We start from the raw sequence: 57,287 nt of genomic DNA on the forward strand, positions 1-57,287 counted from the left end.
GCGTCCTCGGCTTCGACCTCAAAAGCCACAAGCTTGCGGGCTGTTCCTTCAGCCCGCTCGGCCTCGGCGACAGCGCGCCCGATGAAATCGACGTTCTTGGAGAACGAGATGAAGCGGTCCAGCCCGGTTTCAGCGGCTGTGTAGTCGGGTGAGAACTCGCGCATCCACGAGCCGAAGAACTTGTCGAGCCGCAGGCTCATCATCGCGCGCATGCCGAAGGGGGTGATGCCGTGCGGTTGCCCGGCCTGCCACAGCGTCCACCACAGCTGGCGTTGCGCCATCGGATCGCAGTAGATCTCGAACCCCAGATCGCCGGTATAGCTGACCCGCTGCACGATGCAGTCGGTCATGCCGACGACCATCCGGCGCACGTCCATGAAGCGCATGTCACTGAAATCGGCGCGGGTGCAAGCGGCCAGAACCTCGCGGGCTTTGGGGCCGGCGATCTGGAACCCGTTGCGTTTGTCGCTGATATTCTCAACGGTTACGCCGTCTTGTTGATGCTGCAGGAACCAGCGCATGTGGACGTTCTGTGCGCCGTAGGAGGCGGTGAGCTGGAACTCCTCCTCGCCCAGGCAGGACACGGTGAAATCCCCGATCAGCTTGCCCTTGGGCGACAGCATGGGCGTCAGCGACAGGCGGCCCGGAGCGGGGATGCGCCCGGCCATGATCCGGTCCAGCCAGTCGCGGGCGCGCGGACCGGTGGCAAGGTATTTGCCGAAATTGTGCACCTCGTTGATGCCGACGCCCTCGCGCACGGCGCGCACCTCGCGGCCCGTTGCGGCGAAGGCGTCCGAGCGGCGGAAGGACGGGGTTTCATAGGTCGGCTCGCCCCCTTGCGCGAAATAGTTGGCGACCTCGAGCCCGTATTGCTGGCCCCAGACCGCGCCCAGATCGCTGAAGATGTCATACATCGGCGTGGTGCGGTTGGGCCGCGCGGCGGGCAGTTCCTCGTTGGGGTAGGCGACCGAGAAACGCTTCTGATAATTCTCGATCACCTTGGGGCGGGTATAGCCGGGGGTGATCCAATCGCCGAACCGGGCCACGTCCATGGCAAAGACGTCGCGCTCGGGCTCGCCCTCGATCATCCATTGCGCCAGCGTCAGACCGACGCCGCCGCCCTGGCTGAACCCGGCCATCACGCCGCAGGCCGACCAGTAGTTGCGCACGCCCGGCACCGGCCCGACCAGCGGGTTGCCGTCGGGCGCAAAGGTGAAAGGGCCGTGGATCACTGATTTCACACCGGCCTCGGCCAGAACCGGGAAGCGACGATAGGCGAATTCGATACTGTCGGTGATCTTGTCGAAATCGTCGGGCAGCAGCTCGTGCCCGAACTCCCACGGCGTGCCGTCCACGGCCCAGGGTTTGCAGGGTTGTTCGTAGAAGCCGATGCAGAGACCGCGGCCTTCCTGCCTCAGATAACTTTCGCCGGCCGGGTCCATGACGTGCGGATGCTCGCTGCCCGCGTCGATGATCGCCTCGATTTCGGGGATGGTGTCGGTGACGAGGTATTGGTGCTCCATCGGGTGCAGCGGGAAGTAGATGCCCGCCATCGCGCCCACCTCGCGCGCCCAGAGGCCGCCAGCGTTGACGATATGCTCGGCGTGGATGGTGCCCTTGTCCGTCACAACGTCCCACGTGCCGTCGGGGCGCTGGTTGGTTTCACGCACCATGCAGTGGGTCTCGATCGTGGCGCCGCCCATCCGCGCGGCCTTGGCATAGGCGTGGGTCGTGCCCGAAGGGTCGAGGTGCCCGTCCAGCGGATCATACAGCGCGCCAATGATGCCGTCGGTGTTGGTGATGGGGGCGATCTTCTTGATCTCGTCGGGGCCGACGATTTCGGTTTCCAGCCCCATGAAGCGATGCTTGGCGCGCTCGGCCAGCAGCATGTCGAACCGGTCCTGATTGTCGGCCAGCGTGATGCCGCCCACATGGTGCAGCCCGCAGGACATGCCGGTGATCTCTTCCAGTTCCTTGTACAGCCGGATGGTATAGCCCTGAAGCGCGGCCATGTTGGTGTCGCCGTTCAGCGTGTGGAACCCGCCCGCCGCGTGCCACGTCGATCCGCTGGTCAGTTCCGACCGTTCCAGCAGCATCACATCCGACCAGCCCAGCTTGGTCAGGTGATACAGCACCGAACACCCGACAACTCCACCGCCGATCACGGCAACCTGACACGTGGTTTTCATCCGCACCTCCTTGCGTCTGGCCCGAAGGTGCAGGGGAGCGGCGCTGGTATCTGTCACGAAAACGACCGAGTTTGTCGTTTCCGCCAGCCGTCCGTCAGAGCGGCCGCACCTTCAACCAGGTGATCCGGTTGCCCTCGCGTTCGACGACCTCGAACCGGAATCCGTGGAACGAGAACACCTGACCAACGGTCGGAATCATCTGCGCTTCGTGGATGACCAGCCCGGCAATGGTGTTGGCCTCGTCATCGGGCAGGGACCAGTCCATCGCACGATTCAGGTCGCGGATCGTCATCGAGCCTTCGACCAGATACTGTCCGTCTTCGGTTCGCGTAACCGTCACATCTTCGTCCACGTCGAATTCGTCGGCAATCTCGCCGACGATTTCTTCGAGGATGTCCTCGAGCGTGATCAACCCGCGCAGCGATCCGTATTCATCTACCACCAGCGCAAAATGGCTGTGCATGCGCAGGAATTCCCGCATCTGATCGTCCAGCGTGGTGGTCTCCGGTACGAAATAGGGGTCATTTGCCACCTTGAGGATGTCAAATGACTTCAGTCTTTCCGCCCCGCCATCGCTACCGCCTGCCTTTGCGTACATGGCACGGAACAGATCCTTGGCGTGCACGACGCCCACGATGTTTTCGGGCTGGCCACGGAACACCGGCAGGCGCGTGTGACGGCTTTCCAGGCATTGTTTCAGGATCGATTCAGGGTCTGCGTCCGCGTCGATCATCTCGATATTCGAGCGGTGCAGCATGATTTCCTCTACCGTGCGGTCGCCGAGGTCAAGCGCGCCCAGGATGCGGTCGCGGTCCTCTTTTTCGACGACCCCCTCGGAATGGCCCAGTTGCAGAGCACCGGCGATCTCCTCGCGTACGGCAAGGATGTTGCTGTCGGGGTCGATCTGAACCCCGAACAGGCGGAGGACCCCGCGCACCAGCAGGCGTACCGCGGCCACCACCGGCGAAAACACAGTAACGACAACACCGATCACCGGGGCGACTGCTGCTGCGGCCTTTTCGGCATTGGTAATCGCGTAGGTTTTGGGCAGCACCTCAGCAAAGACCAGAACAAGCAGGGTCATGACCAAGGTGGCCAGTGCCACGCCGCTTTCTCCGAACAGTCGGGTGAACAACGCCGTGGCCAGCGAGGCTGCAAGGATGTTGACGAGGTTGTTCCCCAGCAGGACCGAGCCGATCAGACGTTCGTTGTCATCAGTGATCTCCAGCGCCTTTTGCGCGCCGCGCGATCCTTTGTCGGCTTGCGCCCGCAGTTTACCCCGCGAAGACGCCGTCAGCGCTGTTTCAGACCCCGAGAAGAAGCCGGAGAGTACCAGCAGAAGCAGAATTGAGGCCGTAGTCAGCCAGAAGGCGCCATCGAGAAGAGAAGGGTCAGAGTCCATCGGTCCGTTTCAGGTATTGTTGATGCAATGGTTATGGGGGCGCAGATGCGCGCGATCAAGGGTTTGGCCCTAGTCTCGACCGTCATCCTTGGCAAGCGGGTGATGCTGCAACACCAGCTCCGACAGGCGCTCGTCCAGGACATGCGTATAGATTTCGGTCGTCGCGACGTCGGCGTGACCAAGCAGGGTCTGGATCGAACGCAAATCGGCCCCATTGGCCAAAAGATGCGTCGCAAAGGCATGGCGCAGCGTGTGTGGCGTGACTTTGTCGGGAGAAACACCGCCTTGCACGGCCAGTTCCTTTATCAGTGCAAAGAACCGGTGACGGGTCAGGTGCCCTGATTTTCCGCGCGAAGGAAACAGGAACCGGGACCGCTGGCCTCCGTTGGCGACTGCTGCATCTTCGGCTTCGTCCCGGATCGTCAGCCATGCCGCCAAAGCATCGCGCGCAGGTGGTGACAAGGGCACCATGCGCTCTTTTCCGCCCTTGCCGAGAACCAGCAGCATGCGTGGGTCGCCGCGGGCGGATGATACCGGCAGGGAAACAAGCTCGGTCACACGCATCCCGGTCGCATACAGAATTTCCATCAGGCACGTGTTGCGCAGCTTGTCTGCCGTACTGCGCCCTGTTTGCCTGGCGGCCTCAAGCAGGCGGTCGACTTCTGCCACGTCCAGCGTCTTGGGCAGTCTTTTCTGGCGTCCCGGGCCTTTGATCTGGATGGCCGGATTGGTCGAGCGCCAGCCCTCCTCAAACGCGAAACGGTACAATTGCTTGATGGCAGAGAGGCGGCGGGCGCGGGTTGCGCGCGAAAGGCCTTGTGCGTCACAGTCAATCAGATAGGCCTCGATCATATCTTGGTCGGCGGCTTCGAACCCGGCATGTCGCCGGTCGAGCCAAGCGCCAAAGTCCTTCAAGTCTCGCCCATAGGCCAGCAAAGTATTGGTTGCCGCCCCAAGTTCTGCGGCCTGCGCCTCGAGAAACGCGGAAATCCACAAGTCTTGTGTCGCCGGAGCGGACACAGTCAGGCCCCCTTCAGAACAAGTAACTGCAAGGCGGCGCGGCGCGCCGTGTCTTCCAGGCCGACATGTCGGAACACCGCGATGGCCGCAGTCAAGTCAACCAGATTGCCGCGCGCGCCATGCGCGAACATCTGCATGGCCTCAAGAATTGCCTCACCCAGACGGTTTGCTTCCAACATCGCGCGGATATCGGACGGGATCGGCGCCGACCATGCAAACCCTTCGGCGATGGCGTCAGCCATCGGTGAGGGCGAGTTCGAACGCTCGGGTTGGCCCGATGCCAAAGCAGCCAGAAAGGCATTGGCCTCGGGTCCGTCGGGGACAGATCGTGCGGCATCCTCGTACAACTCGGACAACAGCAGGATGCGCCAGCGCAGATTCTCGGTGGTCGGGTCGGACAGCTTGATCGGCATCAGGCGCTCGGCGAACAGTTCGGCAAAGGGCACTTCGAGCCCGACCGAACCCATTTCTGCCCAGACTTTCGGCAGGGTCTTGGATATTGCCTCGGGGCTTCCGGTCTCCAGCGCCGTTTCGAAACGCTGAACCGCCGAGACGCGATCCCAGACCGCGCCCGAAGCCGCAGGCGCGCGCTCGGTATAAAGGCCCAGCAGATGGTTCGGCGTAAGCGCGCCGATGCGGGTCAGACGCTCGGCCGCTTCGATCTGGGCCTTCCAACCGGCAACATCGCGCAGGTCGGCATTGGCAAAGGCTCGCGGCAACGAGGCGGTCGGAAGTCGCTCGCCGATCGCTTCGAACAGGCGAAACGTCAGCGGATCGGGGTCTTCGGGCTGCGGCAGATAGGCGGCGCCTTCGAACATCTCTGGGCTTAGGAAGCGATCAAGCAGATCGAGTTGCGCGGGCGGCAGTAATTCGAGCGCATGCGCCGCTTCGAGTGTCAGTGCGGCCGAAGCCCAGTCACCTCTGCGGGCCTTGCAGAAGACCTGCGCGGAATAATCCCGCGACAAATGCGGTTGCGCGATCAGCGCAGTGCAACTGCGATCTTCGTCGCCGGTCAGTAGAGTTGCGTCAAACCAACGTTTGAACCGCTCAGGCGTATCGGTGGGGCCGGCAAGCTGCACCAAGGATTGCGTCGGATCGGCGGCACCCAGCTGCATCAGGCGATCCAGCCGCGCCAGAAGGAGCTCGTCTGGCTCATTGGAATTCGCCGGTGCGCGGGCCTCGGTCAGCAAAAGTGTGAACAACAGCCGCTGCATGGCAGGGTTCGATTTGACCGGCACGCGCGCGATAAGTTCGGCCAGCCGGGCCGGATCGCTGGGCAGCCACAGATCAACCGGCAGCCCGGTCGCGGACCCATCCACCAATCCCAACGGCGGCGAAAGGGCCTCGAGCGGAGACACCTGGATGTCGGGCTGCAGGCCGGTATCGGTAACCGGCGGCTCAAGCAATACGGTCCCCGGCAACAGGTCAGGGGCCGTCTCCAGCCAGTCGATCGCGGATAGCGGCTGTTCGGTTTGTGCGGCGGCTTGGCCGGTCAGTGCAAGCGCCAGCACGACGGCCCTAGTTGACATCCAGAATTACCGGTTCGCTGATTTCGCTTTGCGGGGCCGAGAAGTCGGCACCGAAGAACGGGCCAAGATACGCATAGGCCACCAAGCCGATGAAAAGCAGGCAAATTAGGTACAACAGGAATTTGATCAGACGGCCCATGGCTCAACGCTGCCTCAATTTTCGATTTTGGCCAAGTTATAACTGGCATTTTTCCCAAGATCACGTCATTCACAGGGAAATGAGCGAAATTAAGCATAACGTGGCGCCGGCCGGACAACGGCAGGTCTTTGACCTGCACAAAACGGTGGTTTTGGTCGGCATGATGGGCGCTGGCAAGACGGCCGTGGGGCGCGCTCTGGCCGCGCGCCTTGGTGTTCCATTCCTCGACAGTGACAGCGAGATCGAATCGGCTGCCAACATGACCATCCCCGAGATCTTTGAACGGGACGGCGAGCCGTTCTTTCGCACCAAAGAAAGCCAGGTCATCGGCCGTCTGCTGGACGAGAAAAAGGGTATCCTGTCGACCGGCGGTGGCGCTTTTCTGAGCGAAGAAAACCGGACGATGATTTCGGACCGTGGGGTTTCCGTATGGCTGTGCGCCGATCTGGAAGTGTTGTGGAACCGGGTGCGCCACAAAGACACGCGACCCTTGCTGCGCACATCTGATCCGTATGCAACGCTGCGTGACCTGTACGAGGCCCGCGTGCCGTTGTACGCACAGGCTGATCTGGTGGTGAATTCGGACGGCGACACCGCCATCGAGGATATGGTTGACCGGGTTCTGGAAAAGCTGATGACGCGCCCGGATGTATTGGAAGTCAAATAGATGCATCAGACAGTTAACGTTGATCTGGCCGAGCGGTCCTATGACGTGGAAATCGGGCCGGACCTGTTGGCTCAGGCCGGTGCGCGGATCAAACCCATGCTGCACCGTCCGCGTGTAGCGGTTCTGACCGATGAAACCGTGGCCGGTTTGCATTTGGATGCTTTGCGCAGCGGTTTGGCGTCGGCCGGGGTGGAAATGACCGCATTGGCTCTGCCCGCAGGTGAGGCGACCAAAAGCTGGCCGCATTTCGAGCGCGCCGTCGAATGGCTGCTGGCCGAAAAGATCGAACGGCGCGATATCGTCGTAGCCTTCGGCGGTGGAGTAATCGGAGATCTGGGGGGCTTTGCCGCCGCAGTGCTGCGTCGCGGTGTGCGCTTTGTGCAGATCCCAACCTCGCTTCTGGCGCAGGTCGACAGTTCCGTGGGAGGCAAAACCGGTATCAATGCTCCGCAAGGCAAAAACCTGATCGGTGCGTTTCATCAACCGTCGTTGGTTCTGGCTGATACCTCAGTGCTTGGCACCCTGACGGCGCGTGATTTTCTGGCCGGATATGGTGAAGTCGTAAAATATGGCCTTCTGGGGGATGCCAATTTCTTCGAATGGTTGGAGCGCAACGGCCCCGCGCTGTCGGCCGGGGACATGGCGACCCGGGTTCAGGCGGTCACCCGTTCGGTTCAGATGAAGGCCGACATCGTGGCCCGCGACGAGACTGAACAAGGCGACCGGGCGCTGTTGAACCTCGGGCATACGTTCTGCCACGCGCTTGAGGCGGCGACGGGCTATTCCGACCGGCTGCTGCATGGCGAGGGTGTTGCCATTGGCTGTGCCCTGGCGTTCGAGCTGTCGGCCCGCATGGGGCTGTGTTCCCAGGAAGACCCGAGCCGCGTCCGCGCTCACCTGAAGGCGATGGGCATGAAGACCGATCTGTCTGATATTCCGGGTGATCTGCCGAGCGCCGAAGATCTGGTCGACCTTATGGCTCAGGACAAGAAGGTCGTTGACGGCCAGCTGCGTTTCATCCTGGCGCGTGGGATCGGGCAGGCCTTCGTCACGTCGGACGTGCCACGCGATGCAGTTCTGTCCGTTCTGCAGGATGCATTGGCAACGTGCTGATAAGCGGAGTCAGCGGCCCCGTATCACCATCAATTCGCCAATGTTTTCGCGGGTGATGTATCCGACCATCTGACCGGTCTTGGTGCAGACCGCCACGGCCGGTGCGCCACCATGGAGACCATCCAGAACGGCTTCGAGCCCACTGGTCAGGGCCACCCGGGGGATTTGCTCTTCCATGACCGAGGTCGCGGGTTCCGACCGGGGGTGATCGCCGGCTAGCGCGGCAAACAGCCGATTGCGGGTCACAAAGCCCAACAGCTGCCCGTCTGCGCCCAAAACCGGGAACTCGTGCTGAGTTGTCTGGATCACGGCCTGGGCCGCCGTTGCCAACGTGTCTTGGGGGGTCAGCGCGTGGAATTCGGTAATCATCGCGTCGCGAGCCAGCACGCGGCGCGCCACCGAGCGCATTGCTACATCCTGACTTTCTGCATTTGCCGCGATGAAGACGAAAACCGCGATCAGAACCAGGATCGGGTTACCGGTGCTGAGCCCCAGAAACCCGAACCCGACGGCCACGGCCTGGCCAGCAAAGGCGGCGGCCCGTGTGGCCCTGACCCTGTCCATCTTCAGGCAGAGCAGGGCGCGGAACACGCGGCCGCCGTCCATTGGAAACGCGGGGATCAGGTTGAACACCGCGAGGAACAGATTGACGTAGGCCAGCCGGCTCAGCAGGTCGACGCGGGTCGAGTCGATTTGCGCCAGCGTTTCAACCTGCATTCCCGCACCCAGAAGGACAAGTATGCCCCAGATGACGACGTTGACCGCTGGACCAGCCAATGCGACGGCAACTTCTTGCATCGGCTTTTCCGGCATCCTCTCGAGGCGGGCCAAGCCGCCGATGGGCAGCAGAGTGATGTCAGGTGTGCGAATGCCATACCTGCGGGCCATCAGCGCATGACCGAACTCATGGGCAACCACGCAGGCAAACAACGCCAGAACAAAAACGATGTTGTCGATGGCTGCTGGCCACCCACCATCAGAGTAGGCGGCAAAGCCGACCCAGGCCAGCAGCAGGAAGAAGGTGACATGGACCCTCAGTTCCGATCCGAGCAATCGGCCGACGGCGAAGGACCATGTCATGACGTGCCTCGCTGGAGATTAGAACGGGATTTCGTCGTCGTCGATGCCGCCTGATGCCGGTGCCGGTGCGCTGGACTGTGCGGCGTAGGGCTCGGAGTATCCGCCGCTGTCCTGGCCTCCTCCGTAACCGCTGCTTTGGCCGCCACCGTATCCGCCGCCCTCATTGCGACTGTCCAACAGGGTCAGTTCACCGCGGTAAGGGCGCAGAACGACTTCGGTGGAATAGCGATCCTGTCCGGACTGATCCTGCCACTTGCGCGTTTCCAGTTGGCCCTCGATGTAGACCTTTGACCCTTTGCGCAAATACTGCTCGGCGATGCGGACGAGCGGTTCGGAAAAAATAGCGACTGTGTGCCACTCGGTCCGTTCGCGGCGTTCACCGGTATTGCGGTCTTTCCAGTTCTCCGAGGTCGCGATCCGTAGGTTGCAGACCTTGCCACCGTTCTGAAACGACCGCACTTCGGGATCGCGCCCGAGATTGCCGACCAGAATGACTTTGTTGACTGAACCTGCCATGGATTTCCCCGTTTTTTGACTAGCTTGATGGCGCCCGAATCTGACGCTGAGTTCACCTGAAACCCTATACGTCCTGCGCCCGGGTTGGAACACGGTTGATGCCCGGAATGCCACCCGGAAAATCAGTGTTTCCTTAACCAAGCTTTCATTTCTGCCTGAAATACCTATAATCCGAATGATTGCTGAACGAGCGGGATTGCTTGAATGCGTTGTCTGTTAAGTGGTTTTTCAATTGCATGCCTCGTTCTGGCGTCGACGCCGCTGAGCGCAGATGTGCTGTCGACCAAGAATCGCAAAGATATCTTTTTGAAGCAGGCCAAGATATTGGACACGCGGGCCGCCAGCCAGTATCGCGACTCTGAACGGCTGAAACCGAAGACGCCGGACGGCAGTTTCAAAAAGCGCTATTCCGGCAAGTACCGTGGTGAATACCTTGCCATGGCGCGCCAGGCAGCGCGCAAGCACAACGTCCCGGAAGAACTGTTCCTGCGTCTGGTTCAACAGGAAAGCGGTTGGAACCCTCACGCCAAGTCGCACAAGGGCGCTTTGGGCCTCGCGCAGCTGATGCCCCAAACCGCCAGGCTGCTGAACGTGAACCCGCATGACCCGAAGCAAAACCTTGAAGGCGGTGCGCGGTATCTTTCGTGGCAATACCACAAATTCAAGTCCTGGCGCCTCGCGCTGGCAGCTTACAACGCCGGCCCGCAAGCGGTGGAAAAGCATGGGGGCGTGCCGCCCTATGCCGAGACGCAGAATTACGTCAAAGTCATCTGGGGCGGCTGATACAATAGCTGCTCAAAAAACCGGCCCAAGGCCGGTTTTTCTTTGGGCGATCACTCAGCCGCTATTTTGATAACCGGTTCCATCTTCGCCAGTGTTTCGGTGGACAGATGACACTTGACCTGGTGTCCGTCAGCCAGCGTCTGGACCGGCGGAACCTCTTTTTCGCACAATCCGCCCGCAACCTCGGACTTCCACCGGCACCGGGTTTGGAACGGACATCCGGGCGGCGGGTTCATCGCCGAAGGAATGTCGCCCTCAAGGACGATGTGTTTCTTTTCGACCGAGGTATCGGCGATGGGAACCGCGCTCAGCAGCGCCTCGGTATAGGGGTGATAGGGCGGCGAGAAGACTTGATCGGTCGTGCCCAGTTCGACCACGTGGCCCAGATACATCACCATGACGCGGTCGCTGAGGTAGCGCACGATCGACAGGTCGTGGCTGATGAACAGCAGTGTCGTCTTGTGTTCGCGCTGGATCTCCATCAACAGATCGGTCACAGCTGCCTGCACCGACACATCCAATGCCGAGACCGGCTCGTCCGCGACGACGATCCGGGCGTCCCCGGCAAAGGCACGGGCTATCCCGACGCGCTGTTTCTGGCCGCCTGACAGTTGGCGCGGCATACGGTCGGCAAACGCGCGCGGAAGCTTCACCAAGTCCAGCAACTCGAGCATCCGTTGCTTGCGTTCGGCTTCCGAGTTTCCGACGCCGAAGATTTCCAGCGCGCGGATGATCTGACGTCCGACCGTCATCGACGGGTTCAGCGTATCGAACGGATTTTGAAAGACCATCTGAACTTCGCCGACGGTCTTGGCATCCCGTTCTTCGATCGGCAAATGCTCGATATTGCGGTTGTCCAGCAGTATCTGCCCGTCGGTCGCCGTCTCCAATCCCATGAGGACCTTGGCAAACGTGGATTTGCCGCAGCCGGACTCGCCAACGATCGCCAGCGTTTCCGATTCATGTGCGTCGAAGCTGAGGGTTTCGTTGGCCTTGACCACTTTCTTTTCGCCCCCACCGAACAGAGCGTTTGCGGCCACCTCGTAGTATTTCTTGAGGTTGTCCATTTTCAGAACGGTCTTGCCGATCGGCGCTTTTTCTTTTTGCTCTGCAACCGTGATGGGCGCGTTCCAGTCGATTTCCTGGAACTTCAAGCAGCGCGTATGGTGGCGGTCATTGCCGGGGACCGGGAACATCTGAATGTCCTGCGCGTCACAGCGCCCTTCCTCGAAATAGTCACAACGCGGGCCGAAATTGCAGCCGGGTGGGCGTTCGTGCGGCAACGGGAAGTTGCCGGGGATAGCAACCAGCGGGCGCGAATTCTTGTCCGCGCCGGGCAGGGGGATCGAGCGGAACAGCGCTTGGGTATAGGGGTGCTGCATCTCGTCAAAGACATCGTGGATCGAGCCACGTTCGACCGCCTCGCCGGAATACATCACGCACAAGCGGTCACAGGTCTCTAGAACCAGGCCCAGATTGTGCGAAATGAACAGCATCGATGTGCCGTATTTCTTGCCCAGATCCTTGACCAGTTCCACCACTGCGGCTTCGACCGTCACGTCCAGCGCGGTTGTCGGTTCGTCCAGGATCAGAAGCGACGGCTTGGACATCAGGGCCATCGCGATCACGATGCGCTGCTGCTGGCCACCGGACAGCTGATGCGGAAAGCTGTTCAGCATCCGCTCGGGGTCCGGCAGGCGCACATCCGTCACCACTTCCAGAGCGCGGGCATAGGCCTCTTCTTTGCTGACCCCTTCATGGATCATCGGCACTTCCATCAGCTGTTTGCCGATCTTCATCGCCGGGTTCAAAGAAGCCATCGGCTCTTGATAGATCATCGCGATCTCATTGCCGCGAATGTCCCGAAGTTCTTCCTTGCTCATTTCGCTAAGGTCACGGCCCTTGAATTTGATCGAGCCGCCAACGATCCGACCATTCTTGCCAAGGTCCTGCATGACACCCAGGGCGACCGTCGACTTGCCGCAGCCGGATTCACCGACCAACCCGACAGCCTCGCCGGGCTGCACACTGACCGAAAAATCCATAACGGCCGGTATTTCCCGCAAGCGGGTAAAGAACGAAATCGAGAGCTTGTCGATTTCGAGGATCGGCCCGTTATAATCCGCCAGTTTGTTCATCTTGCTTGCTCCTCGCCAGCACTCGGGGGATCCCCTTCATCTGGCTAAAAATATCCTGGTGGGGGCCGGGGGCAGTCCCCCGGCCGCTTTCACATCAGTCCTTCAGGCTTTCTTCTCGCAGGCCATCCGCCAGCAGGTTCAATCCCAGAACCAGTGACAACAGCGCCAGTGCCGGCGGCAGTGCAGGGTGCAGGTAGATCGACAGCAGCTTGCGTCCTTCGTTGATCGTGGACCCCCAATCCGGGCTTTCCGGCGGCAGGCCCAGTCCAAAGAACCCCAAGGTCCCCAAGAGGATGGTCGTGTAGCCGATGCGCAGGCAGAAATCGACGATCAGCGGCCCGCGGGCGTTGGGCAGGATTTCCCAAAGCATGATGTACCAGGGGCCTTCGCCGCGCGTCTGCGCCGCGGCCACGTAATCGCGTGTCTTGATGTCCATGGCCAAGCCGCGCACGATGCGGAACACTGTGGGCGAGTTGACGAAGACAACCGAAACGAACACGACCAGGATGCCGCCCGGAATGTCGAACAGATCCAGATAGGTCGGCAGACCCCAGATGCTGTAGTCGTCCGTGCGGATGACGTATCCCCCGGTCGAGATCAGCGACAGGTACAGCCAGATCGCGATACCCAAGACGCCGATCAGCAGCGGCGTACGGAATTTCGGCCGGGTGTAGTAGCGCGAATTCAGAAGGACACCGATGAAGAGAATCGGGAACACGAACAGGACTGCGGCCATATAGTTCGGCACGCCGGTCGCGACGATTTCCGGTGTGACCAGCAGGTAGAACAGCAGGATGACCGGGAACGCCAGGATCAGATTGGCGAGGAACGACAGAAACGTGTCCAGCCGCCCGCCATAATACCCGGCGGGCAAGCCCAGCGTGATCCCGACCATGAAGGCAAACATCGTGGCCAGCGGAGCAATCTGTACGACGATCCACGCCCCCTTGACCATGCGGCTGAATACGTCCCGGGCAAGGTTGTCGCCGCCCAGCAGGTACCAGGCGAACTCACCGTCCTCGGCATTGGGCAGGGGGGTGCCGGGCACCTTGTTCTTCATGCCGGAAACCTGGACCAACGGATCATGTGTCACGATCAGGTCCAAAGCCCCGAAGATGCCGGTGAAAACCCAGAACATGACCAGTCCAAAACCGATCATGCCGATCGGGCTGTCGAAAAGCTTGCCGTACAGGCCAAGGCGCCGTTTGAAGGCAACCGACATCGCGAAAAGAATGATCAGCGACAGCCAGACCGGCAGAAATTGCTGCGAGATCGCGCCGATAATCCCGGCCCCAGTGCCCAGGAATATTCCCAGCAGCAGGTAGGCGACCACCGTCGCGATGCTGGCCAGGAAAGAATACCACAGCGCGGATTGCGTCAGGTTCCTGAGGCCGCCGCCCGAACTGACGGTGCCATCCGCATTCACGCTGACTTGCGTCTCGGGCAGCAGAATGCTTGCCAGGATCCAGACAACGACGGATACGACCAGCGCAGCCAGGGCGATCATCATGATCGGGTTCAGAAAGGCGATAGAGCCAGTCCAGCTCAGAGGTTCCATGGTCTATCCTCCCTTATGAAATGCGGATGCGCGGGTTGAGGTAGACATAGCCGATATCCGAGATCAGCTGCGTCACGAGCACCACGAAGACCGACACGACCGAGATCGCCAGCAGAAGCTGGATGTCGTTGTTCCCCGCGGCCTGCACCAGCGCCCAGCCAAAACCTTTGTAGTTGAACAGGGTCTCGACGATCACGACGCCGTTCAGCAACCAAGGGAACTGCAGCATGATGACCGTGAAGGGCGCGATCAGCGCGTTGCGCAGGGCGTGCTTCAGAACGATATTCCCGAAGGACACACCTTTCAGGCGCGCGGTCCGAATGTATTGCGCGGTCATCACCTCGGTCATCGAGGCTCGGGTCATCCGCGCAATGTAGCCCATGCCGTAAAGGGCAATTGTCAGGACCGGCAGGAAGAAATTCTCGAAAGTCGGGTTTTCCATGGCCTGTGTGGCCGTGCCCTTGAACCATTTCAGACCCACGGTGGAAGAGGTGAAGATGGCGATGAAGATCACGCCCGACACGTATTCCGGCGTGGCCGTCGTGATGATCGAAAACGTGGACAGGGACCGGTCCAACGCAGATCCCTCGCGCATGCCGGCCAGCACACCAACCAATAGGGCGGTCGGGATCATCAGCACCAGCACCCAGAACATCAGGTAGCCGGTGTTGCCCAGCCGCTTGCTGACGATCGTTCCGACCTCGTCCTTGAAGACGGTGGAATAGCCCCAGTCGCCCTGAAGAATGCCGCAATAGCGCGGTGTCGTTTCCGGAGTAGAGCCGGGACGAGTGCAACTTCCCACGAACTGACCATCCGGTAGCGTGTTGGTGAAACCGGGCACCACCCCCAGCCATTGGCCGTATTTGACCAGCGTGGGCTGCATGTATCCGCGGTTCTCAAGCCAGGTGACGACCTGTTCATCGGACATACGCTGGTTGCCCTGCGTCTTGGCCAGTTTTTCCAGGTTTGGATAGAGGTTGGTCAGGAAGAAGACCACGAAGGTCAGGCAGAGTGCCGTCAACAGCATCACGCCCAATCGTCGAAGGATGAAGAGTCCCATGTTGGCCCCTGTTGTTCGGGTTCTCCGCAGATCAGTGGACCATTTTCTGGCCTCGGACGTCCGACCCCGCGTCGGTGTGTCTGCGGCTGGAAAGGGGCGCCCGCATTCGGGCGCCCCTTGAAAGGTTCAGGTCGGGATCAGGCCGCCCAACCCCATTTGTAGTGATGGTGTTCGAACGACACATGCATGTCGGTTCCGACCAGACCGTCCTTCATGTGACGGTACAGCGACCGCCAATAGGGCTGGATGGTTACGCCTTCTTCCTGGATCATTGCTTCGCCCTTGGCCACGATTTCGCGGCGCTTGTCGGCATCGGCAATGGCCAGAGCTTCGGTCAGCAGGGCGTCAAACTCGGCATTGGACCAGCCGAACTCGTTCCAAGCCTCGCCGGTGCGGTATGCCAGTGCCCAGATCTGAACGCCCAGCGGACGGTGGTTCCAGTTGGTCGAGCTGTAGGGGTATTTCGCCCAGTCGTTCCAGAACGTGTTGCCCGGCAGAACCGTCCGCTTGACCTTGATGCCCGCGTCGCGCAGCTGGGCTGCCACGGCATCGGTGGTGTTGCGGCGCCAGTCGTCGTCGATCGAGATCAGCTCGTGTTCGAAATCGGCCATACCGGCCTCTTCCATCAGCTTGCGCGCGCCTTCCGGGTCAACTTTCTGCGGCGGCAGTTCGTAGTAATCCGGGTGGATCGGGCCGACGTGGTGGTTTTCTGCAGGCGAGCCGCGACCTCCGTAGCCAAGCTCGAGGCAGACCGAGTTGTCCACGGCCATCTGCAGCGCCTGACGCACGCGTTTGTCGGCATAGACCTTCTTGCCGTCCACTTCCGCAAGCTGGTTCGGGCGGACCACGATGGTGTTCATCGTGACAACCTCGGACTTCACGTAGCCCAGGCTGTCCATCACGTCGATGAATTCACCAACCGATTCATACAGCATGTCGACTTCGTCCGATTCCAGAGCCGCCAGCCATGCCGACGGATCGGTGCCGTAGTCGATGTACTCAATGCGATCCAGGGCCGGACGACCGAATACGGCTTCGCCCCACCAAGTGTGGTTTTCGTTGCGAACAAGCGCGGCTTTCACACCCACTTCCAGCTCTTCGATCAGGTAGGGGCCGGTGCCCACGTTGTTTGTCAGGTCCGTTTCGCTGAACGAGCTGTGGATGATCGCGGCCGGATAGTCTGCCATGCCCGGGATCAACGAGATGTCCGAGTTCGGCAGGTTCAGCTTGACGGTGTGCGAGTCCACAACCTCGATCGCGCCTTCGATTGCCTGGCCGGTATCTGCGTCGACCAGCGTGGCAAAACGGCCCGCCATCGAGTTCGTTTCCGAGCTCTTGTCGCACCAGCGCGCGATGTTGCGTGCCACGTCTTCGGCGGTGAAATCGTCACCGTTGTTCCACTTGACGCCCTGACGGACCTTCAGCGTGTAGACGGTCGCATCGTCGTTGACTTCCCAGCCCTCCAGCAGCATGCCGCGGAATGTGCCGTCCGAGTTGTACTCGACCAGGTATTCCAGCGTGCCTCGGGTGACGTTGGCGATCTGCGACCAGTCATAGGTGCGCGGATCCTTCAGCGCGCGAACTTCCTGCTGAACGCGCAGGGTGCCACCTTCTTTCTTGGCGTCTTCGCCCGCCGCCTTGGCGGGTGCGGTCAGGCCGACCATGCCGTAGGCGGCCGCGGCAGTGACACCAAGGCTGGTCGTGCGCGTCAGAAACTCGCGGCGGCTCAGCTTGCCGTCCCGATATTCCTGGGCGTGCATTTCGGCAGCCCAGTGCATCGGTGCTCCGGTCAATGTCTTGGTTTTCATGGATGTCTCCCTGTGAGATTATTATGGGTATTTGTTGGTCCCCGTCGAAGCCAGACAGCGCCGAGCAAGGTCATTTTGGATGTAGTTTTTTGAATTCTGTGCATCCCCATGGGTTCATTCGGCACCAGATTCCAATTTAGGTCAATGTTCGAAATCGTCATCAAGTGCACAAAAACGACATTTGCAGAGAAACCTGAGCCGTGGTCGCCCGGGCTGCTATCGGCAAGTCTAATTCTGGAACTTGTGATTCCCTTTTCCGAAGGGTTTCGGCCGAAAACCCCTTATGTGACTGAAAATAAAAGACTTCGGACGAAGTCCTGGCGCGATATCAGTGATTCACTCAGCCTTGGCTCGGATCGACGTTATGCCATTGCTTCATCCGGGCACGGCACCACGTGCGCTGGCGTTTGGCGTATTGGCGTGTCGCAATCGTTGCTCTTTCGCGGGCATCGGCCAAGGTCATCCGCCCCTCGATGTGGGCCATCAACTCAGGTACTCCGATGGCCTTGCACGAGGGCAGGTTCGGGTCGTACCTGTCGCGCATCGCCGCAACTTCGTCCAGGGCACCCGCCTGCAACATCTGGTCAAAGCGCGAATTGATGCGCGTGATCAGCCAGTCTCGCTCGGGAGTCACGACGATCGGAAACGCTTGATCCAGTGGCAGCAGCGGTGGCGGCGTGTCGTCCTGCCAATCCGCCAGGGTCCGGCCCGTGGCTTGCTCGACCTCCCAGGCCCGTTGCACACGGGCGCGGTTGCGCGTGTCGATCCGGTCCCGTGTCCTTGGATCAATCCCGGCCAGAAGCTCGGGCAGGGGAATTGCGTCCGCAGTCTTGCGCAACTCGGGCGGCGTTGCCGGGATGTCTGCCATACCTTCCGTCAGCGTCGAAAAGTAGAGACCCGTTCCGCCCACGATGATCGGACGCGGCGGCCCTGACAAAAAAGTCCGCACCTCGCGCAGCCAGTGGCCGGCCGAATAGTCTTGATCAAAAGCGACATGGCCATAGAGAGCGTGTGGAGCCCGAGCTTCTTCGTCGATCGAGGGTCGGGCGGAAATGATGCGCCAGCAGTCATAAACCTGGCTGGCATCCGCATTGACGATGATCCCGCCCACGTGTTCGGCAATCTCCAGCGCAAGGGCTGATTTGCCCGATGCGGTCGGCCCCATGATGAGGACCGGCAGATCGTCGGGAATGGGCGGCAGACTGTTCAGCAAATTGCGCGCTGTGTTTTCAGCCATGAGTGTTTGCCCTGTTCCTTGACCATCCGCATTGAACCCGCGGTGGTTTTGCTTCATTTTGCGCCGGAAAACAAACCCGTGCCAGCCCGGAGCGCAAGATGAGCCTTTCTTCCACCAACACAACCGCCGAAACCCCAAAGACAACGTACAAACGCGTCATGTTGAAAATCTCGGGCGAGGCGCTGATGGGGGATCAGGGATTCGGGCTGCATCCGCCGACTGTCCAGCGCATCGCGCAGGAGGTGAAGTCGGTGCATGATCTCGGGGTCGAGATCTGCATGGTCATCGGCGGAGGGAATATCTTTCGCGGCCTGTCCGGTTCGGCCCAAGGGATGGAACGGACCACGGCCGACTACATGGGCATGTTGGCGACCGTGATGAACGCGCTGGCCATGCAATCCGCGCTTGAGGGCCTGGGTGTCTTCACCCGGGTGATCTCGGCCATCCGCATGGACGAGGTGTGCGAGCCCTATATTCGCCGCCGCGCTGTGCGCCACTTGGAAAAGAAACGGGTGTGCATCTTTGCGGCTGGAACCGGCAACCCGTACTTCACCACAGATACCGCAGCGACGTTGCGTGCCAACGAAATGACCTGCGAGGCCATCTTCATGGGCAAGAACGGGGTCGACGGCGTCTACGACAAGGACCCCAAGGCACATTCGGACGCTGTCCGCTATGACTCGGTGACCTATGACGACGTTCTCGCCAAGCGTTTGAAGGTCATGGATGCTTCGGCTATCGCTCTGGCGCGCGACAACAATCTGCCGCTGATCGTATTCGGACTGGACGAGCCCGGCGGGTTCCGCGGAATCCTGGCAGGCGAGGGAACCTATACCAAGGTTCAAGGCTAGCCAAAGACCCGACCCAACAGCCCACACTAGTTTGCCTGGCGCCCGACTCGGTTCGGACGTTCGGTAACCCAACGCCGTCCGGTCTGCTGAAAATGCTCGGTGTGACCGGTATGCGTGTCGCTTTTGCCCGCCGGAAAGTCTCTGGCGTCAGACCGAAAAAGCGATCTTTCCCCGATCAAAAGCGCATTAAAATGAGAGGAGAGAGAATGTCCGACAATTCAGATGCCGACTACGAGGTCGGCCAGGACAATATCCAGATCATGGGGCTGGATATTCATAATCCGGTTTTTGCCGTGTCTGGCCTGACCATCATCGCCTTCGTCTTCTTTTCGTTGGTTTTCCGCGAGCAGGCTGCCGATTTCTTCGGCTGGTTGCGCCCCGCGCTGACCAACCAGTTCGACTGGGTTTTCATGCTTTCGGCCAACATCTTCGTTGTGTTTTCGTTGCTATTGATCGTGACGCCGCTGGGCAAGATCAGGTTGGGCGGCGACGATGCGAAACCGGACTACAGCTATGCGGGTTGGTTCTCGATGCTGTTCGCCGCTGGCATGGGGATCGGGCTTGTTTTCTGGGGCGTGGCCGAGCCGATCTCGCACTATGGCGCATCACTTGGCGGTGTCGCCGTGGGAGAGGACGGCCTGCGCACCGACTGGGCTCCGTTGGGCGCCGGGCTGGAGGATCCCGACGCATCGCGGAAGCTGGCGATGGCAGCCACGATCTTTCATTGGGGCATGCACCCTTGGGCGATCTATGCGGTCGTTGCACTGGCGTTGGCATTCTTCAGCTTCAATCGCGGGCTGCCCCTGACGATGCGTTCGGTCTTTTACCCGCTGTTCGGCGAGGCCACTTGGGGCCCGCTGGGGCATGTCATCGATGTGCTTGCGGTCTTTGCGACCATCTTCGGCCTGGCAACCTCGCTCGGCCTGGGGGCGACACAGGCGCTGGCCGGTTTGAACTATCTGTTTGATGTCCCGGTGACAGACGGGATGAAAGTGCTGCTGATCGGCTTGATCACGGTCTTCGCCCTGATTTCGGTGATCGCCGGACTGGACAAGGGGGTCAAACGCCTGTCCGAGGCCAACATGGTGCTGGCGGCGCTGCTTTTGTTGCTGGTCCTGATCGTGGGGCCGACCATGGCGATCCTGACCGGGTTCTTCGACAGCATGATCGAATATGTCGTCGCGCTGCCGGGCCTGTCCAATTGGATCGGTCGCGAAGACACGAACTTCATGCAGGGCTGGACCACCTTCTACTGGGCTTGGTGGATCTCCTGGTCACCGTTCGTCGGCATGTTCATCGCACGAATCTCGCGCGGGCGCACGATCCGCGAGTTCGTGACGTGTGTCATCCTGATCCCGACGCTGGTCGGCGCCCTTTGGATGAGCGTTTTCGGCGGAGCTGCTCTGGATCAGGTCATGTCCGGCAATGGGCAGGCTCTGTCCGATGCGGCGCTGGAACTGAAGATGTTCAAGATGTTCGAGGCTTTCCCGATGGCTGGACTGCTGTCGTTCGTCGGTATCGTTCTGGTGGTTGTGTTCTTCGTCACAAGCTCGGATTCGGGTTCGCTGGTGATCGACACCATCACGGCAGGCGGCAAGACCGATGCTCCGACGGCTCAGCGCGTATTTTGGTGCGTGCTGGAAGGGGCCATCGCGGTCGTACTGCTACTGGGCGGTGGGCTCGGCGCATTGCAGGCCGCGGCCATTGCCACCGGCTTTCCCTTTGCGATCGTGCTGGTCTTGATGTGCGTGTCCATCTTCATCGGTCTGGTGAACGAACGCCGACGCAACTGAGCGTACCGCCACTGACAGTGGGCCCCGGTTACATCACCGGGGCCTTTCATTTATTTCGGACTGCCTTCGAAGAAGCCGACCGAATTGCCATCGGGATCGACCGCATAGAAGAACCGACCGGCCGGGATTTGGATCGGATCCGAGACAACCTGACCTCCGGCAACCTTGACCCTGGCCATGATCTCTTCAGCCGTGCCCTTTGCGGCCAGATGAAGGGTCGGGCCGGTACCATCTTTTGCTGGCTTTCCCGGATACAGATGCAAGGCAACGCCCGTTGCCGGGTCAGCGGGGCGGAACATGGCCATGGGGTTCGGGCCGGATGTGTCGACCGCAAGTTCTGCCCCTGTGGCGTGGGCATAGAATTCTACCGCCTTGTCCAAGTCGGAAACAGGCAGTTCGCCCCACACCAGAAAATCCTTTGGAAGATAACTCATCTGAAACCTCTCTTGTCTTGAGTGCCGTGAGTTTGGCATGTGCTGATGACAGAAGCTGGCATCAGACGCCCGGCTTGACCGCGCGGGGTTGGCCGGGCTAACTGACGGCGTTTGGTCCCGTCATCCTCGTGCGGGCGGCCGAACTGCCGCGGCGATACCCGTGGCTGGCTGGAAGACCTGCCATGTATCGGAGTTGTCCGGTGTCATGCGCGGGCGGAACTTCGGAACATTGGGCATGACAACAGAAGGATTGTGCGATGGGCACTCTGGATATTGACTTCGTTCGGGCGCAGTTTCCGGCTTTTTCCGAACCCAGCCTGAAAGGGCAGGCATTTTTTGAGAACGCGGGCGGCTCCTATACCTGCAAACCCGTTCTGGATCGGCTGACCCGCTTCTATACCCAGCGCAAGGTACAGCCATATGCGCCCTACGAGGCCAGCCGTCTGGCGGGCGAAGAGATGGATGAGGCACGTGTCCGGATGGCGGCTCTGCTGGGCGTGGACACCGACGAACTCAGCTTTGGCCCTTCGACCACGCAGAACACCTACGTACTGGCGCAGGCCTTTCGGCAGTGGATGAAACCGGGTGAAGCGATCGTGGTAACCAACCAGGACCATGAAGCCAACTCGGGGCCCTGGCGGCGCCTTGCCGAGGACGGCATCGAGGTTCGCGAATGGGAAATCGACCCGGAAACCGGTTCGTTGAATCCGTCCGATCTGGAAAATCTGCTGGACGACAAGGTGCGGCTGGTTTGCTTTCCCCACTGTTCCAACGTGATCGCCGAGATCAACCCGGTCACCGAAATCACGGCGATCGCGCATGCGGCCGGGGCATTTGTCTGCGTGGATGGTGTGTCCTACGCACCGCACGGCTTCCCGAACGTGGGGGACCTTGGGCCGGATATCTACCTGTTCTCGTCCTACAAGACCTACGGACCGCATCAGGGCTGCATGGTGATCCGGCGCACGCTGGGCGAGCTGCTGCCCAATCAGGGGCATTTCTTCAACGGAGACGTGCTGTACAAGCGGTTCACACCGGCCGGCCCGGACCACGCTCAGATTGCCGCCAGCGCCGGCATGGCCGACTATGTCGAACAACTCTGCGACCACCACGGCGGCCCATCTTCGGGGGCTTCTGCGCGTGGTGCTTTTGTCCACGACCTGATGCGTGCGCACGAAGTTGAGCTTCTGCAGCCGGTTCTGGACGCGCTCAAGGATCGCAATGCGGTGCGCCTGATCGGCCCATCCGATGCCGAACGCCGGGCTCCGACCGTGGCCTTGGCCGTCAACCGCAACGCCGAAAGCGTGGCGGCTGATCTGTCCAAACACGGTATCATGGCCGGCGGTGGCGATTTTTATGCGGTTCGCCCGCTGACCGCCATGGGTGTCGATCTGGAGCAAGGTGTTCTACGGGTAAGTTTCACCCACTACACCTCGCGAAACGAGATCGACCAATTGCTCGAAGCATTTGACCGGGTTTTGTGATCCGGTAACAGTTCCGCCCCGTAGACATATGAAAACGGGGCGGAAATGGACAAAGAGCAGTCACCAATCATTTTGTGGTTCCGGCGTGATCTGCGCCTGACTGACCATCCGGCTTTGGCTGCGGCCGCGCAGACAGGCCGACCAGTGATTCCTGTTTTTCAGCGAGATCAGCTGGTCGATGACTTGGGCGCGGCTCCGAAATGGCGGCTGGGCCTCGGCCTTTCCGCATTGTCAAACAGCCTCGAGCGCAAGGGCAGCAAGCTGATCCTGCGAAGCGGCCCGGCGCTGGCCGCGCTTGAAGACCTGATACGGGAAACGGGGGCAACTGATGTTTATTGGTCGCGGGCCTATGATCCCGAATCCATCGGGCGTGACACTCAGATAAAGGCTGCTTTGTCCGCGCAGGACGTATCCGCCAAGTCTTTTGCCGGGCATCTTTTGTTCGAGCCATGGACGGTCGCCACAAAGGCGGGTCAGCCCTTTCGTGTTTTTACGCCCATGTGGCGGGCTGTGCGAGGGAGAGAGGTCGACGCTCCCAAGCCTGCACCGTCGCGGATCGCGGCACCCCGATCATGGCCGCAGTCGGACGTGCTTGAGGCCTGGAACCTTGGCGCGGATATGCGTCGTGGCACGGTGGTCGTTCGGGCTCATGTCGAACCGGGCGAGGCCGCCGCATTTGCGCAGCTGGACGAATTCACCGAACGGCTCGACGCGTATCCAGCAAAACGCGACGATCTGGGCGATGACGGCACATCGGGACTGTCCGAGTACCTTTCGTTGGGCGAGATCAGCCCGGCAACCATCTGGCACCGGGTCCAGAGCGCAGGGTTTTCCGGTTCATCCGGGGCCGAGGGCTTCTTGCGCCAACTTGTCTGGCGCGAGTTCGCATATCACCTGATGTACCACACGCCGCATCTACTGAGCGCGAATTGGAAGCCGGAATGGGATGCGTTTCCGTGGAACACCGACACGGACACCCCCGAAGTTCGAGCCTGGACAATGGCGCGAACGGGGATACCGGTGATAGATGCGGGCCTGCGGCAGATGTATGTCACTGGCCGGATGCACAACCGCGTCCGAATGATCGTCGCCAGCTACCTGACCAAGCACCTGATGACGCACTGGAAGATCGGCATGGATTGGTTTGCGGACTGTCTGGTCGATTGGGATCCGGCAGCGAATGCCATGGGGTGGCAGTGGGTTGCCGGGTCGGGGCCGGATGCCTCGCCGTTCTTTCGTATCTTCAACCCGCAGACCCAAGCCGAGAAGTTTGACCCCACGGGCGCCTATGTCCGCCGGTGGCTGGCCGAAGGACAAAAGAACCCACCCGAGACGGCGCTTGCCTATTTCGATGCGGTGCCGGTGTCATGGGGACTGTCTCCGACGGATGCCTATCCTGATCCGGTCGTTGATCTGAAGGTTGGGCGACAGCGGGCGCTTGCCGCCTACGAAGGCCGAAAACACCAGTAAGGAATTGAAAACTTGCCAGAAACGGAATCCCGTCCTAGCCTGCTCCGACCACCGCACAGGGGAGAGCGGATGATCCTGACGACGACAGAGGGGCAGAAAAGCCTGCCCAGATATTTTTCGCAGGTCTTCAAGATGCTGCAGCGAATGGAGTCCGGACGGCTGGACATCGCGCTGCCGGACGGGCGCATTTTTCGCAACGAAGGCGCCAAGCCCGGACCTGTCGCCCGCGTTGATATTCACGACCCGGATGTATTCGCGCGGCTGATCCGTGAAGGCGAGCTCGGATTTTCCGACGCCTACCTTGAAGGTGGGTGGACCACACCTGACCTGCGCGCCTTCATGGATCTTGTCCATCTGGGCACCGAGACGGTGTATGATGATTTCACTGGCAAGTTTTTGGTTCAGGCCTATGAGCGCCTGCGGTTCTGGCTGCACCGGAACAACCGAAAGCAGGCCAAAAAGAACATTTCGTACCACTACGATCTGGGCAATGATTTCTACAGCCTGTGGCTGGACGAGACGATGACCTACTCCAGCGCGCTGTTCGAAACCGGTCAGGAAAGTCTGGAAAAGGCTCAGACGGCCAAATATGCCAGCCTGGTCGACGAGATGGGAGCAAAGCCGGGTGACCACATCCTTGAAATTGGCTGCGGTTGGGGTGGCTTTGCCGAATACGCCGCCAAGGAAAGAGACCTGAGGGTCACAGGCCTGACCATCAGTCAGGAGCAGTTGAAGTATGCGACGCAACGTATAGAAAAAGCTGGGCTTTCCGATAAGGTAACCTTCAAGCTGCAGGACTATCGCGACGAGCGTGGGCAGTATGACGGCATTGCGTCGATCGAGATGTTCGAGGCCGTTGGGCAAAAGTACTGGCCGGTCTATTTTCGAACGGTCCGCGACCGGTTGAAGCCCGGCGCACGGGCCACGCTTCAGATCATCACAGTGGCCGACCGCCGCTGGGACGTCTACAAGAACGGTGTTGACTTTATTCAGAAATACATTTTTCCGGGCGGCATGTTGCCAGCCCCGACGGTGCTGAGGCAGGAAATCCAGCAGGCCGGTCTGGATGTGGTCAAGTCGAAGGAGTTCGGCCCTAGCTATGACCTGACCTTGCGGCGCTGGTACGACACGTTCAACGACAAATGGGACCAGGTTGCTGCGATGGGCTTTGATGAGCGTTTCCGCCGCATGTGGAATTATTATTTGACTGCCTGCGGCGCAGCCTTTGACACGGGCAATTGCGATGTGACACAGATCACCGTAGCAAAACCCAACTAACACACGGAAATATCGGAATGCCGACAGCCTCACGTCTTGTTGCCGCGCTCAGTCTCATGGTGGTGGCTTTCCTTGTGTCCGGCATGATCATCGACAACGGCGAAGAGGGAAAGGACTACGGCTACTTTACCTATGTGAACCTCGTCCTTGGTTTTTTGTGTGGTTGGGTCATCATGGGCAAACGGGCCGGGCGCGGCTGGACTGCAGCCGTCAACAACGGCCTGACCGGAGTGGTTTCTCTGGTGTTTTGGGGCCTGTTCGTTCAGGGCACGTACGAGATGTTCCGGCTTGCGATGCGTCACCGCTATGACGGTCCATTCGAGGCGTTGCTGGCCATTTTCCAGATCGGTGTGGATTTCGGCAAGCAACTGATCTCGCCCGAGATCATCGCGACCTTGGCGATTGGTGCTCTGCTGTCCGGCCTGTTTACCGAAGGCGCCTCGCGGCGCTGGAACTGACGCCCTAGTCACGAGCCTACGATGACCAATCTGTTTTTCTACGGCACATTGCGGTATTTGCCGCTGCTTGAACTTGTTTTGGGTCGCTCGGGTCAGGATCTTGCGGCCGAGCCGGCGATGCTGCCGGACCATGCGGTTCACGCGGTGCAGGACCAAGCCTTTCCGATGATCCTTGAGGCGCCCGGCGCAGCGGCACGGGGTATCTTGGTGCAGAACCTAACTGCACAAGACATCAAACGGTTGGCCTTCTACGAAGGTGGGTTCGACTATGACCTGCACGTCAAAGAGGTCGTCCTTGAAGGCGGATCGACCGTTTCCGCCCAAGTCTTCTTTCCCGCCCCCGGGTTATGGACGCCGGCCGATCCCTGGTCGTTGAAAAAGTGGGTGTCCGAGTGGGGTGCGATGACCCTTTTGGCTGCGGATGAGGTCATGGGATATTTTGGCAAGGTCGATGCCTCTCGGATCGCGCGCAGTTTTTCCGCCATTCGTACCCGGGCGTGGGCCAAGCTTGCGGCGCAGCAACGGAGAACCGGGGATGGTCGCAGTGTCCGCGATGATGTGATCGTGCACCGCCACACGCGCGCATACATCGATTATTTCGGGATGGAAGAAATCGAACTGCAGCACCGCCGATACGATGGGTCGATGGGGCCGGTTCTCAATAGGAATGGCTTGATGCAGGGTGCTGCGGTCGTGGTGCTGCCGTATGATCCCCTGCGAGATACGGTCCTTCTGGTTGAGCAGTTCCGAACCCCGGTATTCTTGAGCGATGACCCCGAGCCTTGGATGTGGGAACCGGTCGCCGGCATGATCGACCCCGGAGAAACCCCTGAACAGGCGGCCCACCGGGAAGCCATGGAGGAGGCGCAGGTGTCGTTCTCGCGGCTCGAATATGCAGGTGGCGCCTATTCTTCGAGCGGATCTTCCACCGAATACATCCACCTCTATGTTGGGATTGGAGACCTCACCGCCTCGATCAACAATGGTGGCTTGGCGACCGAGGGAGAGGACATTCGCAGCAGGATTCTGCCATATGCCGAATTCATGGATATGGTTGACCGGCATGTCTTCAAGGACCTTCCTCTATTGTCCCTGGCGCATTGGTTGGCACGCAACCGCGATCGGTTGCGGGGATGACTATCCCGCCTTGTGGTCGGCGCAGGGCACCTGTACATCTGCGAAAACGCCAATTTACAAGAGGGTGCCATGCGCATTGCACGAGACCTTGCTGACGCCGTAGGAAAAACTCCGTTGATCCGGCTGCGCCGTGTCAGCGAAGAAACCGGGTGCGAAATCCTTGGGAAGGCCGAGTTCATGAACCCCGGTCAGTCGGTCAAGGATCGCGCGGCGCTGTTCATCATTCGCGACGCCATTGCGCGCGGCGATCTCAAGCCCGGCGGGACGATTGTCGAGGGGACGGCGGGCAACACGGGCATCGGTCTGGCGCTGGTCGGCGCGTCGATGGGGTTCAAAACCGTGATCGTCATCCCGGAAACCCAATCCGAAGAGAAAAAGGACATGCTGCGCCTCGCCGGGGCTCAACTGGTTCAGGTTCCCGCTGCACCTTACCGGAATCCCAACAATTTTGTGCATTACTCTCGGCGACTGGCCGAGCAGTTGGCCAAGACCGAACCCAATGGTGCGATTTGGGCAAACCAGTTCGACAACGTCGCGAACCGTCAGGCGCATGTCGAGACCACTGGGCCGGAAATCTGGGAGCAGACTGACGGCAAGGTCGATGGATTCATCTGCGCGGTCGGATCCGGCGGAACGCTGGCCGGTGTGGCCGAGGCTTTGCAGCCCAAGGGCGTCAAGATCGGTATCGCCGATCCGATGGGTGCCGGTCTCTATTCCTATTACACGACGGGTGAAATCGCGATGGAGGGTGGCTCGATCGCCGAAGGGATCGGCCAGGTCCGCATCACCAAAAACCTTGAAGGGTTCAAGCCCGACCACGCCTACCAGATTACGGACAACGAAGCGTTGCCCTATATCTTCGATCTTCTGCGCGAAGAGGGGTTGGTCATGGGTGGATCCACCGCAATCAACATTGCCGGCGCCGTGAGGCTGGCCAAGGAAATGGGTCCGGGTCACACCATCGTCACCGTGTTGTGCGACTATGGCACGCGCTACCAGTCGAAACTGTTCAACCCCGACTTCCTGCGTGAAAAAGAATTGCCGGTTCCAGAGTGGATGACCGAGGCCCCGCGCAGCATTCCGGGTGTTTTTGAGGACGTATGATGCTGCGGCAGTTTCTCGTTTTACTGGCATTTGCGTTTGTGGTCGCATTTGGCGTCTCAGGCGGAGCCTCGGCGCAGCTGACCGACCGCCAGAGCGAGTACTACCAGGGATGGCTCAGCACCGCCGAGCGTGCCGAGAAGGTGATCGAAGCCAATCGGGCATCGAATGCCTCGATGGAGAAATTGCGCACTGAAATAAGTGGTTATCGGGACGACTTCAATCGCGCCCGAAGTGCGAACACGGATCGCATTCAAACACTGGAAAGCCAGCTCAAGGCATTGGGGCCCAAACCCGATGACGGATCTTCGGAACCCGAAGACATCGCCAGCTTGCGAGAGAACCTCGAGCAGCAACTCAACAGTCTGAAGGTGCCGCGGATCATCTCGGAAGAGGCCTACAGCCGTGCCAACGGCCTGATCAGCGAAATTGACAAGATCATCCGTGAACGGCAGCGGAAAGAGTTTCTTGAGCGCGGGCCATCGCCGCTCAACCCGGCGCATTGGGCGCCTGCCTGGGTGGACGTAACCGAAGCTGGCCGTGCATTGATGAACGAGACGAAGGCCAACATGCGTTCGGCCGTTGTCCGTGAAAAGCTGAAAGAGAGCGGACTTGCCATCGGTATTCTGCTCGCGGTGGCCGCGATCCTGCTGCTGTTCGGGCGATCATGGTCGGAGAAAGCTGGGGATTATCTGCGGCGGTTCGGAGGCTCCGGGCGTGGCGTATGGACATTCGTCGTGTCGCTGTTCCGGATCATCCTGCCATGGTTCGGGGTTGCCATCATCGTTCAGGCGGTGGTCATGACCGGAGTCCCGGGGTTGCGCGGCACATTGCTGATCCAGGAAATCCCGTATTGGGCCGCGATCATCCTGTTTTACGACTGGATCGGCCGTCAGGTCTATTTGATGGGCGAAGAACGGGGTTTCAAAGTCCTGTCGGCAAATACGATCAAGGAATTGCGGGTTTATCTGGACCTGCTCGCGCTGATGTTGATCCTGCATGAACTGGGCCAATTGTTCGAACGGATCGAAAACACCTCTGAGGCTACTCGCGCCGTCGTCAGCTTCCCGGTGATACTCGTGACAGCCCTGTTGCTGCTGCGGATCCGCCAAATCCGCCGCCCCGAAGGATCTGAGGACGAGACTGAGCAGAGCCAGTCGACACGGGCGGCCGGGTTCAGTCAACTGGTCGAGCTGCTCCGTCGGGCGCTGTTTTTCCTGGGCATCGCAAGCGTTGTCCTGGCTGCCATTGGCTATACCAATGCCGCCGAAGCGATCGTGTTCCCATCGGTCAAAACGCTGGTCCTGATAACGGCCATCGTCATCTTCCAGCGGTTCATCAGCTCGATCTATGGCTGGCTGACGGGGCAGGGCGACGCGGCCAGCGACTCGTTGTTCTCGGTGCTGGTCGGGTTCGTTCTGGCCATTCTGTCGTTGCCCATACTGGCGCTGTATTGGGGCGCGCGCGACTCGGATCTGCGCGAGGCGTGGTCCCGGCTTCTGATGGGTTTTGACATCGGCGGCGTGACGGTCTCGCCCAGCAACTTCCTGACTTTCGTGGCCATATTTGCGATCGGTTACATGCTGACCAGACTGCTGCAGAGCGGTTTGCGCAACTCATTGCTGCCAAAAACCAGCATCGATCCGGGTGGGCAGAACGCGATCGTCGCAGGAACGGGCTACGTGGGAATTTTCCTTGCGGCGCTGGCCGCGATCATCGTCGCGGGCTTTGATCTGTCGTCACTGGCGATCGTCGCGGGTGCGTTGTCTGTGGGCATCGGTTTCGGATTGCAGACAATCGTGTCGAATTTTGTATCGGGCATCATCCTGTTGGTCGAACGGCCGGTCGCCAAGGGGGACTGGATCGATGTCAACGGGATGATGGGTTATGTGCGCGACATCTCGGTACGCTCGACACGGGTGGAAACCTTTGACCGGACCGATGTGATCGTTCCGAACTCGGACCTGATCAGCGGTGTGGTGACCAACTATACCCGCGGCAACACCATCGGACGGGTCATCGTTCCGGTTGGCGTCGCCTATGGGACCGACACCCGAAAGGTCGAGAAGATCCTGGGCGAAATCGCGAATGCGCATCCGATGGTTTTGGCCAACCCGGCACCCAACGTCGTGTTCCAGGGGTTTGGCGCGGACTCGCTGGATTTCGAAATCAGAGCGATCCTGCGCGACGTGAACTGGGTGCTGTCCGTAAAGTCGGACATGAACCACGAAATCAACCGGCGCTTCACCGAAGAAGGGATCGAGATTCCATTCGCACAGCGCGATCTCTGGCTGCGGAACCCCGAGGTTCTGGTGCAACCAGCCAACAAGGCAGCGAAGCCCCAACAGTCGGATCAGCAGGAACCTGTGAAGACCGACGACTCAAGCTCGGCGCCGATGGGCCTGACCGAGGCGGACATGGACGGAGACAACGGCGAAGAGCTGTAGTCAGAGGACTACAGCACCATCTCGCCGGCTGGCCGAGACTGAAGCGACCCCGCTCATTCGCTTGGGGTGGGGGCGCTTCAGGCAACTTGCGTATCCCTTGGATTTCCGCGCAATCGGCCCTTGCAAATCCCTGTTCGTTGGTCCAAATATCGCCGGCACGGAGAGGTGGCCGAGTGGTCGAAGGCGCACGCCTGGAAAGTGTGTAGGCGGGAAACCGTCTCCAGGGTTCGAATCCCTGTCTCTCCGCCATTCACCTTGAATACCCACAGTTTTTGCGTACCGCGCGGGATCGGCCGTTCTTTGACCCGGGCATGTTGGGCGAACATGTGTTGTGCGCTGGGATCCGTACTGCCGGGCGGTGAGGGGTGGTACCGGGACTGTTACGTATCGGGGAACTGCACGGCCAGTTCTGTGCTTTTGGGAACGGCTTGGCAGGTCAGAACTTCACCGCGTGCGATGTCGTTCTGATCGAGGGCCATGTGCGCCCGCATTTGTACCTGACCCTCTGTCTGAATTGCGCGGCATGCGCCGCAGACGCCTGACTGGCAGCTGAAGGGCGGCGCCAGCCCCGCTGCAATGGCGGCCTCCAGGATCGTTTGCCCGGCCTCAACAGGCACATCGCGGGTTTCCCCATCCAGCGTCACCCTCGCTGTGGCCGCCATGCCGGATTGGTTCGTGTCCTGAACTGGGTCGGCGCCAAAGCTTTCCATGTGGATGCGTGCATCGGGCACATCCAGCGCGTTCAGCGCTGCCCGGACGTCTGAGTTCATGCTGCCAGGGCCGCAAATCCAATACTGGACGTCCTGTGCGATGGGGGGTGACTCTTCGATTGCCGCCTTGATCGCATCCGTGTCAACGCGGCCGGCTCGCCAGGGGCTGAACCAGCTCAACAGCGATCGGGCAGACAAGACATGGCGCAGGGTGAACCGGTATGGGTTGGCCTCGACGAGGGCGTCCAGCGTTTCCCGAAACAGAATCTCATTCTCGGACCGGTTGCCGTAGATCAGGTGGGCGACGGAATGTGGCTCGTGGTCAAGCACGGCTCGGATCATCGCATAAAGCGGCGTCAGTCCGCTGCCCGCGCCAAAAAAGTAGTGGGTGCGTCGTGCAGTTGCGTTGGGTTCCAGCGTGAAGCGGCCAAAGGGTGGCATCGCCTCGACCGTATCTCCGGCGCGCAGGGTGTCGCCGATATGGTTCGACACCAATCCCCCGGAAACGCGTTTCACGGTGATCCGCAGCGCTTCGTTTGACGGGTTGGAGATGGTGTAGCAGCGTCGCTGCTCTTTCCCGCTCAGGCCGAAGCGCAGCGTCAGATGTTGGCCGGGGGACCAGCGAAACAGCTCGGTCAGGGCGGGTGGTACGTCCAGCACGACGGTGGTTGCTTCGCCACCGATTTCAGGCCGGATTTCAGCTACGGACAAGGGGAAGAATTTACGGGTCACGAGTGGTCCTTTCCTGAGCAAAAGATGGCCATCTTCGGTCAGCGATAATCCATGGTGGTGTGCAGTGCGCGGATCACCCATTTTCGGCCTTTGCGCGTGAGCGAAAAGCGGTCGGTTTGCGCCATCGTACCTCCGTGACCCTGCCAGTCGTACTTGACTGTGGTGACCGCTGTTGCCGTGGCGTTGCCCGGCTCTTCCGTGATCACGATCCGCGGGGGTGAGCGCTCTGTTTCCACATACCCCTGCAGCGCTAGGAAAGATTCAAAGCCGGTGTCGCCCTTTCGCTGGGCCCAATCGGCCACCGAATAGCTAAAGTGATCATCCGGCTGGCCCTGACCGTATTTTACGGTGATCGTGTGGATCGCTTCGGGATCCCAGTCGCTCCACGCGATCTGAGAGTTGGGGACAGATAGCTGACGTTCGGCAACCGCCTTCGGGTCGCTGCCGGGCGCGGCGAGAGCCAGTCCGCCTGCCAGGGCGATCCCAACCAAGCTGGCAAGAATGCGAAGTCTCACAGGATGACCTTTGGGTTCTGGGCAGTTGGGCGCGGGATGATTGGTGCCGGCCCAGGGATGGCGTTTGGGGAGAATGTTTTGGGCCTGGTCATGTCTCGGCCTCAGCTTTCGTCATGAAGTCCATAACAACTTGCTGATGCTGCAAAACCGGGCCTTCTCCGACAGAGGCGGGGCCGACTTCAAACAACGGGCTTGCCAAGGATTTCTGTTGCTGTTCGCAGGCATAGACATCTTCGGTCGTGAAATCGCCCGAGGTCATCGGGTCATCTTTACCCAACGCATCGTCGCCTTTGTATTTCGGGCCACCGAAGTCACGCCAGAACGCGTAAGATGACCATTGCTGCCGCGAGTACTCCGACGCCGACGCGCTGGCCAACCGGGTGCGGTTTTCCACTCGCGTTCGGTCGGGCGCGAGTGGCGTGATGATGAAGATGTTCCAGCTGTCTTCACTACCTGCCAGGCCAATGCCCGGAAACAGCATCGGCACCCAGGCGCCAACATGAGGTTTCGGGATTATCCGCGGAGTGGGCAGGTTTTTCTCGAGCGCGCGGGCATAGTCTGACGCGGGCGGCTCCCAAAAATGATAGTGTGGACCTTTCCAGCCATATTCTGCGCGACCGTGGTCATACATGTGAAGCGTGTTCGAATGCAGGTGGCTCAGGTGGTAGACGTCGATGTAGTTCTCAACCACGATCTTCCAGTTGGCGCGGATCTCATAGCTTTGGCGGGCTTCGCCGTATTCGACCAATTCTTCGGGCTTGTGCGGGCCCAGCAACGGATCCACGGGCCCGAACCACTCCGCAAGGCTCGGCGCCTGCGGGTCAGGGTGCACGAAGATCATCCCGCGCCAGAGATCGACGCTTGCGGGTTTCAACCCGAGGCAAGATTTGTTGATGCCGTTAGGATATTCGCGGTTTTCATCCGGGACCGAGATCAGGTTGCCTTCGAGATCGTAGGTCCAATCGTGATAGGGGCAGGTCAGTGCCTTCTGTGTTTTGCCGACTGCACGGATCAATTGGGTTCCGCGGTGACGGCAGATGTTGTGGAACGCCCGCAGCCGACGGTCGCGCCCCATTACGACGAAGATGTTGTTCAAACCCGCCTGGACCGAGATGTAATGTCCGGGCTCGGGTACATCCTCGGCAAACCCGGCATATCTCCAGGTGCGAGAGAAGATCAGTTCTTGCTCGCGGTCGTACCAGTCCTGCGCTGTATAGGCAGAGGCGGGAAGCCGGTGATACATTCGTGTCATGAAAACCTCTTAGACCAGCCAGGCCGGATAGACGGCCGGTGCGATGTCGGCGGTAACCATCAGGCCGCCGAAGACCATCCAAAGAACAGTAACGGTCCAGAACAGGAGTGGATCGGTTTCGCGGTTGACGGTATTGATCAGGAAAGCTTGGCCGCTGCGGATCGACGGTATGGCCCACCAGAGGAATACCAGCCCCCAGGGCCATTGGAGCCCCAGCCATGTGGCCACCAAAAGAACGGGTAGGGCTGCGTAGTTGATCAGTCTGGGGAGATTGATCATGCGTCACTCTCCAAGCTTGCAAGCAACGCCAGCGCCGCCGCTTTCAGATCGTCGCGCCACTGAGCTGGCGGTGAAATCGGGACAAGCGCGTCGATGTTTTGAGCGCAAGCAGTTACTCCATGGGCGACTGCCCGAATGCGTTCGGGAGGTGCCGATGGATACGCGCGGGCCAGAATGCCTTCGACAACGGCCAGAAAGTCGGAATAGCTTTGGGTCAGTTTGGGGCCCAGGTCAGGAATGCGTTCGGCGGCCGTAGCCAAAGCCTGCCAAGCCAGCATCAGCCGGGGATCATGGCCGTGCCCGTCGTCAAACAGGGCATCAATTAACTCAGATGGCTCACCCTGTGACTCGAATTGAACCGAGACCGCCTCTGTCACTTCGGCAAAAGCGTTGATCACGTGGTCTGCCAATGCCGCCGTCATGTCATCCCGGTTTCCCAAATAGTGGCGCAACAAGGGCCGTTTGACACCAGCCTCCGCCGCGATGCGTTCTTGTGTTGCGCCTTCCAATCCGAAACGGGCTACACACGTCAGGTAGGCATCGAGTATTTCAGCGGATCGTTGGTCTTTGAGCGTAGGTCGGGGCATTGGGATTCCTTTATTGTCACTTTTGACAAATAACTACGGCGCGTAAGTTGTCAATAATGAAAATTAAAAAAGCAGGGTTGAGGACAGGATAAAATCAGCCTGCCCCTGCTCAGGATTTGGAATGATGGGATGGTCGTCCGGGTCAGGTCTCGTCAGATCATACGACCGTTTCGCGCAACTGCACAAAAGCTGGCGACAATATCCGAAATCCGGCCGATTGGATCGCAAAGCGTGTTGTCAGAGCAGCGGGTGTTCGAACCGGCTACTTGCTGTGGCCTGTCATGTCGTACAGGGCTGAAATTTGTTCGGCGCTTAGCTGGCGAGGGTTCAGTCCTCGGGTCAACAGGGCGAGTTTTGCGGTTTCCTCCAGTTCCTCCATTGCGAAACTGGCAGCCCAGATATCTTTGCCGGCAACCACAGGGCCGTGATTGGCCAGCAGAACCGCGCTGCGCTGTCCGGCTAGTCCCCGGACCGCATTTCCCATTTCAGGGTCGCCGGGCAGGAAGAATGGCAGCAATTTCACCCGACCGACCCGCATGATTGAATACGGGGTCAGCGGTGGCAGAACGTCGTCGGGGTCAACTTCGGGAAGCATGGACCAGGCCACCGAATGCGTCGAGTGGAGGTGGACCACAGCCCCGGTCTGCTGCCTTGTGTCGTAGAAGGCCGAGTGCAGTGGGACTTCCTTGGTCGGCAAGTCGCCATCAATGTGCTGAAACCGGGCATCCAGATGGCTGATCCGTGCCGGGTCGAGAAACCCCATCGAACTGCCGGTCGGCGTAACCAGGATCGTTCCGTCGGACAGCCGGGCCGAGATGTTGCCCGACGCACCGCAGGTCAGTCCCCGGTCGAACATCGACCTTGCAAGCAGACAGATTTCTTCCCGTAGCTTCGCCGCCTCGCTCATTGTTGTTGCTCCATTCTGTTCAAGGCGTCCGCAAAGAAATCGGGGCCGCCGAAATTGCCCGATTTCAGCGCCAGTGCAACGGACGGGGTGCCGGGCAGGAGTACCATGGGAACGCCGGCGGCCAAGCGGGGGCCGATCTGCAACCGTTGTGCGCGCAGGCCCTGGACAACCGCGCCCGAAGTCTCACCCCCTGCAATGACCATCCGGCGGAAGCCCGCGGTCCGCAGGCTGCGGGAGAGATCGGAGAACAGGTTTTCGATGGCTGCAGATGCCTTTTCCTTGCCGAAGGAGTCCTGTGCTTGCCTCACGACTTGTGGATCGGCCGAAGAGTAAATCAGCGGCGGTTGTTTCTGCTCGAGCGCCCAGTTGACCAATTCCTCCACCGAGATCGAGCCGCTTACCGCGTCCTGCGCGGTGACCTCGCGGTGTGGGGCGATGTCCCGGTAGCGCGCGACTTGCTCTCGGGTGGCGCGACTGCACGATCCTGAAAGCACGATTCCCGGGCCGGACACTCCGTCCCACTGCGGCTGTCGCGGTTCGAGCCCAAAATTTGCAGGCAACCCAAGCGCTATCCCGGACCCGCCGCAAAGGAGCAGGGTATCGCGGGCAGCCTTGCCGATTTCCAGCAGGTCTGCGTCGCGGATCGCGTCGACGATCGTATGACCTTTGGCAGGCAGGGCAGACCGAATGACTGCAGCCCCCTGCATGACCAACAAGGTGGCCACATGATGGATCGGACGGGAGGACTGAGCGGCCAGCAGACGCCGGAGATCAGGGTCGGTCATCGGAGTCAGAGGATGGTTCTGCATGCCGCTTTCACTCAGCAACTTGTCCTGCACGAACAGGTGCCCTTGGTAGACGCTGCGCCCATTTTCAGGAAAAGCCGGGCAGACGATTGTGGTCGGAGCGTTCAGCCTTTCCGACAGCGCATCCAGAACCGGACCAATATTGCCCTTTGCGGTGCTGTCGAAGGTCGAACAGACCTTGAAGACGATTTGCTGCGCACCCTGGGACAGCAGCCAGTCACAGGCCGCCAGACTGTCGCGCACCGCCTCGTCAACCGGGGCCGTGCGTGACTTGAGCGCAACCACGGCCGCATCAAGATCCTGGTCCGCGTGGCCCTTTGGGATGCCAACAAACTGGCTGGCGCGCATGCCGCCCTCAGCGAGGGTCAGGCCAATGTCGGATGCGCCGGTGAAATCATCGGCAATGACTCCGATCTTCATAGTTTGATCTCTCTGATTGGCCCCGTGTCCAAACGGTTGATGTGGTCGGCTGGTCCCGGGGCAAAAACGGACCGGACCAGCGGATCGTGGCCTGGGATGATCAGGCCAGGGGCAGACGCGAGGCTTTGCAGCTTGTCAAAGCCGTCCAGCATGTCCTGCAGGTCGACCACAATGGGAAATGGTTTTCGGGCCATGAAGTTCTCGTAGTAATGCGATGCGTCCGACGCCAAAACCATCCAGCCGCTGGCAGTTCGGACCCGTACGCATTGCAGCCCGCGGGAGTGGCCGCCGATGCAGTGGACCGTGACACCGTCGACCAACTCGGCGTCGCCGTCGTGGAAAACCACTTTGCCGGAATAAAGCCGCTTGACCGCCTCGCAGATATGACCGGCCGAAAATGGCGCGCGCAGAGTGTCGTGGCACATGCAGGGACCCGTGGCAAAGGCCATCTCGGCCGACTGCATATGCAACGTGGCGTTTGGAAACAGGTGCAGACCCCCTGCGTGGTCATAGTGCAGGTGCGTGACGATCACTTGCTGAATGGCCTCTGGCGCGATCCCGAAAGGCAGCAAGGCTTCACGCGGATCCATGGCAATAGGCCGTCCGCGGCTCAGCCCTTCGTCGGTGTCATACCCGGTATCCACCAGAATGACCTGCGTGCCGCGCCTGAGCAGCCACAGGTAGTAGTCCATGGCATGAGGAGCCGCGTGATCGTCATCCAAAATGAAGCTGTCAGCGCGGGTGCGGGCATTTCTGTCCGCATATTTGATGGCATAGACTTCCCAGTCGTTCATCGCATGACCTCGGAGAACGTGTTGACCTGCTTTCGGACCACCATATCCGAAACCGCCAGATCGAATTCCTTGAAATGCGGACTGTCCAAGTGGATCCTGAACGCGTCGGCGTTCGCGTAGATCTCATACAGAAAAACGATGGCCGGATCGTCCCCTGCGCAGACGTCGAATTGCAGGCACCCGGGTTCGTCGCTCAACGACGTGCGCGCGTTGTCCAGCATCAGAGGCAGGAAACGCTCGCGTGTCCCGGGCTTCAACTCAAAGGTTACGGTGACGGCATACATCAGGCGGGCGCTCCTTTCAGGCGGGCGAACAGGCGTTTGACCGGAGGCAATTGGCTGAGGATCAGCGCCAGGTTCAACACCAGCAGAATTGCTGCTCCGGGTCGAGAAACAAATACTGACAGATCACCATCCGACAGGAACAGTGACCGGCGGAATGTCTCGTCGAACAACCCGCCAAGGATGACGCCGATGACCAGTGGCGCAATCGGATATTTCATCAGGTTCATGAAATACGCCACGAAGCCGACCCCCAGCATCAGGTAAAGGTCATTGATGCCGCCACCCACACTGAATGAACCAATCGTGGTCAGAACCATCACGACGGGCAAGAAAACAGTTTGCGGGATTTTGAGAATCTTGATGAAGACCCGCGCGGTGAAAAGGCCCATCAGGAACATCGTCAACGATGCCAGCACCAGGATGGCCACGACCCGCAGGATGATTTCGGGGTCGATCGTTGGGCCGGGGATGACGTTGTTGATTTTGAACGCCCCCAGCAGCGCGGCCGCGGGTGGTGAGCCGGGGATGCCCAGCACCAACAGGGGGATCAGTGCGCCGCCGATACAGGCGTTGTTGGCGGTCTCTGAACACAAAAGCCCGTCCAGTGAACCTTTGCCGAAGTTCTTCCCATCCTTCGAAACGGTTTTGCCGACACCGTAGCTGACCCATCCGGCAACATCCTCGCCGACGCCCGGCAGGGCACCAACGCCGGTGCCGATCACGCCGGACCTGCCGATGGTGGGCAGGTGACGGCGGACCGTCGAGAGATTTGGCAGGATCGACCCTTTCAGAGCCATGACCTTGCCGGCTTCGACATGGCGCAGGCCTTCGATGATCTGAGGGATCGCGAAGGCCCCCATGAGAACGGGCACCACCTGGAACCCGCTCAGCATGTAGGACCAGCCGAAAGTGTAGCGGGGTTCGGACAGCAAGGGGTCGAGCCCGACCATGGCCATGGCAAGTCCGATCAGACCGGATATCCACCCTTTGAGCACCAGGTCCTCGCTCATGAGCGTGCCAGACAGAAGGATACCGAACAGGGCCAGTAGCGCCTTTTCCGGGCTTGCGATGTTCTTTGAAACAAGCAGCAGTGCCCAGACGAAGATCAGGAGCGTGAGTGTGCCGATAATGGTCCCGATGAAACTGGCCGTCGTCGTCAATCCAAGCGCCTCACCTCCGCGTCCGGCCTTGGCGAGCGGGTGACCGTCCATTGCGGTGGCGGCGCTGGCGGCGGTGCCTGGGATGTTTAGCAGGATCGAGGGATAGGACCCGCCGTAAATCGCCCCCACATATGCGCCCAGCAGCGCGATCAAAGAGTAATCCAGCGGGATCTTGTTGCCGAAGAAACCGGTCAGAATGGTCACGGCAAGGGTCGCCGTCAGGCCGGGCAGGGCACCGAATGTGATGCCCAGAAAGACCGAAAAAACCAGATAGAGATAGGTCAGCGGATCGGCGACCAGCGCAGCGAAGGCATGGCCGAAACCCGCCAGCTGAGACAAGACGAACTCCATGGTCTTAGCCTTTCCAGATCGGGCGGAGCGTCACGTAATAGTGGTACTCGATTTGTTGAAACAGCAGGCCACCGCGCGCCGGAACATTCTGGCGAAACCCGAAGGCCATGGCGCAAACAAGAATAAACGGGGCCAGGACGGCAATGTAGGGAACAACCCGCAAAAGCCGCTCGGACCGGGCTTTGATCAAAACCGGGATCGTCAGGGCAACCCAAATGCCCAACGTGATCCAGTCGTCCGCATGTGCGTTCCAGTCGGCTTGAGCAGGGTAGAGCAACCAGGACGTGAACCCAGCCAGGCAAACGGCGCCGCAAGCGATCATCGCGCGCCGCGGGTGCCCACCGTAGTACCCAAATATGAGAGCGGTAATCAGAAGGCCGGAACACAGGATGAAATCGACGCGCGGGACCAGCCCGCCCACATAAGCCAGAAGGATCAGGCCAATGGTGGAAAACCGAAATGCTTCGTCAGGGTTCCAGCCGATGCCAGCCGCACCAAGGGCGTGCCGCGCCCCGCCGGACCGGACCGAGATCACGAACAGCGCCGTCGAGAGGCACAACAGGCCCACAAAGATGAACAACGGAACAATGGCTGCTGAGTCGTACCATTGGGTACCGCTGACCCCCGCCTTGTTTTCACCCCACAAGGGGATGTCCATGGTCTTCCACAGAAAGAACACCGATGTCGCCCCCAAAACCAGCGACGCCCAGAAATCCCGTGCGCGCAGGACCAGAATGTCCTCAGCCTTTTCCAACTTTGCCCTCCCGTGCAAAAAAAGGGGCGCGGAACCGCGCCCCCAAGATCGTTTGTCGCTCAGGGCTTCTCGATGCCCAGAGAGGCCGGATCGACGGTCGTCGCACCCAAATCTTGCAGGGTGTATGCAAAGGTGGATTCCAACGTTGAGAACAGCTTCTGCGCCTCGGGTCCGTACTGTCCGCCGATGTCATAATTGTTTGCCGCGGCCCAATCGGCCACGGCCTGCGAGGCCATGGCTTTCTGAAATGCTTCGGCCAGTTTAGCCTTTACATCGTCGCTTGCCGAATTGTGGACCGCAAAGCCGATTGCCTGTTTCAGCGGCAAATATTGGTCGAGCCCGTCATAGATGCCAAAGGCCGAAGGAACGGTCATTCCCGCGATTTCCGCGTTTTCAGGTGTCAGCATCGCCAGCGGGCGCAACTGTCCGCCTTCGATCAGCGGGGCCTGTTCCGCCAGCGAGGTCACGACCAGCGCAACTTCACCGGCGATGGCGGCCTCTTGCCCCGGAGCTGAGCCTTTGTAGGGGACGAATTTGAACTCGGCGCCCGAACCCTTTTCGATGGCCAGCAGGTTCAGGTGGTGGATGGATCCCGCACCCGAGGCTGCCGCGGGGATGGTTCCGGGCGCGGCCTTCGCCGCGTCCACCAGCTCTTCAAGGCTGTTGTAGGGGCTGTCGGCTGGAACCGAGATCAAATCAGGCGAGCCGCCAACGATGAACGGATACCAGTAGTCGAACTTTTTGTCCCAGCCGCCCTGGACGGCGGCGGTCACGTTCGATTCGGAAAGTCCCACCAACGTATAGCCGTCATCAGGCTGGTTCATGACGTAGACCATTCCGTTTGAACCCGCCACGCCTCCGGTCTGGTTGATCACGTTGATCGACACCGGCAGATGTTTCTCCATCTCGGCCATGATCATCCGGTTGATGGTGTCGGTACCGCCTCCGGCGCCCCAGACGACGGCGGTGGTAATGTCCCGGTAAGGATACTCCTGCGCGCTGGTGAGCCCTGCGGCACCTGCCGTCATTAGGGCGGCCGCGGCCAACCTTGCGATTTTCGACTTCATCTTTTCCTCCCAGATGCAGTGATGTGTTTGTTGTTGCATTTAATTGCGTATACGTTACACAATGCGTTGTCAACGACCGGAATTGATTTAAGGTCGAACGCAAGAACACAGGAAAAGGACGCAGGGCGCATATGGCCGAGAAACTACAGATTGCAGTGTTCCACGGGGACGGGATCGGCCCGGAAATCATGGCTCCGACGCTAAGCATCCTTGCGCAGCTGTCGGAGCAGACCGAGGACTATACACTTGAGTTTCGGGAGGTTCCGGCCGGGGCAGCCCACTATGCGCAAACCGGAGAATCATTTCCGAAAACTTCAATGGATGCGGCGCGGCAGGCGGATGCCATTCTATTGTCCGCGATGGGTTTGCCGGACGTTCGGTACCCGGATGGGACTGAGATTTCCCCTCAGATCGACCTCCGCAAGGCGCTGGGGCTGTTTGCCGGTGTGCGCCCTGTGCGGGTGAGGGCCGGGCAGGCGACACCATTGGCCCTGCCGCCGGGCAAGGAAATTGACTTCGTTCTGATCCGCGAAAGTACTGAGGGGTTGTTTCACACCCAGGGGTGCGGAGAAGTGACCGAGGATGAGGCGCGCGAGACGCTGCTGATCACCCGAGAGGTCTGCGAAAAGCTGTTTCGGTTTACCTTCCAGTTGGCGCATGACCGAAAGGCATCCGGGCAGGGTCGGGGTCGAGTCACCTGTGTGGACAAGGCCAACGTCTTCCGGGCCTTTGCATTCTTCCGAGATCTGTTCGATGCCGAGGCTGAGCGTCACCCGGATTTGGTTGCGGATCATGCCTATGTGGATGCAACGGCCTTGTGGATGGTTCAGAAGCCTTGGGAATTTGATGTTCTTGTCACGGAAAACATGTTCGGAGACATCCTGTCTGACCTTGGGGCCGGTCTGATGGGAGGGCTGGGGCTGGCGCCCTCGGCTGACATTGGTCTGGGTCATGCGGTGTTCCAGCCCTGTCACGGATCCGCCCCTGACATTGCCGGGGAAGGCATCGCCAATCCGTTTGCCATGTTCCAGTCGGCGGCGATGATGCTGGAATGGCTTGGGTTGCGGCATCAAAACCCCGCGTTGTCGCGCGATGGGCAACGGTTGCACGCGGCAGTCGACAGCGTCGTATCCGAGGGCCGAATTTTGACCCGTGATCTGGGCGGAGAAGCCGACACGCTGGCCGCAGCGCGGGCGGTGGCGGACAGGGTGTTTTTGGCGTGAGCAGCCAGCAGTTCATTCGTGTCGCCTGTGTCGGCGCCGGCTATTTCAGCCAGTTCCACTATGGCAGCTGGCGCCGCATACCGCAGGTTCAACTGGTCGCCGCATGTGATCGCGATCTCGAGAAGGCGGCCGCCACTGGGTTGCCTGCCTATGATGATCTGCCGTCGATGCTGGCCCGGGAATCTCCCCAGCTGTTGGACATAATCCTGCCGCCTGAGGGTCATGCCGACTCAATTCGTGCCGCGCTGGACGCAGGTGTGGGTTGGATCCTGTGCCAAAAACCGTTTTGTCGATCTCTGGCAGAAGCAGAGGCTGTTCTGCAGGATGCTCGGGATGCCGGAGCCACCGTCGTTGTCCACGAGAATTTTCGCTTTCAGCCGTGGTATCGGGTGATGAAGGACGCCCTGACACGCGGGGATATCGGGACGCCGTTGCAGGCCACGTTCCGGCTGCGCCCGGGCGACGGGCAGGGGCCGCGCGCCTATCTTGATCGGCAACCATATTTTCAGAAAATGCCGCGTTTTTTGATCCACGAAACGGCGGTGCATTGGGTCGATACGTTCCGGTTCTTGTTCGGCAAGCCAGTCTCGGTTTATGCGGATCTGCGGCGGATAAACCCGGTCATTGCCGGAGAGGACGCAGGCTATGTCATCTTTGAGTTCGAAAACGGCTTGAGGGCCGTATTCGATGGCAACCGGAACCTGGATCATGCCTCGGACAATCTGCGCCGCACCATGGGGGAGGCCTTGATCGAAGGCACTGGCGGAACACTGACGATGGATGGCTTTGGCGCCGTTGGGCTGCGGGAATTCGGCAGCCAGAGCAGAGAGCAGTTGCTTGCACCCGATAAATGGGAGGGCTTTGGCGGCGATTGCGTGCACGCATTGCAGCAGCATGTCATATCCGGTCTTCTAAATGGAACGCATTTGGAAAATACTGGCCCGGACTATCTGGACGTTATCCGCATTGAACAGGCGATCTACAGATCTGATGCGGAGGGCAGGAAAATCGTTTTGGAGGCCGAATGAAAAACGAGACCGGCAAGGCTCTCTCGAATACCCAGCGCGCCGTGCGGGACTTGCGGCGGATGATCCTGACCGGAGAGTTGGCCGCGGGCACCGACCATTTGGAAACCGAACTGGCCGAGCAGTTGGGGATGTCGCGCACGCCGGTTCGCGAAGCAGCGCTTATGCTGGAAAGCAAGGGCCTGTTGGAAATGCGGCCGCGCAAAGGGGTGCGGATCCTGCCGGTATCTCCGGATGACATGCGCGAGATCTATGACATTCTGACCGAGTTGGAGAGCCTTGCAGCCGAACGCGCGGCCCAGGCCGGATTTTCCGAGCAAGACCTTCAGCCGTTGGCGGACTCGATCGCCCAAATGGATCGCGCCATCGGTGACGAAGACCTAGAGGCGTGGGCCAAGGCCGACGACCTGTTCCACCGCGAGCTTGTCCGGTTGGGTGGCAACCGCCGAGTGGAAAGCATCGTGTCCATGATGAGCGACCAGGTCCGCAGGGCGCGGGCCTCGACCCTGTTCATTCGCCCGTTGCCGGTCAAGTCGAATGAGGATCACCGTGCGGTCTATACCGCAATCCGCGACGGCAAACCTGATGTGGCGCGCGACCGGCATCGCCAGCACCGGCTGCATGCCAAATCCGTCATCATCGACATCTTGGAAAAGCATCGGCTGAACAAGCTGTAGCCAGTCAGTTCGCTCAGCCCGCTGGCCGTAGATCTGCCGGCGGTGCAATCTGGACTTCCAGTCCCAACTGAGGATATGGCCAATAAAGCGGCGCGCGATGCGAAAGGACTTCCGGTGCAGATAACCCAGCAGATGGCAGGCGACAGCGTCTATTACATCAATCTGGACCGTGTGCCCGAGCGCCGAGCTTTCATGGAAGCGCAGTTTCAGAAGGCGGGTCTTGTGGGTGCACTTAGGATTAGCGCCACGGATGCCAGTCAGTCGGGCGCGTTGGAGCAAAACGGATATGTCGCGGGAACGGGAACGCGCTGGGGTCTGACGACCAGCGAAATCGCCTGTTTCGAAAGCCATAGATCGGTTTGGCAGCGGATCGCCGATCGGAACCTTCCAGCCGCTGTCGTCTTTGAGGATGATGTGGAAATGTCCTCTGACGCTGGCCGGGTGATCACCGAAGTGCTGAACCACCCGGAAGCCTATGATTGCGTCAAATTGGATTACTCGCCCCGGTCACTGCGCTTTGGGCCGGAGACCGGGATCGGAAATGTCCGCGTGCGCCCAATGCTGGAAATGGCGCCAAGTGCGGCGGCCTATGTTCTGTCACAGGCAGGCTGCCGCAAATTGTTGGCCTGGTCGCAGAGATATTCGGACCATCTCGATGATTTTCTGTCCTTGCCGCGCAGGGATTGGAACATGTTTCAGTGCTTTCCGGCCGTTGGTGTCCAGATGATCTGGTCGGGACGGCAGGAGCAGATCGACGAGCCGATCAAAAGCAGTGAGCGAACCCAAAACGCCGCCACGAACAGCGGATTGGACAAGGGCCCCACTTGGTTTCGGCTGCGGCGCGAGCTTCAGTCGGCCGGCCGCAAACTGACATGGAAGCTGGGCGGTCAGGCGCGGCTTGTCCAGCGCGGCGGCATGGTGGGCTTCATTCCCTGTGCCGACGATCTGATCGTGCGCCCTTGGTCCTGAAGTCTTTGAGCCAGTGGTGAAAAACCGAGCGGTTCCAACCATCCGCGCCGGTCGCAAGGCGCATAAACGTTAACAAAACTCTCGATTTGATATAATCTCGCAGTGTTACTGCGCGATTTTTTGGGGTTTTGGTGTGGGTCAAACGATTTACGAAAAATACGGCGGGTTCAAAACCATCAGCCGGATCGTGATGACATTTTACGAAATGGCATTGGAATCGGATGAGATCGGAGGCTACTTCGAAGACATCGACTTGCCTCGGTTGATCGATCATCAAACCAAGTTCGTTTCGTCTCTGGTGGGTGGACCAGCGTCTTTCAGTGATGATCGGATCGAGGCTGTGCATCGGCACCTCAACATCAGCCATGATGATTTCGACGAGATGGCTACGCTGTTCGGTGAAGCACTTTCAATTCATGGAATGACCGAAGATGACGTGCAGGTCGCGCTGGCTGCGATCGAGGGCAAGAGGGCGATCATCGTTGCCCGGGATGCGGCATGAGCATTCTGGCCATCAACGAGCATCTGCTGCGTGCCATCGGGGTCGGTGTTGCAGTATTGCGGGCCTCGGACCTGACCTTCGTGTTCCACAATGGCCCATTCGCCGAATGGTTCGGCAAGCCCGAGCCCGGTCAGACACTTTTGGATATTTTGCCGGATCTGGACCAGCGCGAGCTGGATGACGTCAAGCAATCGGGCCTGCGGTATTCGGCAGAGCTGCAGATGAAGCCGAAACGCCGCACGCTGATCTTTGCTGTAACGATTTCCTTGGCCAACGGGATGGATGAGCAGGTTCTGGTTGTCGAATGTCAGAACATCACGAAAATTCGTGAGCTGGAAAGCATGATCGACAGCTATTCGACCATGGTCGAGCGCAACACCCGCGAGTTGGAAAGAGAAAAGGAACGGGTCGAACGGCTTTTGCTGAATCTGATGCCGCGTGCGGTTTATGAGGAGTTCAAAACCTTCGGCGTAGTGACGCCTCAGCTGTATGATCAGGTTTCCGTGGTCATGCTGGATTTCGTCGGCTTTACGGATTTTGCGGCAAAAACCGACCCTACGGTCACCCTCAGCGAGTTGAATGACATCTTCACCGCCTTCGACCGGATCGTCGAACAGTTCGGGTGTGAACGGATCAAGACGATCGGAGACGCTTATCTTGCGGTCTCAGGCATGCCCGACGCCACGCCCGACCATGCCACGGCGGTTGCGCATTGTGCGGTCCGATTTCTGCGGTATCTGGAACGGCGCAACGAAAGTCATCCGCACAAATGGCAGGCTCGGATCGGGCTTGGCATGGGGCCTGCCGTTGGGTCCGTGGTAGGGATCCAGAAATACGTCTATGACGTTTTCGGACCGGCCGTGAATATAGCATCGCGGTTGCAGGTCTTTGCGAACCCCATGAACATCGTTGCCCCGGAAGAGATGAAATACGCCCTGATCGATGAATTTCAGGTCTCGGATCTGGGTCCGGTCGACATCAAGGGGATGGGCATGATGGATCTGATCAATGTCACCTCACGGCTGAACGCACCGCATGCCAGCCGAATGTTCTGACGATCATTCGTCGGGCGGAACCAGCCCCAACCCTCTGAGGTAAATGCCGATGCCGGATTCCAGAAGGTCTTCGGGCGGGAAGGGCGAACTGGCCCCCGCATTGCGGGCATAAAGCTCGACGACACCATGGCTCATCGCCCAGATATGCGCGCTGAACATAGACGCCGGTGGTCGCTTTTCCGGCGGAATGTGTTCTGAAAGGTCGGCCGCAGCCATTTCCAGAACCTCCTTTGCACGGTTGGCGGCCAGCGCCAGCTCGGGCGTCCGGTTGACCGAGATTCCGCTTTCGAACATCGAGATGTAATGGCCGGGATGCTTGCGCGCAAACGCCAGATATGCGCGCCCGGTCGCTTCGAAAGCGGCCAGCGCCGAGGGCTGCCCCTTGTCATAGGCATACTGCATGAGGTCCGCGAACATCTCGAACCCCTGACGGGCCGCCTCGGCGATCAGATCCTCGCGACCCTGATAGTGTCGGTAAACCGCGGCTGGGGTGACACCGGCCCGTTTTGCGGCCTCAGACAATGTGAAGCCGGTCGGACCTTTTTCTTCGATCAGCGAGAGGGCGGCGTCGATCAGCGCCTGTTTCAGATTTCCATGGTGATAGCCGCGTTTGGTCATTCCGACGGCACCTGCCTGTGGTTGCGTGCTCTTTTACCAACCAGACATAATGCACGCGGCGCAGCAGGTCCAATCCCCGGGGCACGATCGGAGGGGCCACCGCTTGACCAAAGGCGCCCTAGACTACGCATCCCAGATTTCCGGTCCGCCACAAATCATCGGGTCGGGCTCTCCAACGGCTTCGGCGTCCTTTTCGTCATAGTCCAAGGTCGACAATACCGCCCGGATTGCCGCAAGCCGGGCACGCTTCTTGTCGTCCGAACGGATGATCGTCCAAGGGCACAGATCGGAATGGGAGCGTGTCAGAGTTTCAGAAATCGACTGCGTGTATTCATCCCATTTGCCCAGACCGGCGATGTCTATAGGGCTCAGTTTCCATTGTTTCAGCGGGTCGTTCTCGCGCGCGAGAAACCGATTGAGCTGTTCTGCGCGTCCGACGTTGAGCCAGAACTTGAAAAGGTGAATGCCGTCATGCACAAGCCCGATCTCCAGCGGCATGACTTGCCTGAAGAAGCGTTCCCGCTGGTCTGCGGTACAGAATCCAAAGACGTTTTCGACGACCCCCCGGTTGTACCAGCTGCGATCGAAGAAAACGATCTCGCCGGCTGATGGCAGGTGCTGGATGTACCGCTGGAAATACCATTGGCTGCGCTCGGCGTCGGAGGGTTTGCTGAGGGCGACATTGCGGGCGCCACGCGGGTTCAGGTTTTCCCGGAATCGCTTGATCGTACCGCCTTTGCCTGCTGCATCCCGGCCCTCGAACACGATCGCGATGCGTTGTCCGGTTTCCTTGACCCATGCCTGCATCTTGACCAGTTCGATCTGCAGGGCCTCCATCTGCTTGTCATAGTCCTTGCGCTTCATCCTCTCCTGATATGGGTAGCTGGGGTTCAGGATGTCGCCTTTTTCAGCGTCTTCGATGGCCTTTCGCACGCTCTCGGGAGCGTCGTTCCGAAAGTAGCTGTTGATTGCTCGGTCCGCTGCACGGGTCATGAGTTGCCTCGCCATAAAATCCAGTTTCTACTATGGATTACGGGCGGGGTTAACGCAAACCCGCTCGTTCCGCGGCGCGTTCGACCGCAGCAGCAACTTCCGGAGCGTCCACCACCTGCGGCATGTGCCCCATGCCTTCAAGTTCGATCAGCTCAGCGCCGGGGATTTGTTCGATCAGCCGTTCGGAATGCCAGCCCAGACCAACTGTCGTATCTGCTGTACCATGCACGATTTCGGTGGGCACCGATATCTCAGGGTAGCGCGGTTGCAGTTCGGCAACTTCATCCAGGAGGTTGGCCCGTTGTTTTGCGTTGGCATGCATCGACGACCGGCGAAGCGTCAGGGCCGGGCCAAAATGCTCGGCATAGCCTTCGGGTGCGGTCTGGGGGGCAAAGACCGTATCCAGGGCCTTGTTGACGTACCAGTCCGGAACGTAGGCGGTGATCAACGGCAGGACGAGAGCATTTCCCCAGGCGGTCGAGGCAATGCGGTTGAAGGAATCGAGCGGAGTTTCCCATGGCACCGCGGCCGGGGCGATCAGGACCAGAGCCGAGATGTTGTCAGGGCGCGTCACAGCCCAGGCCAGTGATACCGACCCGCCATAGCTTTGGCCGGCGACGATGGGTTTGTCGGCCCCCAGCATCGCGGCAGCTTTTTGCAGGATTTCTGCCTGCTCAACGATGGTTTCGCCAGCCGCCGAGAAGCTCTGAGAATAGCCCAGCCCCGGCCGGTCGAATACAATGACCCGGAAGGACTTTGCCAGCAACGGCGCCAGAGCAAACGTCATGTCCCGGGTATTGCCGCTGGACCCGTGGATCAGGACGACATCTGGGCCTTCGCCCATTACGACGGCATGTACAGTAACGCCGTCGACATCCAATACCTGGCCCTCTGGCGGAAACGCGGCCTCGGCCCGTGCCTCATGGCGTGCGGCAAGCCAAGCCGTCAAAGCCGCAAAAAGGGCCGCAAACAGGCCCAGGTATATCAACGACTTAATGACCAATTTTCGTCATGTCGAAAGGAGTGGTCTGGTAGATCTCGTTGATCCAGTTCCCATACAACAGATGCGCATGGCTGCGCCACCGGTTCTGAGGCGTGCGGGACGGGTCATCGTCGGGATAATAGTTGATCGGCACGTTGATCGGAGTGCCATTGGCCACGTCCCGGTCGTATTCCTGTTTCAGGGTGTCACTGTCATATTCGAAGTGATTGAAGATATACAGCGCCCGGTTCTGCCGATCTTCAACCAGACACGGACCGACCTCGTCGCTGCCCAGAAGGGTCACAAGCCCTTCGGCAGCATCTATTTCATCCTGACGGACTTCGGTCCAACGACTGACCGGTATCACGCAGTCATCCGAGAAACCTCGAAGGAAAGGCGAGGCCGGTGACAGGTTCCGATGCCGGAAACACCCAAACGCCTTGGCGTCCAGCATATGCTTTTTGACGCCATGAAAGTGATAGATCATCGCCATTCCACCCCAGCACACGCCGAAGGTCGAATGCACATTGGTTCGGGTCCATTCAAAAACCTCGGTCAGTTCGTCCCAATAGGTGACGTCCTGAAACTCCAGATGCTCGATGGGGGCGCCGGTGATGATCAGGCCGTCAAATTTCTGGTCTTTCACATCCTGAAAAGGGCGGTAGAACTCTTCCATGTGTTCGGCCGCGGTGTTTTTCGTCTGATGCTCTGTCATGCGGATCAGGGACAGCTCGATCTGCAGAGGCGTCGCGCCGATCAATCGGGCAAACTGGTTTTCGGTCTGGATTTTCTTCGGCATCAGGTTCAGCAACCCGATCTTCAGGGGCCGGATGTCCTGCCGTGCGGCCTGATCCTCGGCCATGACCATGACGCCCTCTTTCGTCAGAACGTCAAAGGCTGGGAGGTCGGACGGAATCTTGATAGGCATGAGGCGGACTTTTCCAGTTTCTTCTGAAGCGTTCTAGTTAGGACGCCGCGGCGCGGGTCTCAAGTGTGCTCTCGATCAACTCATCGAAATCACGCGCATCCCGCACCTTGCCGATTGCGTCGGCGGTAACGGTGACCCCCCAATTTTCAGCCATGGATCGGTATCTGGGCTGGCGGTGGGCAAGGGCTCGGGCATAGGTCCAGCGGATGAAGTCGTCGGGATTGACCTCTGCCTCGGCGCAGCCGTGCTGATCAAGGTATTCCTGCCAGGTGCGCGTCAGAAAATCGGCCTGATACGACATCGGTTTGGGAGCCTTGTCGAACCGTCGGATCAGTTCGGCGGTGTGATCGTCGTCACCCTTGATCCAGACCATCAGGGTCTGGCGCGACAGCTCCGACAGGACGTGGTCGGAAGGGTTGTCAGGGTCCACCCATTCGCAGATTGACCCGCCGGTGTCACAGATGAAGTGCGGGTACCCGTACAGACGCTGAGCGCGGTCAATGAAATATTCGGTGTCCAGCAGAGCGTGGATTTCGGCCTGGCGGAACTGCTCTTGTCGACGCCGATATTCCGGCATCGCCAGCCCACCCAGGGCCGGGTTTCCGGGCTTGCCCAGATAGGCGGCGACCGGCGTCAGGTTTTCGAACGAAATGTTGGATCCGATATAGATCGAGTCAGAGAGCAGCAGGTCCCGCAGAAAGGGAACTTTCATGGCTTCAGCCTTGGCGTTGTCGGTGATGTATTCACCCATGTAACGCGTGCCAATTCGATAATCGATCGAGTAGTGGAACCAGTCGCCCGAGTCGCGAAGGATGTTTGACACATAAGTCTTGCCCAAGCCGGACATGCCGAAAAACAGCACCTTTTTGCGCGCCGCTTCGCGCCAGTCCTTCGCCGAGCTGTAGATCATGTGCAACCGTCCCTTGTTTTGTCCTAGCTAAATCGGCCCGGCGATGGCGTCAATCTCGGCCGCGGGATCGGCTTAGGATCAATAACCCCAATGCAAGGATTGCAAAGCCGATGAAGGCATTCGGGGCAAGGGTTTCGTGCCGGACATAGGCGCCCAGCAGAATGGCGACCGGAGGGATGATCAGGGTGACCAGCAGCAGGTTGCCGCTACCGGCTGCGGCCAGAACCCTGTAGTACAGCAAGTAGGCACCAGCAGTAGCGACGAGTGCATAATAAGCTACGGCGAGCCAAGTTGTCATAGGCAGGTCGAACGATGGCACACCGTCGACGAGCAGCATTACCGGCAGCATGACGATGGTTGACCCGCTCAGCATTCCCGCCGCCGCAACCTGCGGCGCCAGGCCTGACAAGCGCAAACGGGCCCAGACAGCCGCCAGCGCATAGGATACGGTCCCCGCCAGGATGGCCAATTGAGCAGCGCTTTGCAGGCTGAACCCAAGGAAATTGTGCAACCCGATTGCAGTGGAAACTCCACCAAAGCCAAGCGCAACACCCACGGCTCGGCGTTTGGTCAGTCGCTCGTCGGGAAAGAACGCAGCCGCAACCAGAACACCGAAGATTGCCGTGGTAGCGTTTAAGATCGAGGTCAGACCGGTGTCGACATACAATTGGCCCCAGGCCATCAGCGAGAAGGGCAATACGTTGTTCAACAGACCCATGACCACAAAAGCGCCCCAAATACGCGGGTCCCTTGGGATCGTTTCTCGGCGGAGGAGAACGACGGCCCAAAGTACGAGCGCCGCCCAGAAAACGCGATGAAACACGGCCGTCATCACAGGTATCGTGTCCAGTGCGACGCGGATCGCCAGGAAGGACGCGCCCCAGATCAGCCCAAGAAGAATGAGCTCGAACCAGGCAAGGGCGGAGAGGGATTTTTGTTGCGTCATGGCTATTTCTTGCATGTTTCGGTTTGCCTCACGCGGAATACTCGCATTCGGCAATTCGGTAAGCGACCCGGATCATGCGAAAAACCCCGCCACAAGGGCGGGGTTTTCCAATTCTGTATGAGCGTATCCCTTAGTTCAGGGCGTAGGTCACCTGAACACCAACGCTCCACGCGCTGTTTCCAGAGAAGTTCGCCCGCACCCCGCCAGCACCGTCAGCGGTTGCGTCGCCCAGATCGGTATAGCGAACGCCGCCCGAAATCTTGGCGCGTTCCATCGAGTAGGTGCCGCCAAGGCCGATGCTCCAGAACCCGTCGGTCGGACCCAGGTTGGAAACGGGCTCATTGGTTGCCGATTCATAGCCAAGGGTCACTGCGCCCGAGAACTGTTCAGAGAACTGGTAGCCAAGACCCAGCGAGTATGTCCAGGTTGCGTCATCGTAATCAACCAGAGGGTTGGCGGGATAGTTAGGAGGAGCATAAACGGTTTGCGGCCAGTCGACCCAGCGTACCGATCCGAACAACAATGTTTTGGCCGCAACACCTGTCTGGAAATCGAGGTTAACAGACTGCGGGGTCTCAATGGTGCTGGCGGTTTCAGCGGAGAATGCACCGCCAGCCAATGTTTCGGTTTGCGAGAGATCGTGGGAAATCTTTGAGTTGTAAGTCAAGGCAACACGTGCGGCGATTTCCGGCTTTTCCCAAGCGACACCGATAACGTACCCGAAGTCTGTCGCATCGTCGGTTTCTACAGTGTAGTCGCCCGTTATCGGAACCCCGACACTGGCCTTTACACGTTGTACTCGCAGCCCGCCCAAAGCACTAAAACCATTGTCGAACTTATAACGCAGCAAAGCCGTAATCGCGTCGGTATCTGCTTTCGCTCGGAGTACATCGTTGGCACCCCCGCCTTGAGAAAGGGGATAGTTTGGCGAGTACGCGATATCGGCACCGTACGGCTGGTCGTAGATCAAAGCAAAATCAAGCTGATCCGTCAAAGCTCTTTTGTAACCTAGATGCGGAGAAAAGAAGTCATTGGCTACGTTTCCAGAGTCGACTGGTTCTAGTGCTCCAAAAATATTTGGCATCGTGCCGCTGACACTGGGGTTCGTGTACCCCAGACGAAACTGGACAACTGAGCCCTCTTCAAAAATCAGGTTGATGCCCTGACCGCTTCGGTCAAGCCCGCCGGCATGAGCGGCGGTCGCCCCTGCACAGAGCACGCACGCCTGTAACAGCGCTTTCTTCATGTATTCCTCCCTTTTCACTATCCGGCGCCACAGTATTGTCTTGTGAGTGTCAGTGGCGGTGATTTCTGTGACCATTATTCACGGGGAGTTTAAAAAAACGTCAACCACTGACCACACGTTAGTTTCTGCCAGTGACCGAACGTCAGTTTTTGTGTGTGGTTTTTGCCAGAGTGCCCGATCCCGCGCGGCCTTCGGACCAGACATTCAGGAATATGCCCGAGAAAATCACGACGGCGCCCAGCATGGTCCACTGATCCAGGGGTTCGTGATACAGCAGCATCCCAACAATGGCGATCGTCGGCAGGCGCGCGAAATCAAAGGGAATAACGACCGTGGCCGGAGCGATGGCAAGCGCGTTTGTAATGCAGAAATGGGCCAGCAGGCCGGCCAGCCCGACCAGCAACAACAGGGGCGCGCTTTGAGCGGTTGGCAGGACGATCTGCCCGTCCGCTCCGGCAACAGCAAGACCCATTGCGGCCTGCATCGTAGTCAGCCAGAAAACGATGCATCCGATGCTGGCGAACCCTGTCAGTTTCTTCGTCGAAATCGTTGTAAGCGCAAAGAAAACAGCCGAGGAGGCCGCTGCAAGAACACCGGGCGTGAGCGGTGTGGCTCCGGGTCGGGCGACGATCAATATGCCTGCGAAACCTATGATTGCCGACATGACCCGCGTGGGTGTCAGGCGTTCGCCCAGCAGAAGCGGAGACAGGAGTACGACCCATATCGGTTGCGTAAATTCCAACGCAAAAACCTGCGCCAGCGGGATGACGCTGACAGCGTAGAACCACAGGTTTTGGCCCGCAAAATGCAACGAGTTTCGAACCGCGTGCAGACCCAGACGTTGTGTCGATACCTGGTGCCATTTGCCGGTTGCCGTCAAAACGGCCGAAACGACGATGACGCCGACAATGCTGCGGTACATCATGATTTCAAACGTGTCGTGCGTCAGGCTAAGCTCGCGCCCGGCAACGGCCATTGACGAGAAAGAAGCGATCGCCCCGGTCATCCACAGCGCGGTTTTCCAGCTATCAAAAATCGGTTCACCTTTTTAGTTTGAGGGCCGCTCACACGTGAAAATTTGCAAAGACACTGTCTTCTTCTTTCTCATACCTCTGTATCCAAATGTGTCCACCATTGCGCGTCTCCATCAACGTCGGGCTTGTTTTCATCTACTTGAATGACGGCGGATTGCGGGAGCGTGACCATCAAATTTAGCTGCTCTTCAGTGCCCTTCCACTCGCCGACGCGTGGATAGATGCCCGAGATATCATCATAGACTGTCAAGTTCTTTAGTGTGGAAAACTTGGAGTAGGCATAGCCGCTGGGCCCAAAAACGTAAATGGATTCACACACTTTACTCAAGAGGCAGATTCCAAGGCCGAACGTCCCATACCCAAAGACCAAATTCGGAGCGGATAATAAAACTGCGACATCTTCAAGCAAAGTGCCACACTGTATCCTCAGTGAAAGACCTGAGTGCTTTATGTATTCTTCAAGTGCCGGAATACATGGGTTTTTGCGATCTTCAAACACGAGTTGAACTTGGGTTATTCCTAGTTTTTTTTGCGCGTCTTCGATGGCTTTTTTGTAGAAAGACAAGGGAGGTTGGGGATATCCGGGATGCGGATTTGGATCAAACACATCTCCTGAACGAATGTGTATCGTGAGACAGCACCGTGCTTCGGGTAGAGTAGGGGCACAGTTCAAGTGCGGAACGATGTACTTTTGAATGACCCTTCGCCTAGTTTCCATCGTGCATCCAAGACGTTCGAGCCTAGTTTCGCGGAAAAATCCACTCGTCAAAAAGCCACCATAGCCCTTTAGACTGTGTCCTGGGGGCAAGAGCGTCAATCCGTTTATTGTTGCCGGTTCAGGTAGTTTCAAAATCTGCGTTTCGGGCAGTCGTAAATAGTTCAACCCGAGAGCACGGGCCAGAAGGATCGCATTTGAAATCTGAAGCAAGTTGTTTCCCATACGACCGTATGGCTGGACGGTCAATCCCACGATTTTGCCCTCTTCGGATGGAAAAGGCTTGCCAAAGAATAGCCCCAAATCACTTACGGTTTGCTCGCGCCATCTAAGTGATTCAATTAGTTTCGACTTGAAAATGTTTTTCATTTTTTCTTGAGGGAAGGCAGATAGGGCTTTTTTTGGAGTGTGTATATGCCACATCCGAATCGAAAGCGGCCTATTGTTTCTTCAATAGTCCCGTTTGTGTGCAAATCACCTTTGTCGTCTACGTAATCAAAGCGTTTCAGGTTCATTTCACTTTTAATTTCTGGATTATCTAGAATATATCTAGGATCCATTACGCGATGAGCATTGAAATGAACTTCATTGCCTTTTCCGATCGGAACGCTAATGTACAGGGTTCCTCCGGGTTTGAGCATTTTCACTAGATTGCTAATGCCCTTTACGTGGCCATCTACGGCTATGGGATCGCCATAGCGTCCAAGGCCGAAGTGTTCAATTGCGTGCAGGCATGATATGGAGTCAGCTAACTCAACTTCAGCTTCATTCATCAGATCCATTTGCAAAAACCTGATATTGTTGTGCGCTGTGGGAGGCAATGGACGAATGTCGATGACTTCAATCTCTCTAAATGAAGCTACGTGGGCGACAAAACCGTCGATTCGAGAGCCTATGTCGACGTGCCGTGTTGGTTTGCTGGCGTGGATCAGCGAAGCTACCAGCAAATCTTGATGAAAATAGTGCCCCTTTGCCTGGCCGGCGTTTTCCGAGAAGTCAGTAATAATCGGGAAAGAATGTGTTATTTCTCCCCCTTGCTTCAGCCAGGTGGCGCGATCGCGGTGGAAACGCTTTGTGGCTTGCCTATGCGCTCCAAAAGCCCAGGAACGTAGTCTCTTGTAGGCCCTGCTTGCATTTCCCATTTCTTTGCCTCAGTGCTTCAATGCTATTACCACAGATTTAACGATGGTTTGCGCAAATTGGAACAAACATCGCAAACAGGTTTATTCCCATTCGATCGTGCCCGGAGGCTTGGAGGTGATGTCATAGGTGCAACGATTGATGCCTTTGACCTCGTTGATGATCCGGGTGGCGGTTTCGCCCAGGAATTCGTGGGTGAACGGATAGTAATCCGCCGTCATCCCATCGACAGATGTCACCGCCCGCAAGGCGCAGGCATAGTCATAGGTGCGCCCGTCGCCCATCACGCCGACCGTGCGCACCGGAAGGATCGCGACGAAGGCCTGCCAGATCTCGTCATACAAGCCGTGCTTGCGGATCTGGTCGATATAGATCGCGTCGGCCTCGCGCAGGATCTCCAGCTTTTCGCGGGTGATCTCGCCCGGGCAGCGGATGGCCAGGCCCGGTCCGGGGAAGGGGTGGCGGCCGATGAAACTGGGCGGCAGACCCAGTTCACGGCCCAGCGCGCGCACCTCGTCCTTGAACAGTTCGCGCAGCGGCTCGACCAGTTTCAGGCCCATCTTCTCGGGCAGGCCGCCGACGTTGTGATGCGATTTGATCGTGACTGACGGGCCGCCGGAAAACGACACCGATTCAATGACATCGGGGTAGAGCGTGCCCTGGGCCAGGAACTCGGCGCCCTCAATCGTGTCGGCGTGTTTCTGGAACACGTCGATGAACAGCTTGCCGATGATCTTGCGCTTGGTCTCGGGGTCCGAAACGCCTTCGAGCTCGCCCAGAAACAGCTCGCTTTCATCCGCGTGGATCAGTTGGATGTTGTAGTTGTCGCGGAACATCGAGACGACTTCCTGCGCCTCGTTCCTGCGCAGCAGGCCGTGATCGACGAAAACGCAGGTCAGCTGGTCGCCGATCGCCTCGTGGATAAGGATAGCGGCGACCGAGCTGTCGACACCGCCCGACAGACCGCAGATCACCTTCTTGTCGCCGACCTGTTCGCGGATCTTGCGGATCATC

General features: G+C 59.3%; 54 protein-coding genes and 1 tRNA gene (2 of these 55 cut by a window edge). 19 read left to right on the forward strand and 36 right to left on the reverse strand.

Going from position 1 to position 57,287, the window contains the following annotated elements; translation table 11 throughout:
• The 5 genes from ACR3EK_RS06440 to ACR3EK_RS06460 all read right to left on the reverse strand — a co-directional run.
• Positions 1-2,189, reverse strand: partial view of a GcvT family protein gene (locus ACR3EK_RS06440; protein ID WP_480632974.1) — the 5' portion only. 229 nt of this gene lie to the left of the window's left edge; the window shows 2,189 of its 2,418 coding nt (coding positions 1-2,189); the start codon lies at positions 2,187-2,189; the stop codon falls past the left edge of the window.
• Between the two features lie 94 nt (positions 2,190-2,283).
• Complete coding sequence (locus ACR3EK_RS06445) at positions 2,284-3,591, reverse strand: HlyC/CorC family transporter (protein ID WP_170339536.1); 1,308 nt, start codon at positions 3,589-3,591, stop codon at positions 2,284-2,286.
• 69 nt (positions 3,592-3,660) lie between these two features.
• Positions 3,661-4,611 carry a site-specific tyrosine recombinase XerD gene (locus tag ACR3EK_RS06450; protein ID WP_480632975.1) on the reverse strand — a complete coding sequence of 317 codons (951 nt, stop codon included), beginning with the start codon at positions 4,609-4,611 and terminating at the stop codon, positions 3,661-3,663.
• A 2-nt stretch (positions 4,612-4,613) separates the two neighbouring features.
• Positions 4,614-6,140, reverse strand: a complete 1,527-nt coding sequence (locus tag ACR3EK_RS06455; RefSeq protein WP_170538377.1) for a hypothetical protein — start codon at positions 6,138-6,140, stop codon at positions 4,614-4,616.
• The gene (locus ACR3EK_RS06460) at positions 6,130-6,279 is read right to left on the reverse strand and encodes a hypothetical protein (RefSeq protein ID WP_170338962.1); all 150 of its coding nucleotides are present in this window, start codon (positions 6,277-6,279) and stop codon (positions 6,130-6,132) included. Before ACR3EK_RS06460 ends, ACR3EK_RS06455 begins: the two co-directional genes overlap by 11 nt.
• A 79-nt stretch (positions 6,280-6,358) precedes the next feature.
• On the opposite strand from ACR3EK_RS06460, the gene ACR3EK_RS06465 reads away from it, so the two are divergent.
• Both ACR3EK_RS06465 and aroB read left to right on the forward strand, forming a co-directional pair.
• A complete protein-coding gene (locus tag ACR3EK_RS06465; RefSeq protein ID WP_170580172.1) occupies positions 6,359-6,946 on the forward strand; it encodes a shikimate kinase in 588 nt (195 codons plus the stop codon).
• Entirely contained in the window at positions 6,947-8,059 is a 1,113-nt protein-coding gene (gene aroB / locus ACR3EK_RS06470; protein ID WP_170437297.1) for a 3-dehydroquinate synthase, read from the forward strand. It begins immediately after the preceding gene.
• A 9-nt stretch (positions 8,060-8,068) separates the two neighbouring features.
• Here aroB and ACR3EK_RS06475 read toward each other — a convergent pair whose 3' ends face one another.
• Entirely contained in the window at positions 8,069-9,139 is a 1,071-nt protein-coding gene (locus ACR3EK_RS06475; RefSeq protein WP_170371191.1) for a site-2 protease family protein, read from the reverse strand.
• 18 nt (positions 9,140-9,157) lie between these two features.
• Positions 9,158-9,655, reverse strand: a complete 498-nt coding sequence (gene ssb, locus ACR3EK_RS06480) for a single-stranded DNA-binding protein (protein WP_170338954.1) — start codon at positions 9,653-9,655, stop codon at positions 9,158-9,160.
• A gap of 204 nt (positions 9,656-9,859) precedes the next feature.
• On the opposite strand from ssb, the gene ACR3EK_RS06485 reads away from it, so the two are divergent.
• Positions 9,860-10,438 (forward strand): lytic transglycosylase domain-containing protein, encoded by a 579-nt coding sequence (locus tag ACR3EK_RS06485; protein WP_480632976.1) that lies wholly within the window; start codon positions 9,860-9,862, stop codon positions 10,436-10,438.
• Positions 10,439-10,488: 50 nt separating this feature from the next.
• Here the strand turns inward: ACR3EK_RS06485 and ACR3EK_RS06490 are convergent, their stop codons facing one another.
• The 5 genes from ACR3EK_RS06490 to miaA form a co-directional block, all read right to left on the reverse strand.
• Entirely contained in the window at positions 10,489-12,576 is a 2,088-nt protein-coding gene (locus ACR3EK_RS06490) for a dipeptide ABC transporter ATP-binding protein (RefSeq protein ID WP_480632977.1), read from the reverse strand.
• Positions 12,577-12,670: 94 nt separating this feature from the next.
• Positions 12,671-14,134 carry an ABC transporter permease gene (locus ACR3EK_RS06495; protein ID WP_170366979.1) on the reverse strand — a complete coding sequence of 488 codons (1,464 nt, stop codon included), beginning with the start codon at positions 14,132-14,134 and terminating at the stop codon, positions 12,671-12,673.
• 13 nt (positions 14,135-14,147) lie between these two features.
• Positions 14,148-15,194, reverse strand: a complete 1,047-nt coding sequence (locus ACR3EK_RS06500) for an ABC transporter permease (RefSeq protein ID WP_170339518.1) — start codon at positions 15,192-15,194, stop codon at positions 14,148-14,150.
• Positions 15,195-15,331: 137 nt separating this feature from the next.
• On the reverse strand, positions 15,332-17,002 hold the full coding sequence (locus ACR3EK_RS06505; protein WP_170338949.1) for an ABC transporter substrate-binding protein: 1,671 nt from the start codon (positions 17,000-17,002) through the stop codon (positions 15,332-15,334).
• 340 nt (positions 17,003-17,342) lie between these two features.
• Positions 17,343-18,239, reverse strand: coding sequence for a tRNA (adenosine(37)-N6)-dimethylallyltransferase MiaA (gene miaA, locus ACR3EK_RS06510; protein ID WP_480632978.1), 897 nt, complete (start codon positions 18,237-18,239; stop codon positions 17,343-17,345).
• Between the two features lie 98 nt (positions 18,240-18,337).
• Here miaA and pyrH point away from each other — a divergent pair, with 98 nt between their 5' ends.
• Both pyrH and ACR3EK_RS06520 read left to right on the forward strand, forming a co-directional pair.
• Positions 18,338-19,090, forward strand: coding sequence for a UMP kinase (pyrH, locus tag ACR3EK_RS06515; RefSeq protein ID WP_170338945.1), 753 nt, complete (start codon positions 18,338-18,340; stop codon positions 19,088-19,090).
• 206 nt (positions 19,091-19,296) lie between these two features.
• Positions 19,297-20,883, forward strand: a complete 1,587-nt coding sequence (locus ACR3EK_RS06520) for a BCCT family transporter (RefSeq protein WP_480632979.1) — start codon at positions 19,297-19,299, stop codon at positions 20,881-20,883.
• A 50-nt stretch (positions 20,884-20,933) separates the two neighbouring features.
• On the opposite strand, the gene ACR3EK_RS06525 is transcribed toward ACR3EK_RS06520, so the two are convergent.
• Positions 20,934-21,317, reverse strand: a complete 384-nt coding sequence (locus ACR3EK_RS06525) for a VOC family protein (protein ID WP_170363618.1) — start codon at positions 21,315-21,317, stop codon at positions 20,934-20,936.
• A gap of 257 nt (positions 21,318-21,574) precedes the next feature.
• Here ACR3EK_RS06525 and ACR3EK_RS06530 point away from each other — a divergent pair, with 257 nt between their 5' ends.
• From ACR3EK_RS06530 to ACR3EK_RS06565, 8 genes are all read left to right on the forward strand, one after another.
• Positions 21,575-22,801, forward strand: a complete 1,227-nt coding sequence (locus ACR3EK_RS06530; RefSeq protein WP_170366983.1) for an aminotransferase class V-fold PLP-dependent enzyme — start codon at positions 21,575-21,577, stop codon at positions 22,799-22,801.
• Positions 22,802-22,846: 45 nt separating this feature from the next.
• Positions 22,847-24,271, forward strand: coding sequence for a cryptochrome/photolyase family protein (locus ACR3EK_RS06535; protein ID WP_480632980.1), 1,425 nt, complete (start codon positions 22,847-22,849; stop codon positions 24,269-24,271).
• A 69-nt stretch (positions 24,272-24,340) separates the two neighbouring features.
• Entirely contained in the window at positions 24,341-25,549 is a 1,209-nt protein-coding gene (locus ACR3EK_RS06540) for a class I SAM-dependent methyltransferase (protein WP_480632981.1), read from the forward strand.
• Positions 25,550-25,566: 17 nt separating this feature from the next.
• Entirely contained in the window at positions 25,567-26,007 is a 441-nt protein-coding gene (locus ACR3EK_RS06545) for a TrgA family protein (protein WP_093961876.1), read from the forward strand.
• A 21-nt stretch (positions 26,008-26,028) separates the two neighbouring features.
• Positions 26,029-27,144, forward strand: a complete 1,116-nt coding sequence (locus ACR3EK_RS06550) for an NUDIX domain-containing protein (RefSeq protein ID WP_480632982.1) — start codon at positions 26,029-26,031, stop codon at positions 27,142-27,144.
• 69 nt (positions 27,145-27,213) lie between these two features.
• The gene (locus tag ACR3EK_RS06555) at positions 27,214-28,248 is read left to right on the forward strand and encodes a cysteine synthase A (protein ID WP_170338935.1); all 1,035 of its coding nucleotides are present in this window, start codon (positions 27,214-27,216) and stop codon (positions 28,246-28,248) included.
• Positions 28,248-30,692 carry a DUF3772 domain-containing protein gene (locus ACR3EK_RS06560; protein WP_480632983.1) on the forward strand — a complete coding sequence of 815 codons (2,445 nt, stop codon included), beginning with the start codon at positions 28,248-28,250 and terminating at the stop codon, positions 30,690-30,692. Before ACR3EK_RS06555 ends, ACR3EK_RS06560 begins: the two co-directional genes overlap by 1 nt.
• Before the next feature lie 159 nt (positions 30,693-30,851).
• Positions 30,852-30,941: transfer RNA gene (locus ACR3EK_RS06565), tRNA-Ser, on the forward strand.
• A gap of 131 nt (positions 30,942-31,072) precedes the next feature.
• Here the strand turns inward: ACR3EK_RS06565 and ACR3EK_RS06570 are convergent.
• The 12 genes from ACR3EK_RS06570 to ACR3EK_RS06625 all read right to left on the reverse strand — a co-directional run bounded on the left by ACR3EK_RS06570 (position 31,073) and on the right by ACR3EK_RS06625 (position 41,349).
• The gene (locus ACR3EK_RS06570; protein WP_480632984.1) at positions 31,073-32,134 is read right to left on the reverse strand and encodes a 2Fe-2S iron-sulfur cluster-binding protein; all 1,062 of its coding nucleotides are present in this window, start codon (positions 32,132-32,134) and stop codon (positions 31,073-31,075) included.
• A gap of 38 nt (positions 32,135-32,172) precedes the next feature.
• A complete protein-coding gene (locus tag ACR3EK_RS06575; RefSeq protein ID WP_480632985.1) occupies positions 32,173-32,649 on the reverse strand; it encodes a hypothetical protein in 477 nt (158 codons plus the stop codon).
• An 88-nt stretch (positions 32,650-32,737) separates the two neighbouring features.
• Entirely contained in the window at positions 32,738-33,901 is a 1,164-nt protein-coding gene (locus tag ACR3EK_RS06580) for an aromatic ring-hydroxylating oxygenase subunit alpha (protein WP_480632986.1), read from the reverse strand.
• Between the two features lie 9 nt (positions 33,902-33,910).
• Positions 33,911-34,180: a hypothetical protein gene (locus tag ACR3EK_RS06585; protein ID WP_480632987.1), complete on the reverse strand. Its 270-nt coding sequence runs from the start codon at positions 34,178-34,180 to the stop codon at positions 33,911-33,913.
• Positions 34,177-34,602: a hypothetical protein gene (locus tag ACR3EK_RS06590; RefSeq protein ID WP_480632988.1), complete on the reverse strand. Its 426-nt coding sequence runs from the start codon at positions 34,600-34,602 to the stop codon at positions 34,177-34,179. The genes ACR3EK_RS06585 and ACR3EK_RS06590 overlap by 4 nt, the downstream gene beginning before the upstream one ends.
• Before the next feature lie 427 nt (positions 34,603-35,029).
• Positions 35,030-35,674, reverse strand: a complete 645-nt coding sequence (gene otnC, locus ACR3EK_RS06595; RefSeq protein WP_170524028.1) for a 3-oxo-tetronate 4-phosphate decarboxylase — start codon at positions 35,672-35,674, stop codon at positions 35,030-35,032.
• On the reverse strand, positions 35,671-36,900 hold the full coding sequence (gene otnK / locus ACR3EK_RS06600) for a 3-oxo-tetronate kinase (RefSeq protein ID WP_480632989.1): 1,230 nt from the start codon (positions 36,898-36,900) through the stop codon (positions 35,671-35,673). Before otnK ends, otnC begins: the two co-directional genes overlap by 4 nt.
• Entirely contained in the window at positions 36,897-37,694 is a 798-nt protein-coding gene (locus ACR3EK_RS06605; RefSeq protein ID WP_170445612.1) for an N-acyl homoserine lactonase family protein, read from the reverse strand. The genes otnK and ACR3EK_RS06605 overlap by 4 nt, the downstream gene beginning before the upstream one ends.
• Positions 37,691-37,978 carry a putative quinol monooxygenase gene (locus tag ACR3EK_RS06610; RefSeq protein WP_170432989.1) on the reverse strand — a complete coding sequence of 96 codons (288 nt, stop codon included), beginning with the start codon at positions 37,976-37,978 and terminating at the stop codon, positions 37,691-37,693. Before ACR3EK_RS06610 ends, ACR3EK_RS06605 begins: the two co-directional genes overlap by 4 nt.
• Positions 37,978-39,489, reverse strand: coding sequence for a tripartite tricarboxylate transporter permease (locus tag ACR3EK_RS06615; RefSeq protein ID WP_170357619.1), 1,512 nt, complete (start codon positions 39,487-39,489; stop codon positions 37,978-37,980). The genes ACR3EK_RS06610 and ACR3EK_RS06615 overlap by 1 nt, the downstream gene beginning before the upstream one ends.
• 4 nt (positions 39,490-39,493) lie before the next feature.
• Complete coding sequence (locus tag ACR3EK_RS06620; RefSeq protein WP_170357620.1) at positions 39,494-40,243, reverse strand: hypothetical protein; 750 nt, start codon at positions 40,241-40,243, stop codon at positions 39,494-39,496.
• Positions 40,244-40,302: 59 nt separating this feature from the next.
• Positions 40,303-41,349 carry a Bug family tripartite tricarboxylate transporter substrate binding protein gene (locus ACR3EK_RS06625; protein WP_480632990.1) on the reverse strand — a complete coding sequence of 349 codons (1,047 nt, stop codon included), beginning with the start codon at positions 41,347-41,349 and terminating at the stop codon, positions 40,303-40,305.
• A 92-nt stretch (positions 41,350-41,441) separates the two neighbouring features.
• Between ACR3EK_RS06625 and ACR3EK_RS06630 the strand changes: the two genes are divergently transcribed.
• The 6 genes from ACR3EK_RS06630 to ACR3EK_RS06655 all read left to right on the forward strand — a co-directional run bounded on the left by ACR3EK_RS06630 (position 41,442) and on the right by ACR3EK_RS06655 (position 46,761).
• On the forward strand, positions 41,442-42,533 hold the full coding sequence (locus ACR3EK_RS06630; protein WP_480632991.1) for an isocitrate/isopropylmalate dehydrogenase family protein: 1,092 nt from the start codon (positions 41,442-41,444) through the stop codon (positions 42,531-42,533).
• The gene (locus ACR3EK_RS06635; RefSeq protein WP_480632992.1) at positions 42,530-43,561 is read left to right on the forward strand and encodes a Gfo/Idh/MocA family protein; all 1,032 of its coding nucleotides are present in this window, start codon (positions 42,530-42,532) and stop codon (positions 43,559-43,561) included. The genes ACR3EK_RS06630 and ACR3EK_RS06635 overlap by 4 nt, the downstream gene beginning before the upstream one ends.
• A complete protein-coding gene (locus ACR3EK_RS06640) occupies positions 43,558-44,235 on the forward strand; it encodes a GntR family transcriptional regulator (RefSeq protein WP_170357624.1) in 678 nt (225 codons plus the stop codon). The genes ACR3EK_RS06635 and ACR3EK_RS06640 overlap by 4 nt, the downstream gene beginning before the upstream one ends.
• 132 nt (positions 44,236-44,367) lie before the next feature.
• Complete coding sequence (locus ACR3EK_RS06645) at positions 44,368-45,204, forward strand: glycosyltransferase family 25 protein (RefSeq protein ID WP_480632993.1); 837 nt, start codon at positions 44,368-44,370, stop codon at positions 45,202-45,204.
• A gap of 133 nt (positions 45,205-45,337) precedes the next feature.
• Entirely contained in the window at positions 45,338-45,706 is a 369-nt protein-coding gene (locus tag ACR3EK_RS06650; protein ID WP_480632994.1) for a group I truncated hemoglobin, read from the forward strand.
• The gene (locus ACR3EK_RS06655) at positions 45,703-46,761 is read left to right on the forward strand and encodes an adenylate/guanylate cyclase domain-containing protein (protein ID WP_093961896.1); all 1,059 of its coding nucleotides are present in this window, start codon (positions 45,703-45,705) and stop codon (positions 46,759-46,761) included. Before ACR3EK_RS06650 ends, ACR3EK_RS06655 begins: the two co-directional genes overlap by 4 nt.
• 3 nt (positions 46,762-46,764) lie before the next feature.
• On the opposite strand, the gene ACR3EK_RS06660 is transcribed toward ACR3EK_RS06655, so the two are convergent.
• From ACR3EK_RS06660 to guaA, 11 genes are all read right to left on the reverse strand, one after another.
• Positions 46,765-47,379 (reverse strand): TetR/AcrR family transcriptional regulator, encoded by a 615-nt coding sequence (locus ACR3EK_RS06660; protein WP_093961897.1) that lies wholly within the window; start codon positions 47,377-47,379, stop codon positions 46,765-46,767.
• 123 nt (positions 47,380-47,502) lie between these two features.
• Positions 47,503-48,372 carry a polyphosphate kinase 2 gene (gene ppk2 / locus ACR3EK_RS06665; RefSeq protein ID WP_480632995.1) on the reverse strand — a complete coding sequence of 290 codons (870 nt, stop codon included), beginning with the start codon at positions 48,370-48,372 and terminating at the stop codon, positions 47,503-47,505.
• Positions 48,373-48,421: 49 nt separating this feature from the next.
• Positions 48,422-49,321, reverse strand: a complete 900-nt coding sequence (locus ACR3EK_RS06670) for an alpha/beta fold hydrolase (protein WP_480632996.1) — start codon at positions 49,319-49,321, stop codon at positions 48,422-48,424.
• A gap of 43 nt (positions 49,322-49,364) precedes the next feature.
• Positions 49,365-50,282: a homoserine O-acetyltransferase MetA gene (gene metA, locus ACR3EK_RS06675; protein ID WP_170450179.1), complete on the reverse strand. Its 918-nt coding sequence runs from the start codon at positions 50,280-50,282 to the stop codon at positions 49,365-49,367.
• A 37-nt stretch (positions 50,283-50,319) separates the two neighbouring features.
• A complete protein-coding gene (locus ACR3EK_RS06680) occupies positions 50,320-51,192 on the reverse strand; it encodes an ATPase (RefSeq protein WP_480632997.1) in 873 nt (290 codons plus the stop codon).
• A 49-nt stretch (positions 51,193-51,241) separates the two neighbouring features.
• Positions 51,242-52,138 carry a DMT family transporter gene (locus ACR3EK_RS06685; RefSeq protein ID WP_480632998.1) on the reverse strand — a complete coding sequence of 299 codons (897 nt, stop codon included), beginning with the start codon at positions 52,136-52,138 and terminating at the stop codon, positions 51,242-51,244.
• 130 nt (positions 52,139-52,268) lie between these two features.
• Complete coding sequence (locus ACR3EK_RS06690) at positions 52,269-53,384, reverse strand: OmpP1/FadL family transporter (RefSeq protein ID WP_480632999.1); 1,116 nt, start codon at positions 53,382-53,384, stop codon at positions 52,269-52,271.
• A gap of 142 nt (positions 53,385-53,526) precedes the next feature.
• The gene (locus tag ACR3EK_RS06695; RefSeq protein ID WP_480634010.1) at positions 53,527-54,420 is read right to left on the reverse strand and encodes a DMT family transporter; all 894 of its coding nucleotides are present in this window, start codon (positions 54,418-54,420) and stop codon (positions 53,527-53,529) included.
• Positions 54,421-54,488: 68 nt separating this feature from the next.
• Positions 54,489-55,556 (reverse strand): hypothetical protein, encoded by a 1,068-nt coding sequence (locus tag ACR3EK_RS06700; protein WP_170403434.1) that lies wholly within the window; start codon positions 55,554-55,556, stop codon positions 54,489-54,491.
• Positions 55,499-56,275, reverse strand: coding sequence for a DUF268 domain-containing protein (locus tag ACR3EK_RS06705; RefSeq protein ID WP_480633000.1), 777 nt, complete (start codon positions 56,273-56,275; stop codon positions 55,499-55,501). Before ACR3EK_RS06705 ends, ACR3EK_RS06700 begins: the two co-directional genes overlap by 58 nt.
• Positions 56,276-56,356: 81 nt before the next feature.
• Positions 56,357-57,287 carry the 3' portion of a glutamine-hydrolyzing GMP synthase gene (gene guaA, locus ACR3EK_RS06710; protein WP_480633001.1) on the reverse strand. Its footprint extends 629 nt past the window's final position, so the window shows 931 of its 1,560 coding nt (coding positions 630-1,560); its start codon lies beyond the right edge, outside the window — the gene reads right to left on this strand; it ends in the stop codon at positions 56,357-56,359.

The organism is Ruegeria sp. BC8, assembly GCF_056535705.1.

Excerpts from the sequence above, each read along its gene's own strand:
- ACR3EK_RS06445 (WP_170339536.1), bottom strand. The coding sequence starts at position 3,591 with ATGGACTCTGACCCTTCTCTTCTCGATGGCGCCTTCTGGCTGACTACG.
- ACR3EK_RS06455 (WP_170538377.1), bottom strand. The coding sequence starts at position 6,140 with ATGTCAACTAGGGCCGTCGTGCTGGCGCTTGCACTGACCGGCCAAGCC.
- ACR3EK_RS06460 (WP_170338962.1), bottom strand. The coding sequence starts at position 6,279 with ATGGGCCGTCTGATCAAATTCCTGTTGTACCTAATTTGCCTGCTTTTC.
- ACR3EK_RS06465 (WP_170580172.1), top strand. The coding sequence starts at position 6,359 with ATGAGCGAAATTAAGCATAACGTGGCGCCGGCCGGACAACGGCAGGTC.
- aroB (WP_170437297.1), top strand. The coding sequence starts at position 6,947 with ATGCATCAGACAGTTAACGTTGATCTGGCCGAGCGGTCCTATGACGTG.
- ACR3EK_RS06475 (WP_170371191.1), bottom strand. The coding sequence starts at position 9,139 with ATGACATGGTCCTTCGCCGTCGGCCGATTGCTCGGATCGGAACTGAGG.
- ssb (WP_170338954.1), bottom strand. The coding sequence starts at position 9,655 with ATGGCAGGTTCAGTCAACAAAGTCATTCTGGTCGGCAATCTCGGGCGC.
- ACR3EK_RS06485 (WP_480632976.1), top strand. The coding sequence starts at position 9,860 with ATGCGTTGTCTGTTAAGTGGTTTTTCAATTGCATGCCTCGTTCTGGCG.
- ACR3EK_RS06490 (WP_480632977.1), bottom strand. The coding sequence starts at position 12,576 with ATGAACAAACTGGCGGATTATAACGGGCCGATCCTCGAAATCGACAAG.
- ACR3EK_RS06495 (WP_170366979.1), bottom strand. The coding sequence starts at position 14,134 with ATGGAACCTCTGAGCTGGACTGGCTCTATCGCCTTTCTGAACCCGATC.
- ACR3EK_RS06500 (WP_170339518.1), bottom strand. The coding sequence starts at position 15,194 with ATGGGACTCTTCATCCTTCGACGATTGGGCGTGATGCTGTTGACGGCA.
- ACR3EK_RS06505 (WP_170338949.1), bottom strand. The coding sequence starts at position 17,002 with ATGAAAACCAAGACATTGACCGGAGCACCGATGCACTGGGCTGCCGAA.
- miaA (WP_480632978.1), bottom strand. The coding sequence starts at position 18,239 with ATGGCTGAAAACACAGCGCGCAATTTGCTGAACAGTCTGCCGCCCATT.
- pyrH (WP_170338945.1), top strand. The coding sequence starts at position 18,338 with ATGAGCCTTTCTTCCACCAACACAACCGCCGAAACCCCAAAGACAACG.
- ACR3EK_RS06520 (WP_480632979.1), top strand. The coding sequence starts at position 19,297 with ATGTCCGACAATTCAGATGCCGACTACGAGGTCGGCCAGGACAATATC.
- ACR3EK_RS06525 (WP_170363618.1), bottom strand. The coding sequence starts at position 21,317 with ATGAGTTATCTTCCAAAGGATTTTCTGGTGTGGGGCGAACTGCCTGTT.
- ACR3EK_RS06530 (WP_170366983.1), top strand. The coding sequence starts at position 21,575 with ATGGGCACTCTGGATATTGACTTCGTTCGGGCGCAGTTTCCGGCTTTT.
- ACR3EK_RS06535 (WP_480632980.1), top strand. The coding sequence starts at position 22,847 with ATGGACAAAGAGCAGTCACCAATCATTTTGTGGTTCCGGCGTGATCTG.
- ACR3EK_RS06540 (WP_480632981.1), top strand. The coding sequence starts at position 24,341 with ATGATCCTGACGACGACAGAGGGGCAGAAAAGCCTGCCCAGATATTTT.
- ACR3EK_RS06545 (WP_093961876.1), top strand. The coding sequence starts at position 25,567 with ATGCCGACAGCCTCACGTCTTGTTGCCGCGCTCAGTCTCATGGTGGTG.
- ACR3EK_RS06550 (WP_480632982.1), top strand. The coding sequence starts at position 26,029 with ATGACCAATCTGTTTTTCTACGGCACATTGCGGTATTTGCCGCTGCTT.
- ACR3EK_RS06555 (WP_170338935.1), top strand. The coding sequence starts at position 27,214 with ATGCGCATTGCACGAGACCTTGCTGACGCCGTAGGAAAAACTCCGTTG.
- ACR3EK_RS06560 (WP_480632983.1), top strand. The coding sequence starts at position 28,248 with ATGCTGCGGCAGTTTCTCGTTTTACTGGCATTTGCGTTTGTGGTCGCA.
- ACR3EK_RS06580 (WP_480632986.1), bottom strand. The coding sequence starts at position 33,901 with ATGACACGAATGTATCACCGGCTTCCCGCCTCTGCCTATACAGCGCAG.
- ACR3EK_RS06585 (WP_480632987.1), bottom strand. The coding sequence starts at position 34,180 with ATGATCAATCTCCCCAGACTGATCAACTACGCAGCCCTACCCGTTCTT.
- ACR3EK_RS06590 (WP_480632988.1), bottom strand. The coding sequence starts at position 34,602 with ATGACGGCGGCATTGGCAGACCACGTGATCAACGCTTTTGCCGAAGTG.
- otnC (WP_170524028.1), bottom strand. The coding sequence starts at position 35,674 with ATGAGCGAGGCGGCGAAGCTACGGGAAGAAATCTGTCTGCTTGCAAGG.
- otnK (WP_480632989.1), bottom strand. The coding sequence starts at position 36,900 with ATGAAGATCGGAGTCATTGCCGATGATTTCACCGGCGCATCCGACATT.
- ACR3EK_RS06605 (WP_170445612.1), bottom strand. The coding sequence starts at position 37,694 with ATGAACGACTGGGAAGTCTATGCCATCAAATATGCGGACAGAAATGCC.
- ACR3EK_RS06610 (WP_170432989.1), bottom strand. The coding sequence starts at position 37,978 with ATGTATGCCGTCACCGTAACCTTTGAGTTGAAGCCCGGGACACGCGAG.
- ACR3EK_RS06615 (WP_170357619.1), bottom strand. The coding sequence starts at position 39,489 with ATGGAGTTCGTCTTGTCTCAGCTGGCGGGTTTCGGCCATGCCTTCGCT.
- ACR3EK_RS06625 (WP_480632990.1), bottom strand. The coding sequence starts at position 41,349 with ATGCAACAACAAACACATCACTGCATCTGGGAGGAAAAGATGAAGTCG.
- ACR3EK_RS06630 (WP_480632991.1), top strand. The coding sequence starts at position 41,442 with ATGGCCGAGAAACTACAGATTGCAGTGTTCCACGGGGACGGGATCGGC.
- ACR3EK_RS06640 (WP_170357624.1), top strand. The coding sequence starts at position 43,558 with ATGAAAAACGAGACCGGCAAGGCTCTCTCGAATACCCAGCGCGCCGTG.
- ACR3EK_RS06645 (WP_480632993.1), top strand. The coding sequence starts at position 44,368 with ATGGCAGGCGACAGCGTCTATTACATCAATCTGGACCGTGTGCCCGAG.
- ACR3EK_RS06655 (WP_093961896.1), top strand. The coding sequence starts at position 45,703 with ATGAGCATTCTGGCCATCAACGAGCATCTGCTGCGTGCCATCGGGGTC.
- ACR3EK_RS06660 (WP_093961897.1), bottom strand. The coding sequence starts at position 47,379 with ATGACCAAACGCGGCTATCACCATGGAAATCTGAAACAGGCGCTGATC.
- ppk2 (WP_480632995.1), bottom strand. The coding sequence starts at position 48,372 with ATGACCCGTGCAGCGGACCGAGCAATCAACAGCTACTTTCGGAACGAC.
- metA (WP_170450179.1), bottom strand. The coding sequence starts at position 50,282 with ATGCCTATCAAGATTCCGTCCGACCTCCCAGCCTTTGACGTTCTGACG.
- ACR3EK_RS06680 (WP_480632997.1), bottom strand. The coding sequence starts at position 51,192 with ATGATCTACAGCTCGGCGAAGGACTGGCGCGAAGCGGCGCGCAAAAAG.
- ACR3EK_RS06685 (WP_480632998.1), bottom strand. The coding sequence starts at position 52,138 with ATGACGCAACAAAAATCCCTCTCCGCCCTTGCCTGGTTCGAGCTCATT.
- ACR3EK_RS06690 (WP_480632999.1), bottom strand. The coding sequence starts at position 53,384 with ATGAAGAAAGCGCTGTTACAGGCGTGCGTGCTCTGTGCAGGGGCGACC.
- ACR3EK_RS06700 (WP_170403434.1), bottom strand. The coding sequence starts at position 55,556 with ATGTGGCATATACACACTCCAAAAAAAGCCCTATCTGCCTTCCCTCAA.
- ACR3EK_RS06705 (WP_480633000.1), bottom strand. The coding sequence starts at position 56,275 with ATGGGAAATGCAAGCAGGGCCTACAAGAGACTACGTTCCTGGGCTTTT.